We start from the raw sequence: 57,671 nt of genomic DNA on the forward strand, positions 1-57,671 counted from the left end.
GCAGTGTTCGAGGCAAACCCCATATTTCCAGGTTCGGACATGGCGTCATCCGAAAGCTCCTGTACATGCCAGCAATGTGTACACTTTATCGCACGACCTGGGCAAGGCCTTTCCTTGAACGCCTGACGCGTAATGGCAAGAAGCCGATGACGATCATTGTTGCCATGATGCGCAAGCTGCTTCATGTTGCCTTCGGTGTGCTAAAAGCTGGCGAAAAGTTCGATCCGGCCTTGCACACCGTTTGACGACCATAACAGTATCTACATCTTCAGGCCCCGATCCAGGGCAGCCCCGCCTTGCACCAGCCGCCGACCGTCTTGCGGTGCCCCTCCGCATCGCGGTCGCCCTCGAAACCTTCCAGGATGTCGTAGGACTCGGCATACCCGTGTTCGGTCGCCGCGCGCGCGCTGTGGCGCGAGCGCACCCCCGAGCGGCACAGGAACAGCAGCACCTCGTCCTTGCGCGCCACCTGCTCCAGCTGCGCACCGAAGGCCGGATTCGGCGCCCCGCCGGGATAGGTGGCCCATTCCACCGCGACGTGCTGGGTGTCCGGAATCGCCACCCGGCCGACCCAGTCGCGCTCGGCATTGGTGCGCACGTCGACCAGCTTCACGCGCGGGTCGCTCTGCAGGAGCGCGAAGGCTTCTTCGGGCGTGACCGCGCCGGCATAGGGCTGGCCGCCGGCGCGCTGGCGGGCTTGGGCAAGGATGGTCTCGGTAGTCGTCATGATGTGATCCGTTTTGAACAAGAAAAGTCGATGCACCAACTTGGTTCGGTGTATCCTGCGCTGCGATGGTGCATCGGCGCCACTCTCGCACCAGGATGGTGCGGAGGTGCACTGCCAGGCGATGCCCCGCTCGGAAGATTCTAGGCCGGATACGAGCGATTTCCAACGAAGCATTGTGCATTTGTTCATAACGGCAGCTTGGCACGGTTCATGCTTTGACTTACAGCAAGTTGCCCCGCTGCGAGGTTTTCCGGCGCGGCACCCCCTTTTCAATCAGGAGATACGAATGGCAAAGACGGCTGCAGACGTAATTCAACTTATCAAAGACAACGAAGTGAAGTTCGTTGACCTGCGCTTTGCAGATACCCGCGGCAAGGAGCACCACGTGACCGTGCCGGTCTCGCACTTCGACGAAGACAAGTTCGAGTCGGGCCACGCCTTCGACGGTTCGTCGATCGCCGGCTGGAAGGGCATCGAAGCGTCCGACATGCTGCTGCTGCCGGACCCGAACACGGCCAACATCGACCCGTTCATGGAAGAGACCACCCTGTTCCTGCAGTGCGACGTGATCGAGCCGTCGGACGGCAAGGGCTACGACCGTGACCCGCGCTCGATCGCCAAGCGCGCCGAAGCCTACCTGAAGTCGACCGGCATCGGCGATACCGCCTTCTTCGGCCCGGAACCGGAATTCTTCATCTTCGACTCGATCAAGTGGCGCATCGACATGTCGGGCTGCTTCGTCAAGATCGACTCGGACGAAGCCTCGTGGTCGACCGACAAGGACATCGAAGGCGGCAACAGCGGCCATCGCCCGACCGTCAAGGGCGGCTACTTCCCGGTCCCGCCGGTCGACAGCTTCCAGGACATGCGCTCGGAAATGTGCCTGATCCTCGAATCGATGGGCATCCCGGTCGAAGTGCACCACCACGAAGTGGCCGGCGCCGGCCAGAACGAAATCGGCACCAAGTTCTCGACCCTGGTCGAGCGCGCCGACTGGACCCAGAACATGAAGTACGTGATCTGGAACGTCGCCCACAGCTACGGCAAGACCGCGACCTTCATGCCGAAGCCGATCAACGGCGACAATGGCTCGGGCATGCACGTGCACCAGTCGGTCTGGAAAGACGGCAAGAACCTGTTCGCAGGCGACGGCTACGCCGGCCTGTCGGAAACCGCGCTGTTCTACATCGGCGGCATCATCAAGCACGCGCGCGCCCTGAACGCGATCACCAACCCGGGCACCAACTCGTACAAGCGCCTGGTGCCGGGCTACGAAGCGCCGGTCAAGCTGGCCTACTCGGCCAAGAACCGTTCGGCCTCGATCCGCATCCCGCACGTGGCGAACCCGAAGGGCCGCCGCATCGAGACCCGCTTCCCGGATCCGCTGGCCAACGTCTACCTGTGCTTCGCCGCGCTGCTGATGGCGGGCCTGGACGGCATCCAGAACAAGATCCACCCGGGCGAAGCCGCGACCAAGGACCTGTACCACCTGCCGCCGGAAGAAGACAAGCTGATCCCGACCGTCTGCGCCTCGCTGGAAGAAGCGCTGGAAGCCCTGGACAAGGACCGCGAGTTCCTGACCCGCGGCGGCGTGTTCTCGGACGCCATGATCGATGCCTATATCGAGCTGAAGATGAACGAAGTGCAGCGCATGCGCATGACCCCGCATCCGGTCGAATTCGACATGTACTACTCGGCGTAATCGATTGGTCAACAGAACCGTTGCGCTCATGCATCACCGGGCGTAAGGGTCTGTAACAAAGGCGGGGAAAGCGAGGGCTTTCCCCGCCTTTTTTCATCCTTGCTGTACACTCGGGCCGGACTACAATGCGTGCACGTTTATTGTGCAGACTGATTTCTGATGGGAAAGACAATTAGCTTCGTCAGCCGCTCCATGATTGTCCTGGCCGCCGCCATGGCGCTCCACAACGGAGCGCACGCGCAGGGCACCGTCTACAAGTGCGTGGACGACCAGGGACGCGTGGAATTCACCGACACCAGCCGTAAAGGCTGCAAGGCTCTCGACCTGCCGGGCTATTCTCCGCCGCCGGCGCCGCGCGCCTCCGCGCCGATCCCGGCCGTGCGCCCGATGAGCCCGGGGCCGGCCGCCGCCGTCAGCCCGGCCAGCTTCCCGCGCGTCGACACGGTCCAGCAACGGGCGCGCGACGACGACCGCCGCGAGATCCTCAACGACGAACTGCGCATCGAGCAGAAGAAGCTGCTTGAGCTGCGCCGCGACTTCAACAACGGCGAGCCGGAACGCCAGGGCAACGAGCGCAACTACGCCAAGTACCAGGAGCGGGTCGCCTCGATGCGCGCCGAGATCGGCCGCACCGAGCGCAACATCGAAGCGCTGCAGCGCGAGATCAGCAATATCCGATGAGCGAGCCGGCATCCGCGTCGCGTTTCGCCGGCCTCGACCTGCTGGCATCGAGCGTCCTGCTGCTGGGCCCCGTGGGCGAGGTGCGTTACGCCAATCCGGCCGCCGAGAACCTGCTCGAACTCTCGTTGAAATCCCTGCAGCGCGCGCCGCTGCCCGAACTCTTTACCAATGGCCAGGAGCTGGCCGCGCTGTGTGCGCAGGCGCTGGCGCACCAGTACGCCGACCTGCGCCAGGACCTGGTCTTGCAGCGTAACGGGCGCGAGCCCCTGCACGTCAACAGCATCGTCAGCGCACTGGGCGAGGACGAGCTGCTGATCGAGCTGCGCGAGAACGTCCAGCAGCTCAAGCTCGACCGCGAGGAGCGCATCCTCGACCAGAGCCAGGCCAACAAGGAACTGATCCGCAACCTGGCGCACGAGATCAAGAACCCGTTGGGCGGCATCCGCGGCGCGGCCCAGCTGCTCGAGCTCGAGCTGCCGCCGCACCACCTTGCCGACCTGTCCGAATACACCCAGGTGATCATCAAGGAAGCCGACCGCCTGCAGACCCTGGTCGACCGCCTGCTGGCGCCGCACCGCAAGCCCCACATCGTCGGCGACGTCAACATCCACGAGGTGTGCGAGCGCGTGCGCAGCCTGATCCTGGCCGAGTTCCCCACGGGCCTGAGCATCCGGCGCGACTACGACGCCTCGATCCCCGAGTTCAGGGGCGACATGGAGCAGCTGATCCAGGTGGTGCTGAACATCGCCCACAACGCCGCCCAGGCATTGAGGGGGCGCATCGCGGCGGGCGACGCCGAGATCGTGCTGCGCACCCGCGTGGCGCGCCAGGTCACCCTGGCCAAGGTCCGTTATGGGCTGGCATTAGATTTGCATATCATCGACAATGGACCGGGCATCGCGCCCGAGATCCGCGACCGCATCTTCTATCCGCTCGTATCGGGGCGCGAAGGCGGCAGCGGCCTCGGGCTGACGCTGGCGCAGACCTTCGTGCAGCAGCACCTGGGTGTGATCGAGTGCGAAAGCCGGCCTGGACTGACGGATTTCCGGATCCTGCTGCCCCTGCCATAAGCGGGGCAGAAGGGGATGGGACAGGAGCGCTACGTGCTCCAAGCCGTGAGTCCCCGAGTTATCCATATTGCGGGAACCACGAACACATGAAACCAATCTGGATTGTCGACGACGACGCATCGATCCGCTGGGTGCTGGAAAAAGCCCTGGCGCGCGAAAGCCTGGAGACCCGCAGCTTCGCCAATGCGCAGGATGCGCTGGCCGCTTTCGAGACCGATACGCCGCAGGTGCTGGTGTCGGACATCCGCATGCCGGGCGAATCCGGCATCGAACTGCTCGGCGCCGTCAAGGCGCGCCATCCCGGCCTGCCGGTCATCATCATCACCGCCTTCTCCGACCTCGATTCGGCGGTCGCCTCGTTCCAGGGCGGCGCCTTCGATTATCTTGCCAAGCCCTTCGACATCGACAAGGCAGTCAGCCTGATCCGGCGCGCGCTGGAAGAAAGCCTGCGCGAAGCCAGCGTGGAAGCGGCGCCCGCCGAGACCCCCGAGATCCTCGGCCACGCGCCGGCCATGCAGGAAGTGTTCCGCGCCATCGGCCGCCTGTCGCAGTCCAACGTGACGGTATTGATCACGGGGGAGAGCGGCACCGGCAAGGAGCTGGTGGCGCGCGCCCTGCACAAGCACAGCCCGCGCGCCTCGCAGCCCTTCATCGCGCTGAACACCGCCGCCATTCCCAAGGACCTGCTGGAATCGGAACTGTTCGGCCACGAGCGCGGCGCCTTCACCGGCGCCCAGGCGATGCGGCGCGGCCGCTTCGAGCAGGCCGAGAACGGCACCCTGTTCCTGGACGAGATCGGCGACATGCCCTTCGATCTGCAGACCCGCTTGCTCAGGGTGCTGTCGGACGGTCACTTCTACCGCGTCGGCGGCCACCAGCCGGTCAAGGCCAATGTGCGCGTGATCGCCGCCACCCACCAGAACCTGGAACAGCGCGTGCGCGACGGGCTGTTTCGCGAAGACCTGTATCACCGCCTCAACGTGATCCGCCTGCGCCTGCCCTCGCTGCGCGAGCGCAGCGAGGACATTCCGATCCTGGCGCGCCACTTCCTGGTGCAGAGCGCACGACAATTGGGCGTCGAGCCGAAGCGCCTGTCCGAACAGGCGATGCGCTTCCTGGCCGGACTGGAGTTGCCCGGCAACGTGCGCCAGCTGGAAAACCTGTGCAACTGGATCACCGTGATGGCCCCGGGCCAGACCGTCGAGGTCAAGGACCTGCCGCGCGACCTGACGCAAGTGGCGCCGCTTGTGTCCCCCCTGCAGGAGCCGGGTCCGGCCGGGACCCCGCAGGCGCCGGCGACGGCCGCGGCGGCAGCCGCAGCAGGCTCGCCGATGTCGCCCGAAGGCTGGATCGCGCTGCTCGAACAGCAGGCCGCCGGCATGCTCAGCGCCGGCCAGACCGACGTGATGGACACGCTCGGGCGCCAGTTCGAGTCGGCCCTGATCAAGACCGCGCTCAAGCACACGCACGGGCGCAAGAACGACGCCGCGATGCGGCTCGGGATCGGGCGCAATACCATCACGCGCAAGATCGTCGAGCTTGGGATAGATGGCGCACGGGATGAATAGGAGCGATGGTGTAAGCTGGCGCATCATGCCGATTTGCCGCTTACACCATTCATGCTGATTAACTGTGTCGCCTACCAGGAAGGCAAGAAATTGTCCGATATCCCGGTCGTGGATATCAGCGAACACCTGAAAGAGCCCGGAACCTTCGTCTGGGTCGCCTTGCGCGACCCGGATGCCGCGGAAATCGCCACCATGCAGGAGGAGTTCAACCTGCACGAACTGGCAGTGGAAGACGCCGCCCGTGGGCACCAGCGTCCCAAGATGGAAGAGTATGGCGACAGCCTCTTCATGACCGTGCACATCGTGGAGCTCGATGGCGACGAGATCAGCACCGGCGAGCTGGCCATCTTCGCGGGACCGAACTACGTGCTGTCGGTGCGGCGCGACGCCAACCGCGGCTTCCTGGGCGTGCGCGCCCGCGCCGAGCGCGAGCCGCACCAGCTGAAGAAGGGCTCGGGCTTCGTGCTGTATGCGCTGGTCGACGCGGTCGTGGACCGCTACTTCCCGGTAGTCGACATGCTCGAATCCGAACTCGAATCGATCGAGGACCACATCTTCGGCCAGCAGGGCAGGCAGCGCGGCAACGTCGAGCGCCTGTATGCGCTCAAGCGCAAGTCGCAGGTGTTGCGCCATGCCGTGGTGCCCTTGATGGATGCGATCGGACGGCTGCACGGCGGCCGGGTGCCGGGACTCGTGGTCGAGACCCAGGACTACCTGCGCGACGTCCACGACCACCTGCTGCGCATCCTCGGACGGCTGGACGCGGTGCGCGATACCATCAATACCGCGATCCAGGTGACGCTGTCGATGGTGGCGATCGAAGAGAACGACATCAGCAAGAAGCTGGCCTCGTACGCGGCGATCTTCGCCGTGTTCACGGCCTTTGCCGGCATCTGGGGCATGAACTTCGAATTCATGCCGGAGCTGAAGTGGAAGTACGGCTACCCGGCCGCGCTGTGCGTGATGGGCGGGGTGTGCTTCTACCTGTACCGGCGCTTCAAGAAAGCCGGCTGGCTTTAAACCTTCTTGCCCGCCGTGGCCGCCGCTCCGCCGCAAGCCAGGATCACCAGCAGGATCGCCAGCCACTGCAAGCCGGTCAGGCGCTCGCCCAGCACCACCCAGCCGGCCAGCGCCGCGAAGGCCGGCCCGGCGCTGACCAGGATGCCGAATACGCGCTGGGGCAGGCGCGCCAGCGCCGCCATCTCGAGGGAATAGGGCAGGGCGCTCGACAGCACCGCCACCGCCAGGCCGCCGGCCAGCACCGTGGGCAGCAGCAGGCTCCCTCCCGCATGGGCGACGCCCACCGGCACCGTGAACAGCGCCGCCGCCAGCATGCCCCAGGCTACCGCCTGTCCTCCATTGAGATGGGAAACGCGCTTGCCGAACACGATGTACATCGCCCAGCAGAAGGCCGCGCCCAGCGCATAGGCCACCCCGGCGGGATCGAGCGGGGCAACGCCTTCGTGCACCGGCGCCAGCAGCCACAGGCCGAACGCCGCCAGCAGCACCCAGGCGAAATCGCGCGCGCGGCGCGAGGACAGCACCACCACGCCCAGCGGGCCGACCACTTCGATGGCCACCGCGATGCCGATCGGGATGCGCGCAAAGGCGCCGTAGATCAAGAGGTTCATGCAGCCCAGCATCAGGCCGTACACGAGCAGGTTGAGCGCGTCGCGGCGCGCGGGCAGGCTGCGCCACGGGCGCACGATGGCCAGCATGATGACGGCGGCCAGGCCGACGCGCACCGCGGTCACGCCCTGGCTGCCGACCAGCGGGAACAGGTGCTTGGCCCAGGCGGCGCCGGCGTTCACCGACACCATCGAGGCCAGGATCGCCAGGCCGGGACCGAGCGTCCCGCCCCCTGCCTGCGCGCCGGCGCTTCCGCTCACGCGGCCATCGCCAGCGCCACGGCTTCCGCCACGCGGATGCCGTCCACCGCCGCCGACATGATGCCGCCGGCGTAGCCCGCGCCTTCGCCGGCCGGGAACAGGCCGCGCGTGTTCAGGCTTTGCAGGTCATCGTCGTTGCGCTTGATGCGGATCGGCGAGGAGGTGCGGGTCTCGACGCCGGTCAGCACCGCGTCTTCCTTGTAGTAGCCCTTGATCTGCTTGTCGAAGGCGACGAAGGCTTCGCGCAGGGCTTGAATCGCGTATTCGGGCAGCGAAGGCGCCAGGTCGGTCAGGTGCACCGCCGGCCTGAACGAGGGAACCACCGAACCGAATTCCTTCGACGGAACGCCGCGCACGAAGTCGCCCATGAGCTGGCCCGGCGCGTCGTAGTTGCTGCCGCCCAGCACGTAGGCGCGCGATTCCAGCTCGCGCTGGAAGGCGATGCCGGCCAGCGGGTGGCCCGGGTAGTCCTCGGGCGTGATGCCGACCACGATGGCGCTGTTGGCATTGCGCTCGTTGCGCGAGTACTGGCTCATGCCGTTGGTGACCACGCGGCCTTCTTCGCTCGATGCGGCCACTACCGTGCCGCCCGGGCACATGCAGAAGCTGTACACGGAACGGCCGTTGGAGGCGTGGTGCACGATCTTGTAGTCGGCCGCGCCCAGCAGCTTGTTGCCGGCGTTCGGGCCGAAGCGGCAGACGTCGATCAGCGATTGCGGGTGCTCGACGCGGAAGCCGATCGAGAAGGGCTTGGCCTCGACGTAGACGCCGCGCTCGTAGAGCAGTTCGAAGGTGTCGCGCGCGCTGTGGCCGATCGCCATCACCAGGTGGCGGGTGGGGATCTCTTCGCCGTTCGACAGGCGCACGCCCTGGACCTGGCGCACGCCGTTCTCTTCGCCGACGTAGATGTCGTCCACCCGCGTTTCGAAGCGGATCTCGCCGCCCAGCCGGGTGATCTCGGTGCGGATCTGCTCGACCATCTTCACCAGGCGGAAGGTGCCGATGTGCGGCTTGCTGACGTACATGATCTCTTCCGGCGCGCCGGCCTTGACGAATTCGGTCAGCACCTTGCGGCCGTAATGCTTCGGGTCCTTGATCTGGCTGTACAGCTTGCCGTCCGAGAAGGTGCCGGCGCCGCCTTCGCCGAACTGCACGTTCGACTCGGTATTGAGCTTGCGCTTGCGCCAGAAGCCGAAGGTGTCGACGGTGCGCTCGCGCACGATTTTCCCGCGCTCGAGCACCAGCGGGTTCAGGCCCATCTGGGCCAGGATCAGGGCCACGAACATGCCGCAGGGCCCCATCCCGACCACGACCGGGCGCGGCGTGCCTGGCGCCGGCTTGGCGGCGGGGACGAACTTGTAACCGGTATCGGGCGAGGGAAAGACCTGCTGGTCCTTGGCAAGGCGCGCCAGCACGGCGGCCTCGTCACGCACATCGACGTCGATCTGGTAGATCAGCACGATCGCCGCCTTCTTGCGCGCGTCGTAGCTGCGTTTGAAGACCGTGAAATCGACCAGGTCGGCGGCCTGGATGCCGAGGCGGGCAAGGATGGCGTCGCGCAGGGCGGGTTCGGGATGGTTGAGAGGAAGCTTGAGTTCGCTAATTCGGAGCATAGGAGTCGAAAACCTGGTTGCTGGCAATGCAACAATGAAAGGGAAGGGCCGGGGCCAGGCCGGCCAGTCCGCTATTTTACCCAAGAGCTGACCCGCATGGAGGGGATGAGAGACGGTGTTCGATGTTGCATAAAACAAACACTCGAACTCCCCCATCGGTGGGGGAAGCGTGATCGGCGGCCGTCGTTCGGGATCTCCCTGCCTGTCGGAGGAAAATAGCTGACTAGCGGGTAATTATCGATAAAAACGCCAAAATCGCATAAAACTCAGCCTACGTCTTATATGTATATGTATTTTCTCTCTTCTTTCTTGGATAGTTGACCTCCTGATGAGCCAGGTGCTGTCATGGAGTGGTTCAAGAATGTCACCTGGCAGGCATTCTGAATTTACCCAGTCGACAACATTCAAAGGAAGACACACCATGTTGAGAAAGACAGTGTTGGCGCATGCGTTGAGCATCGCATTTGCCGCCTCGCTCGCTAGCCTCGCCTCCAGCGGCAGCGCCCAGGCCGCCTCGAACTCGGCCGGCGACATCGTCGGCCGCGCCGCGGCCGGTACCGTGATCACGATCGAGAACAAGTCGATCGGCCTCTCGCGCACCCTGACCGTCAACCAGAACGGCGACTACCAGCTGACCATGCTGCCGCCGGGCACCTATACCGTGCGCGCCAAGCGTCCCGACGGCACGCTCGAGGAACGCCAGGTGGCAGTCAGCGCCGGCGAGGGGACCTCGGCCAACTTCGAGGCCAGCGGCACCAGCACCGTCGTCGTCACCGGCCGCCTGCAGCGCATCGACGTCAAGTCGCCGGAATCCTCGACCATCCTGACCGAAGCGGCGATCGACCGCATTCCGGTGACCCGCGACGTGACCGCGGTGGCCCTGCTGGCGCCGGGCGCGACCCGCGGCGACAGCCGGATCGGCGGCACCGCGCTGCGCACCGGTAACGTGGCCTCGCTGGGCGGCGCATCGCCGGCCGAGAACGTCTACTACATCAACGGCTTCAACGTCACCAACAACCTGAACGGCGTGGCGTTCAACCAGGTGCCTTTCGAAGGCATCGCGCAGCAGCAGGTCAAGACCGGCGGCTACGGCCCCGAGTACGGCCGCTCGCTGGGCGGCGTGCTGAGCGTGACCACCAAGCGCGGCACCAACGAATGGCATGGCGGCGCGAATGCGATCTGGACCCCGGAATCGCTGCGCGGCACCAGCCTGCACCCGGAACGCAGCCCGACCACCGGCCAGTGGTACATGGCCCCGAACGCGGGCGGCACCGACGAACTGCTGGCCAACGTCTGGGTCGGCGGTCCGGTGATCAAGGACAAGCTGTTCGTGTTCGGCCTGGTGCAGGGCGCCGACATCGAGCGCGAGACCTTCAACAGCAGCCGCCAGGAGGTGATGAAGAGCTCGACGCCACGCTACCTGCTGAAGGTCGACTGGAACATCAACGACGACAACCGCCTCGAGCTCACGGGCTTCAGCGACAAGGCCAAGGACAAGGCCTACAACTACGTCTCGCCGGTCCCCTACGGCACCCAGCGCGGCGCCGACCTGGGCGTGGACACCTACACCACCGGCGGCGAGAACTACATCGCCAAGTACACCTCCTGGGTCACGGACGACCTGACGGTGTCGGCGCTGGCCGGCCTGGGCCGCTACAACCGCAAGTCGGATATCACCTCGGCCGCGTGCCCGTACGTGCGTGACGACCGCACCGATGCGCTGACCCGCTACGGCTGCGCATCGACCAGCCAGATCACCGACCCGAAGGCGAACGACGAACGCCGCGCATGGCGCATCGACGCCGAGTGGAACCTGGGCGACCACGGCCTGCGCTTCGGCGTGGACAACGAGAAGTACAAGGTGGTCGACGGCACCTTCTACTCGGGCGGCCTGGTCGAGCGCATCTTCACCCTGAACCCGGGCAGCGCGCTGGCCAACGGCTACGTCAACAACACCGGCGCCCCGATCGACTACATCTCGGCGCGCCACTTCGAGAACGGCGGCGCGTTCACCACCAAGAACTCGGCCTGGTACCTGGAAGACAACTGGCAGGTCACCAAGAACCTGGTCGCCAACATCGGCGTGCGCAACGAGTCCTTCGAGAACCTGAACGCCGAGGACAAGACCTTCATCAAGGTGAAGAATACCTGGGCCCCGCGCCTGGGCGTGTCGTGGGACGTGCAGGGCAACCAGCAGACCAAGGTCTACGCCAACGCCGGCCGCTACTACATCCCGGTCATGTCGAACACCAACGTGCGCCTGTCCGGCGCCGAGCTCGACTACTACGACTACTACGCGTTCAACGGCAGCTTCAGCGGCGACAAGTTCCAGCGTCCGGGCCGCGGCGCCCAGCTGGGCCAGCGCCTGGTGTCTTCGAACGGCAGCGCGGGCGATCCGCGTTCGGTGGTGGACCCGAACATCAAGCCGATGTACCAGGACGAATTCATCGTCGGCGTGCAGCAGGCCCTCAGCAACCGCTGGACCGTCGGCGCCAAGCTCACCCATCGCAAGCTCAAGAGCGTAATGGACGACATGTGCAACAACGAGGGTGCCTACGACTGGGCGCTCGCGAACGGCTTCAATTCCGCCAAGGCCGACATCCTGGCCGAGGCGATCGGCCACTGCTTCCTGTACAACCCGGGCAAGGACCTGACCGCCAACATCGACTTCGAAGACGGCAAGGGCCTGACCGCGGTCACGATCCCGTCGGCGGCGCTGAAGTTCCCGAAGCCGGAGCGTGTCTTCAACTCGCTCGAGCTGAGCTTCGAGCGTGCCTGGGACGGCGTCTGGAACCTGCAGGGCTCCTACGTGCTCGCCTATAACAAGGGCAATACCGAAGGCTACGTCAAGTCGGACATCGGCCAGGACGATGCCGGCATCAGCCAGGACTGGGATTACCCGGGCCTGATGGAAGGCGCCTACGGCTACCTGCCGAACGACCGCCGCCATACCCTGAAGCTGTTCGGCGCCTATCAGGTGCATCCGGAGTGGCGCGTCGGCGCCAATGTACTGCTGCAGAGCGGCCGTCCGCTGAACTGCCTGGGCTACTACACGGGCAACCTGGACACCATCTCGCAGGAGTACGGCGCGGCCTCGTTCTACTGCGGCGGCAAGCCGGCCCCGCGCGGCAGCCGCGGCCGCCTGGGCTGGACCAAGGAGCTGGGCCTGCAGCTGGCCTACGAGCCGAAGGCATGGAAAGGCACCACCTTCCAGATCGACGTCATGAACGTATTCAACGAGCGTGAAGTCTCGGGTGTCGAGGAGGCCGGCGAAACCGCCGCCGGCACGCCGAGCCCGAACTACCTGCGTCCGTTCAACGTCCAGGGCGGCCGCACGGTCCGCATCATGGCGCAGTACGAGTTCTGAGCGCCTGCCAAGTAAATGACAAGGCCGTGTCTGCAATGCAGGCACGGCCTTGTGCTTTTTATTCCCAAAAAAATGCACCATGACGGGGCCCTGTCGCGGGGCATCAAGTTGAAAGCGCTTTCTTTATCGTAGTGGGTGGCTTTATTCCCTGTGAATTGAATGCACTATCGCAGAGCATAGATGAATTTTTCGTCAGTAAGCGATTGCCAGAAAAATCCATTTCGGCCTTACAAATCATAAATCGATCAAGTTTGCGAATATTTCTCATGCGCATAATTGCTGCGCCAAAAGTTTATAAAATTCGGCGTGGCCGTGTTGTCATGTAGTAAATTCTGTAGTGACGCCAAAAGCCGTGTTTTTATCCGGATTTTGATGATTTCGTCGCACAATCTATGCTGCATCGCCGCAAAAACGGCACTTTCATGCGACAGCCATAGCCAGGAAGCCAAGAGTGTTGTAAGTATGCATATTTCCAACAGATATTATTGACGGCACAACTTTGCCTGTGATTCTATGTGGAAGTTGAGCTGGCACAACCAGTGAAACGAGGAATGAATATTCCTCTTTTTGCCAGTCGGGAGAGAGGTTGGATCCCCGGGGCAGGCAAGCACCAAACCGTGAATGCAATAACGCGGCTGGTGCGTCGGGGCTCTGCGCTTGCAATGCTCTGATTTTAAAAAAATTAGCTTCTAAAGGAATGGGAGAGTTATGTTGCATACGGTAAAACAAACGTCGAAGGCGACCATGCTGCGTCGTTCGGCGATTTCGGTGGCGATCGGCATGTGCTTCATGGGCGCAGCCCTGGCCGCCGAAACCGGTGGCCTGCGTATCGCCATCACCGGCGCAGGGGGCAAGCCGGTCGCTGGCGCCACGGTGCGCGTGAGCTCGCCGAGCAGCCTGGTCACCAAGACCGGCACGACCGAAGCGGACGGTACCGTCCGTATCGCCGGCCTCGACCCGGCCACCGACTACAAGGTCGAAGTGGTCGCACCTGGCTACTCGAACTTCGCCGCCACCAACGTCGCCGTGGTCTCGAACCAGAACCCGCTGGTCGCCTACTCGATCGGTGGCGACGCCGCCGGCACCCCGGGCGCACAGCAGGTCGTCGTGACCGGTTCGCGCCTGGTGCAGGTCGACACCACCTCGGCTACCGTGGGCACCATCCTCAACCTGGGCGTCGTGGAATCGCTGCCGACCGGCCGTAACTACCAGAGCTACCTGCAGCTGGTCCCGGGCGTCAAGCCTTCGGCCGGCGGCAACCCATCGTCGAAATCGGGCGTGAACTACTCCGACATCGGCGGCGCCACCGGCTCCTCGTCGGACAACGTCTACATCCTGGACGGCGTCGACGTCACCGACCCGAGCACCGGCACCTTCGGCTCGAACATCAACTCGGAAATCATCCAGGAACAGCAGATCCTGACCGGCGGCATCCCGGCGGAATACGCGGGCGGCTCGGGCCTGGTCTCGAAGGTGATCACCAAGTCGGGTGGTAACGAATACCACGGCTCGATCAACTACTACCTCCAGAACGACAACCTGGTCGCCGACTACAAGAACTCCACCTCGTCCGGCTTCTCGACCTACGACGCGGCCGTGACCCTGGGCGGTCCGATCATCAAGGACAAGCTGTGGTTCTTCGGTTCCTACCAGAAGAAGGCGCGCGAGACCGACGTGGTCAACTCGGACACCAACGAATTCATGCGTACCGTCAACCGCGACGACCGCCTCGGCTTCCTGAAGGTGACCTGGCAGGCGACCGAGAACGACCGCCTGGTGGCCTCGTTCTTCAACGACCCGACCGAAACCACCGGCACCACCACCGCCACCACGCTGAACAACCGCGACACCCGTCGCAAGCAGGGCGGCAACAACTACAACGTCCAGTATTCGCGCGACATGGACAACCTGCGCGTGACGGCGTATGCGTTCCGCCATGAAGGTGAAGTGTCGGACTTCGCTGCCGACCCGTCGACCCGCAATACCATCCTGTTCCGTACCCCGCCGTCCCCAACGCTGCGCCAGGTGCAGCTGGGCGGCTTCGGTACCGACACGATCACGGAACGTAACCGTGACGAAATCGGCCTGACCGCGGAGTACTTCTGGGAGACCGCCAACTCGGGCACCCATACCATCAAGGGCGGCTTCCTGACCTCGAAGAACGAGTACTTCGAAGACTCGCGCTATACCGGCTCCGAGAAGGCGCAGTACCAGTCGATGAATGCGGCCCAGGGCAACGTCTCGTTCACCGAGGCCGCCGCTGCCAGCTCCAACTGGACCGGCCGTCCGGTCGTCGTCGGCGACATCCCGCGTATCATCGACGCGATCAACGGATCGTCGGCCACCGACCGTGCCTACTTCTACAGCCTGCTCGACGCCAACCGCGATGGCAGCATCAGCGATCCGGAAGTCCGCGCGATGCGCTTCGGCAGCACCGCCGGCAACCCGAACGGCCAGGTCAACCTGTACCGCATCCGCGAAGCCCAATCCTCGCCCTACACCGTGGAAGCGACCGGCAAGGCCGCCTACCTGCAGGATACCTGGACCAAGGGCAACCTGACCATCGGCGCTGGCGTGCGTGCCGAAGAGTGGACCCACAAGGATTCGAAGGGCAACCAGTCGGCCAAGTTCGAGTGGAAGCTGGCCCCGCGCCTGAACGTGGTGTACGACCCGACCGGCGAAGGCCGCAGCAAGATCTGGGGCTTCCTGGGCCGCTACTACGACCCGATCCGCACCAACATGTCGGACTTCGCCGGCAACCTGACCGGTCCGGTGCAGGAAGAGCAGGTCTTCGTGGGCGACCGCTGGGTGACCTTCCGTACCCGCGGCGGCGAGAAGCAGCCGGATGCCGTGTTCGCGCCGACCACCAAGACGCCGTACACCGACGAGTTCATGCTCGGCTACGCGACCAACATCGGCCGCGACTGGACCGCGTCGATCGCCTACACCAAGCGCCGCACCCGCGACATCCTGGAAGACTACGACTTGGCGCTGTATTCGGATCCGGACAACACGGTGCCAAGCCATGCCGGTCCGGGTTCCCCGTTCTACCTGCCGTACTCGTACTTCGGTTACTCGTCGAAGCCGAACTCGAACTACGTGCTGGGCACGCTGGCCGGCGGCAAGCGTGACTACCAGGGCGTCGAGGTCAGCCTGACCAAGGCCAAGCGCAACAACTGGATGGGTTCGGTCTCGTACACCTGGAACGAAGCCAAGGGCAATACCAACTCGGATAGTAACGCCGACTTCCAGGGTGACTGGGTCGCACTGGATCCGCGCGCGCCGAACGCCTACGGTCCGCAGCCTGGCAACATCAAGCACCAGTTCAAGGGCTACGGTACCTATTACTTCGACAATGGCCTCGAGATCAGCGGCGTGTTCAACTGGAACAGCGGCCTGCTGTACACCCGTTCGCAGCTGGTGTCCGGCCGCTACCTGCCGGAGATGGACGACGAGTACACCTTCGGCGGTGTGACCGATACCTGGATCAAGGCCGGTTCGATCGGCAGCCAGACCGGCCCGTCGTACTACACCTTCGACATGCGCCTGAAGTACACCTACAAGCTGGCCGGCAGCCAGAAGGTCGAATTCTTCGTCGATCTGTTCAACGTGCTGGACAAGCAGTCGGGTACCGCGGCCCAGGCCCTGGTCAACTCGACCGGCAAGTACCAGTTCGGCCAGTCGAACGCCTTCCTCGACCCGCGCCGCCTGTACCTGGGCGCACGCTACTCGTTCTAATCGAGAACAGGCAGCATGAAACCGGCCCCGCAAGGGGCCGGTTTTTTATCTATATATAGACGAGCAAGGATTTTTTACCAAACGGTAAAAATTACATGCCGTTCCAGAGCCCGTTCAGCATCGCCACCGCCGCCAGCGCCGCGGTTTCGGTGCGCAGCACGCGCGGGCCGACCGACAGGGCGATCGCCCCCGCCTCGATGGCCGCATCTTCCTCCTCGCCCGTGAACCCGCCTTCCGGACCGACCATCAGGCTCGCGGCCTGCGGGCCTGCGGTGCGCGCCCACTCGGCCAGCGAGGTGGTCGCGCGCGGGCTCAGCAGGATGCGCGGCGTGGAGGAGGGCGTGGCGATCCAGCGCCCGAAGTCCATGACCGGGGCCAGCTGCGCCAGCCGGTTGCGCCCGCACTGCTCGGAAGCTGACACGATCACGCCTTCCCAGTGCAGGTGGCGCTTTTCCGCACGTTCGCCGGACAGGCGCACCACGCTGCGGCGCGCCGCCAGCGGTGCGATGCGCGCCACGCCCAGTTCCACCGCCTTCTCGATGATCCAGTCCATCTTCGAGCCTTCCGGCAGGCCCTGCGCCAGGGTGAGGGCATAGGGCAGTTCCACGTCGAGCGGGTCGTGGGCGCCCAGCAGCGCGCTGGCGCGCCGCTTGCCGATGTCGGCCAGGGCGGCGGCATACTGGCCGCCGCTGCCGTCGAACAGGGTGAGGGCGTCGCCCGGCTGCATGCGCAGCACGTGCAGGTGGTGGGCGACGGTCTCGGGCAGGTCGACGGTGGCGCCGGTCACGAGCGGGGCGGGGCAATAAAAGCGGGGCATGCGGCTCTTTATGGAGAGGGAAAACCTGCATTTTAATTCGGCAGCACCTTGGTCTGCTAAAATACCGGGTTACGGCCTAGCTGCACGCCACCGCTTTCCAATCCAGACCACCGTACGCTCATGAAATCTACGCAAACCACCACCCTGATGGCCAACGCGATCCGCGCGCTGGCGATGGACGCTGTCCAGAAAGCCAACTCCGGCCACCCGGGCATGCCAATGGGCATGGCCGAGATCGGCGTTGCGCTGTGGGACAAGCACTACCGCCACAATCCGGCCAATCCGGGCTGGTTCAACCGCGACCGTTTCCTGCTCTCGAACGGCCACGGCTCGATGCTGCACTACGCGATGCTGCACCTGGCCGGCTACGACCTGACGATGGACGACCTGCGCGATTTCCGCCAGCTGCACTCGAAAACCGCGGGCCACCCGGAAGTGGGCATCACCCCGGGCGTGGAAACCACCACCGGCCCGCTGGGCCAGGGCATCGCCAACTCGGTCGGCATGGCGCTGGCCGAATGGCTGCTGGGCTATGAATTCAACCGCCCGGGCTACGACGTGGTCGACCATTACACCTACGCCTTCCTGGGCGACGGCTGCCTGATGGAAGGCATCTCGCACGAAGTGGCCTCGCTGGCCGGCACCCTGCGCCTGAACAAGCTGATCTGGCTGTACGACGACAACGGCATCTCGATCGACGGCCGCGTGGAAGGCTGGTTCACCGACGACACCCGCAAGCGCTTCGAAGCCTACGGCTGGAACGTGATCGGCCAGATCGACGGCCACAGCGTGGCCGACGTGTCCGCCGCCATCGAGCAGGCCAAGCAATCCGACCGTCCGACCCTGATCATGTGCAAGACCATCATCGGCAAGGGCGCCCCGAACCTGGAAGGCGGCGACAAGGTCCACGGCGCCCCGCTGGGCGACAAGGAAATCGCGGCCGTGCGCCAGCACCTGCTGTGGGATCCGATTCCGTTCGACATCCCGGGCGAGATCTACAAAGCCTGGGACGCGAAAGAGCGCGGCGCGCAGATGGAAGCCGAATGGAACGCCAAGTTCGAACAATACCGCGGCGCGCACCCGGAACTGGCCGCCGAATTCGAGCGCCGCATGAAGGGCGAGCTGCCGGGTAACTTCAATGAAGTGCTGGACGCCGCCATCGCCACCTGCGTGGAAAAGAAGGAAACCATCGCCACCCGCAAGGCCTCGCAGAACGCGATCCAGGCCCTGGCGCCAAGCATGCCGGAATTCCTGGGCGGCTCGGCCGACCTGACCGGCTCGAACCTGACCAACTGGAAGGAATCGGTGGCGGTGCGCTCGGGCATCCCGGGCAACCACATCAACTACGGCGTGCGCGAATTCGGCATGGCCGCGATCCAGAACGGCGTCGCCCTGCACGGCGGCTTCATCCCGTTCGGCGCGACCTTCCTGACCTTCTCGGACTACAGCCGCAACGCCCTGCGCATGGCCGCGCTGATGAAGATCCGTTCGCTGTTCGTGTTCACCCACGACTCGATCGGCCTGGGCGAAGACGGCCCGACCCACCAGTCGATCGAGCACGTCTCGTCGCTGCGCCTGATCCCGAACCTGGACAACTGGCGTCCGTGCGACACCGTCGAATCGCAGGTGGCCTGGGGCGCGGCAGTGCAGCGCAAGGACGGCCCGTCGACCCTGATCTTCTCGCGCCAGAACCTGCCGTTCATGGAGCGTGACGGCGCCACCATCGCCAACGTGGCCAAGGGTGGTTACGTGCTGCGCGACGCCGCCGACGCAAAAGTCGTCCTGATCGCCACCGGTTCGGAAGTCGAGCTGGCCATGAAGGCTGCCGACGCGCTGGCAGGCGAGGGCATCAATGCCCGCGTGGTCTCGATGCCGTCGACCGACGTGTTCGAGCGCCAGGACGCCGCCTACAAGGCCTCGGTCCTCCCGCGCGGCATCCCGCGTGTCGCCATCGAAGCCGGCGTGACCGACTTCTGGTACAAGTACGTGGGCCTGGAAGGCGCGGTGGTCGGCATCGACACCTTCGGCGAATCGGCGCCGGCGCCGGTGCTGTTCAAGCACTTCGGCTTCACCGTCGAGAACGTCGTGGCCAAGGCCAAGGGCGTCATCGCGGCGTAACGTGTTTCAGCGGGCTGCCTTCGGGCGGCCCGCTTGCTATCTGCCTTATCTGCGGTACGAAAAGTTTTTTTTCTATAATCAGGAGCTAAGCAATGACGATCAAAGTTGCAATCAACGGTTATGGCCGCATCGGCCGCAACATCCTGCGCGCCTTCTATGAAGGCGGCAAGAAGCAAGACATCCAGATCGTGGCGATCAACGACCTCGGCAACGCCGAATCGAACGCCCACCTGACCCGCTATGACACCGCGCACGGCAAGTTCCCGGGCACCGTCACGGTAGAAGGCGACAACATGATCGTCAACGGCGACAAGATCCGCGTGTTCGCACAGCGTAACCCGGCCGAGATCCCATGGGGCGAGCTGGGCGTGGACGTGGTGCTCGAGTGCACCGGCTTCTTTACCACCAAAGAGAAAGCCTCGGCCCACCTGAAGGGTGGCGCCAAGAAGGTCATCATCTCGGCGCCGGGCGGCAAGGACGTCGACGCCACCATCGTCTTTGGTGTGAACCAGGACGTGCTGAAGTCGACCGACACCGTGATCTCGAACGCATCCTGCACCACCAACTGCCTGGCCCCGCTGGTCAAGCCGCTGCACGACGCCATCGGCCTGGAAACCGGCCTGATGACCACCGTGCACGCCTACACCAACGACCAGGTGCTGACCGACGTGATGCACGAAGACCTGCGCCGCGCCCGTTCGGCCACCCAGTCGATGATCCCGACCAAGACCGGCGCCGCCGCCGCGGTCGGCCTGGTGCTGCCGGAACTGAACGGCAAGCTGGACGGCTTCGCGATCCGCGTACCGACCATCAACGTGTCGATCGTCGACCTGTCCTTCATCGCCAAGCGCGACACCACCGTCGACGAAGTCAACCAGATCATGAAGTCGGCTTCGGAAGGCGCCCTCAAAGGCATCCTGACCTACAACACCGACCCGCTGGTCTCGGTGGACTTCAACCACAACCCGGCATCGTCGAACTTCGATGCGACCCTGACCAAAGTCTCGGGCCGCCTGGTGAAGGTCTCGTCCTGGTATGACAACGAGTGGGGCTTCTCGAACCGCATGCTGGACACCACCGTCGCACTGATGAACGCCAAGTAATTTCCGGCGCAGCAGCATGAAAAAAACCGGCCTCGGCCGGTTTTTTTTCGTCAGTGTTCAGGCGTCCGGCCAGGGCGTCAGGATCTCGAATCCGTTCTTCGTCACCACCACCATGTGCTCCCACTGGGCCGACAGCGAGCCGTCGGCCGTGACCACGGTCCAGCCGTCCTCGAGCTGGTCGACGTCAGCGCCGCCCAGGTTGATCATCGGTTCGACGGTGAAGGTCATGCCTTCCTTGAGCAGCAGGCCGGTGTTCGGGCGGCCGTAGTGCAGCACCTGCGGCTCTTCGTGGTAGACGCGGCCGATGCCGTGGCCGCAGTATTCGCGCACCACCGAGAAGCCCGCGCCTTCGGCCAGCTTCTGGATCGCATGGCCGACGTCGCCCAGGCGCGCGCCCGGGGCCACCTTGCGGATGCCGGCCATCATGGCCTGGTAGGTGGTGTCGACCAGCTTCTTCGCCTGCGGCGAGGGCTCGCCCACGAAGTACATGCGGCTGGTGTCGCCGTGCCAGCCGTCCTTGATCACGGTGACGTCGATGTTGACGATGTCGCCGTCCTTTAATACTTCCTTGTCGCTCGGGATGCCGTGGCAGACCACGCCGTTCACCGAGGTGCACAGGGTCTTGGGAAAGCCGTGGTAACCGACGTTGGCCGGGGTCGCCTTCTGCACCTTGCGGATGTACTCGTGGCAGCGGCGGTCGAGCTCCTCGGTGGAGACACCGGGCACCACGTATTCCTTGATCATCGCCAGCACCTCGGCGGCGAGGCGGCCGGACACGCGCATCTTGGCGATGTCCTTGTCGTTCTTGAGTTTGATTGCCATTGGGGTCTTCGTTTTCTGCGCAATCCGCCATGATACTCGCGCCCAATGAAAAATGCCCGCCAGGCTAGCCTGGCGGGCATTGTCGTCACGGAAACCCTTGCGGGTTCCGCGTGCTACACCATTAGAAGTTCTGGGTGTAGCGGACGTAGATGAAGCGGTCCAGCAGCTGGTCGACGTCGACCGAAGCACCGCTAGCCTGGGTGCTGTAGGCGATGCGCGGCTTCTTGTCGAAGATGTTGTTCGCGCCCAGCAGGATGCGGCCATTCCACGCGGTCTTGTAGCCGACGCTCAGGTCATGGATGGTGACCGAGCCCAGCTTGTTGGCGCCGGTGCCGAACGAAGCGGTTTCGACGTTAGGCATGTTGCACTCGACGGTCGAGGTCCAGCACTGGTCCTTGACCGGGCTGAAGTAACGGAAGCCCCAGGTGGCGCTCCAGTTGCCCATGCTCCAGTCGATCGAGTTGTTCGACTTCACGCGGTTGTAGAAGTAGTCGCCGGCGTACTCGTTCCACTCGTTGGCCGAGCTGCTGCGGGTGCGGAACTTGTCGGTGTACGAGGTTTCGCTGCGCAGGCCGAACTGGCCGTAGGCGCTACGCGGGAAGCGGTAGTTGATCGCCAGGTCCAGGCCTTCGGTTTCCATCTGGCCCAGGTTGGCGTTGCCGCGCGACAGCTGGTTGATCTGGCCGGTGACCGGGTCACGCTGGATCACGCTGCAGAAGTTGGCGTCGCCCTGGATGTAGCACTGGTTGGCCACATAGGATGCGCCGATCGCGGTGATGCGGTTGGCGATCTTGATGTTGTACCAGTCCAGGCCCACGCTGAAGCCGCTCAGGAACGACGGGCTGTACACGAAGCCGGCGGTCTTGGTGACCGCGGTTTCCGGGGTCAGGAACTGGTTGCCTGCGCCCGAAGAGAACGCGACCAGCGACTGGTCGCCAGAGGTGCTGGTGATCGGGGTGCCTGCCTGGCGCAGCTGGCGGAAGTTCGCTGGGGTGCCACGCACGCCGGCGAAGCCGCTGGCGCAACGCGCTGCCACTGCCGAGTTACGCGAAGCTTCGCCGAAGCTGGTGTCGCACGGATCCAGGAAGGTGTCGAAGGACTGCGAACCGCCGCCCGAGATGTCGTCCAGGGTCGGTGCACGGAAGCCTTCGGCCCAGGTACCGCGGACCAGCAGGTCCTTGACCGGCTTGTACATGAAGCTGGCCTTGCTGTTGTTGGTCACGCCGAAGTTGCTGTAGTCCGAGTGGCGGGTGGCCAGGTTGAAGCTCAGCAGCTCAGCGAAAGGCTGGGCCTTGAACACCGGGATGTTCACTTCAGCATATGCTTCGCGCACGGTGTAACGGCCGTAGGTAGGCAGGCCCGACAGGTTGGTCGAGTAGCCCGACTGCGAGAACTGGTCAGGCACGTCCGAGCCCTTGACTTCGCGGTGCTCGACCCCGACTGCCACGCCCAGGGCGCCGGCCGGCAGCTGCCAGACTTCGCCGCCGATGTTGGCGGTGGCGCTGTTGATGGTCGAGCCGTAGGTCTTGGCGCCCGAGGTGTTGACGTAGGCCAGTGCCTGCGGGGTCGATGCCGACGGGCCGCCCAGGATGTCCCAGGGGGTGCAGTCCGCCAGCGGGACCGGCGAGGTCGGGGTGCCGCACTGGACCACGCCCGAGCTGTTCATGAACGACGGGCCGAGGGCGCGCTTCAGGGTCAGCAGGTTGATGTTGCCGCTGTCGCGCGAGATGCCCGAGACCTTGTTGTGGTTGTAGCCGATGTCCCAGTTCCAGGCGGTATCACGGAAGTTGAATTCGCCTTCCAGGGTCGCGTCGATGTGCAGGGTGCGGTTTTCGTTCTCGGTCAGGCGCGGCAGCTCGATGGTGCGGCGGGCGAAGAACAGGTCCTGGCCACGGCCGGCGCCTTGTACCTGGTTGCCGTACGGGTTGTAGTAGCTGTCCTTGTCGATGTAGACCGGGTACTTGGCCTGGCTGGTCGACTGCAGCGGATAGCCGGCGATCTGGCGGGTCGATTCGCGCTGCGAGTACATCGCGGTGGTCTTGAAGCGCATGTCTTTCGGCAGCGCGAGCTCGCCCTTGATGAACAGGGTGTCGAGTTTGTTCGGCGACATCAGGTCCATGTCCTGCGTCGAGTTGTACTTGTCCTCGTTGACGCCGGTGTATGCGTGGTAGCTGTTCGGGTCGCGCGAGTTGGCGCCGACACCCTTGCCGTCCCAGTTGCCGGTATGGTTCAGGATGCGGTTGAAGCCGCCGCTGGCTGCGCTGGTGTTCGAGCCGCCCGATGCGCTGACCGGGGTGATGCGGCCCCATGGCGAAGCGCCGAAGCCGTCGCCGAAGTGGCCCGGGCCGTAGGAGCTCGAGGTGATCTCGCGGGTCATCGGGTTGACGCGGCCCTGCTCGGTGTGCGACAGGCCGAACATCAGCGACGCCTTGTCGTTGCCGGCGCCGTAGGTCAGCGAGAAGTCCTTGTTGCGGCCGTCGCCTTCATCGTAGGCGCCGGTGTACAGGTTCAGCTGGCCGCCTTCCATGTTCTTCTTCAGGATGATGTTCACCACGCCTGCGATCGCGTCCGAGCCGTAGATCGACGAAGCGCCATCCTTCAGGATTTCCATGCGCTCGATCATGGCCGACGGGATGGTCGACAGGTCGGTGTAGCCGGCAACGGTCTGGGTCCAGCGCTTGCCGTCCACCAGCACCAGCAGGCGGTTCGAGCCGAGGTTGCGCAGGCTGACGTACTGGCCGCCCTGTTCCGTGTTCGAGGTCAGCGAGGCGCTGCGGCTGAAGTCAGGCGCGCCGGCCGACGACAGGTTGTTCAGGATGTCGCCGACGGTGACGAGGCCGGTTTTCTGAATCTGTTCCTGGTTCAGGATCTGGACCGGCTGTGCCGTTTCCAGGTCAACCTGGCGGATGCGGGAACCAGTCACTTCAACGCGCTGCAGCGGCTGCGAAGCTTCCTGTGCGATTGCGGCGGTCATGCCGAGGGTCATGCCGCCCAGGCAGATCACGCGGATCGACTGGGACAAGATTTTTTCCATCATGTTGCCAAACTCCTTGGGTGAAAACGCAGCCATGCCGTTTTGCAGCAAAGCCACCGGGAAGGTCTATCGACCACCTGAAAGTAGTCAATGTTTTAACTGGAATTACTTTCAAGTCAGCAATCAAAGCATTCGATATGCATCACTGTCAACGGAATCTGGGTTGTTAATCACTCAATTGTTGCTAAATTGTGTACTTACGCGCACGATTGAATTAACTATTGACACTTGCATATCGCTTGTTCAAATACAAAAAAGCCCGCCCGGCTTGCGCCGGACGGGCTCGCTACGCAATTAAATTGCGCGGATACCGCTAACTATGTGATCAGAATGCCTGGTTGTAGCGCACGTAGATGAAGCGGTCGATCGGCAGGTCGGCGTCCACGTAGGTCGAGGACGCTGCGCCGAGGACGGTGAAGCGCGGCTTCTTGTCGAAGGCGTTGTTCACGCCGACGCGCACGTTGCCGTTCCAGGCGAACTTGTAGCCCGCGCTGATGTCGTGGTACACCAGCGAACCCAGGCGGTTTGCGCCGGGCGAGGTGGCGCCCGGACGGACGGTGGTCAGCTCGTTGCACTGCCAGCGGTTCGGGATGCTCAGGCAGCTGTCGGTGACATCGCTCAGGTAACGGACACCCCAGGTGGCGCTCCAGTTGCCCAGCGACCAGTCGGTGGTGAAGTTCGACTTCCAGCGATGCAGGTCATAGTCACCCGAGAAGTCGATCCACTGCGCGGTCGCGTTGCTCTTGGTCGAGTACTCGTCCAGGTAGGTGGTTTCGCTGCGCAGGTTGACCTGGCCCCACGAGAAGCGCGGCAGGCGGTAGCGCAGTTCGACGTCCACGCCTTCGGTCTTGACCTGACCCAGGTTGGCGTTGCCGCGGCGTACGTCGGTGACCATGCCGGTTGCGTCACGGGTGACCAGCGAGCAGAAGTCGGCCAGGCCCTGGTTGTAGCACTCGCCCAGGACGTAGTTCGACGACACCGAAACGATGCGGTTGCTGATCGTGATGCTGTACCAGTCGATCGCCGCCGAGAAGCCCGGGATGAAGGACGGGTTGAACACCGTGCCCAGGGTACGGGTAATCGCGGTTTCCGGCTGCAGGAAAGCATTGCCGGCGTTGACGTTGAACGGCACCGAGGTCTGCACGCTCGAGCTGGAGCTGATGTTAGCGCCGGTCTGGGTCTTCTGGCGGAAGGCCGCCGGGGTGCCGCGCACACCGCCGATGCCGCTATTGCAACGGCCCAGCACGGTGGGGTTGCGGGCCGCGTCGCCGTAGACGGTGTCGCACGGATCCAGGTAGGAGTCGAAGGATTGCTGGCCGCCGCCGAAGGAGTCACCCACGGTCGGGGCGCGGAAGCCTTCCGCCCAGGTGCCGCGGAACATCAGGTCCTTGATCGGGCGGTAGGTGAAGCTGGCCTTGCTGTTGTTGGCCGAACCGAAGTTGCTGTAGTCCGAATAACGGGTCGCCAGGTTGGCGGACAGCGATTCGACCAGGGGCAGGCCCTTCAGGATCGGGATGTTCAGCTCGGCGTAGGCTTCACGCACGGTGTAGCGGCCGGTGGTCGGGTTGCCGGCCAGGTCGGTCGAGAAGCCCGAACGGTTGAACTGGCCCGGCAGGTCCCAGCCTTCCACGGTACGGTGTTCGATACCGGCTGCGGCGCCGAGGGCGCCGGCCGGCAGCTGGAACAGTTCGCCGCTGATGTCGGCGGTGGCGCTGTCGACCTTGCTGCCGTAGGTGTAGCCGCCCACGGACATGACGTAGTTCAGCGCTTCCGGCGTCGAGGCCGTCGGGCCGCCCAGGATGTTCCAAGGGGTGCAGTCCGCCAGCGGGATCGGGGCGCCGGGGGTGCCGCACTGGACCACGCCGGACGCATTGCGGAAGGACGGGCCCAGGGCCTTCTTCAGGTTCAGCAGGTTGAGGTTGCCGGTAGCCTGGGTGTCGCCGTCTACCTTGCTGTGGTTGTAGCCCACGCTCCAGTTGAACGGCATCGAACGCAGTTCGAAGCTGCCTTCGAGGGTGGCGTCGATGTGCAGGGTACGGTTGGTGTTCTCGGTCACGCGCGGCACTTCGATGGTGCGGCGGTAGAAGAACAGGTCCTGGCCCAGGCCGGCGCCGGCAACCTGGTTGCCGTACGGGTTGTAGTAGCTGTCCTTGTCGATGTAGACCGGGTACTTGCTTTGCGAGGTCGAGCTCAGCGGATAGCCGGCGGTGGTCGAGACGCCCTTGCGCGACGCGTACATCGCGGTGGTCACGAAGCGCATGTCGTACGGCAGCTGCAGTTCGCCCTTGGTGAAGATGGTGTCCAGCTTGGTCGGCATCGCGAACACCATCTGGCGCGTGGTGTTGAAGTTGTCGGCCGCGATCGGGGCGCCGCCCACGACGTTGTGGTAGTTGGCCGGGTTGCGCGAATCCTGGCCGATGCCTTCGCCGAGCTGGTCGCCGGTATGGTTCAGGATGCGGTCGAAGCCGGTCGCGCCGCCGCTGGCGCTGACCTGGCGGATACGGCCCCACGGTCCGCCGCCCAGGCCTTCGAGCGGGAATTCGTTGGTGCGCGAGTAAGCGGTGAACTCGCGGTCGCGCGACCAGACGGCGCCCGCCTCGGTGTGCGACAGGCCGAACATCAGCGACGCCTTGTCGTTGCTGGTGCCGTAGCTCAGCGAGAAGTCCTTGTTGCGGCCGTCGGCCACGCTTTCGTTGCGGCCGGTGTACAGGCTGACCTGGCCGCCTTCCATCGACTTCTTCAGGATGATGTTGACAACGCCTGCAATCGCGTCCGAACCATAGATCGAGGAAGCGCCATCCTTCAGGATTTCCATGCGCTCGATCATCGACGACGGGATGGTCGACATGTCGGTCAGGCCGGCCACGGTCTGGGTCCAGCGCTTGCCGTTGACCAGCACCAGCAGGCGCTGAGAACCGAGGTTGCGCAGGTTGGCGTACTGGCCGCCGTTCTCGCGGTTCGAGGTCAGCGAGCCGCCCTTGCTGAAGGCTGGGGAGCCGGCCGACGACATGTTGGCGATGATGTCGCCGACGGTGACCAGGCCGGTCTTCTGGATCTGCTCCTGGGTCATCACCTGGATCGGCTGCGAGGTTTCCAGGTCAACCTGACGGATGCGCGAGCCAGTGACTTCCACGCGCTGCAGGACCTCTTGAGCCTGAGCGACGGAAACCATGGACTGGAGGGCGACGGCGACTGCCAACGCGATCTTGGTTCGTTGTTGCATGTGTTCTCCATCTTTGCGTTTTGGACGAAACGCGATTTATGTTTTCAAAAGTTGCAACTTGTGCGGCCCGGCATGCCACGGGTAAGCAGCAATGCCGATGTGCATACACAGCTGTATAAGAGCATTGCATGTTGATCAATGTCAATATGCGAGGCGGTCGAAACTGAACAAAAAACAACAATTACTCCATGTAAATTTCTGACCCAAAAGTCAATAGAAAAACGGCGCACGATGAACGTGCGCCGCAGGGGCGATTTGCATGGAAACGAGGCGCCCGCACCAGTCCGGAGCAGGCATGCCGGATGGGTAATCAGTCGCCGAAACAGGCCTGCCACAGGCGCCGCACCGCATCCGGGTGGCCGCCCAGCAGTTGGGGATCAACGCGCGCCTTTTCCTGGCCCTGCAGGCGCACCTGGTGCTGCAGGCGCCGCATTGCGCGGTAGGCGCTTGCCGCCTCCGCGGCCAGGCCGGGGTCGATCAGGCCGAGCTCGCCGGAAAGCTTCAGGAGGGCGATGTTGCCGGCGTTCGCCGTCAACTGCGGATACTGGGAGGCATGGCGCAGCACCAGGTACTGGACGATGAACTCGATGTCGATCATCCCCCCTTCGTCCTGCTTGAGGTCGAACAGGGCGCCGGGGTTGACGTTGGCGTCGCGCATGCGCCTGCGCATCGCGCGCACCTCGTCCTTGAGCTGCTGTTCCTGGCCGCTGCGGTCCTTGCGCAGCACCGCGTCGCGGATGCGTTCGAAGCGGGCGCCGATGGCGGCGTCGCCGGCGCAGAAGCGGGCCCGGGTCAGGGCCTGGTGTTCCCAGATCCAGGCCGATTCTTGCTGGTAGCGCTCGAAGGCGGCCACGGTGGACACCAGCATGCCGCTGGCGCCGTCCGGGCGCAGCGCGGTGTCGATGTCGAACAGGATGCCGGCCGCAGTATGGGCCGTGTTCCAGGTGATGAAGCGCTGCGCCAGCTTGGCGTAGTTGGACGGCGCCATGTCGTCCTCGTCGTCGAACAGGAAGATGACGTCGAGGTCGGACACGTAGCCGAGCTCCTTGCCGCCCAGCTTGCCGTAGGCGATGACGGCGAAGCGCGGTACCTCGCAGTGGCGGCTGGCGATCGCGCGCCAGGCGTGGCGGATGGTGGCGCCGACGATGGTGTCGGCCAGCAGGGACAGGTGGTCGGCCAGGCGCTCGACCGAGAGCTCGCCGGCCAGGTCCAGGGCCAGCAGCCGGAACAGCTGGGCATGGTGGGCTTCGCGCAGGATGTCGAGCTGGCGCTCGGTGTCGCCGGCGGCGGCGTTCAGCTGCTCGTCGAGGCTTGCCGCCAGCTGGCCCATATCGCCGGCGCCCTCGTTGCGGTCGTCCAGCAGTTCGTCGAGCAGGATCGGGTGCTGGGTCAGGAAGGTGGCGGCCCAGCCGCTGGCATTCATCATCCGGATCACGCGCTCGAGCGTGTGCGGGTATTCGGTCAGCAGCGCCAGGTAAGCGGAACGGCGTGCGATCGCTTCGAAAAAGTCGAGCAGGCGCCCGAGCGTGGCGGCGTGGCTGCCGACCCCGGCCTCGCGCACCACGGTGGCGATCTGGCCGAGGGCGGCGTCGCCCAGCGCCAGCAGCCTGGCGCGGCTCGCTTCCGGCAGGCTGCTCAGGCGTGGCCCCTGCAGCGTGGCGACCAGGCGCGCCGCCGCACCGGGCGGGTCGTCGTATCCGAGCTCGAGCAGGCGGGACGCGATCGCTTCGCGGTTTTCCGGGTCGTCGGCGAGAAGCGTGGTCTCGGCATCGGCGGGCTCGGCCTTGTCTGCGAAGATCGCGTCGAACTGGGCGGCCACAAAAGTGCGCTGTTCTTCCATCCGCGCCAGCAGGGTCGCCACGTCGGGCAGGCCCATCATCTGCGCCACCGTCAGGCGGTCTTCCTCGTTGGCCGGCAGGGTGTGGGTCTGGGCGTCGTCCAGGTACTGCAGGCGGTGTTCCAGGTTGCGCAGAAAAGTATAGGCCTCGAGCAGGCGCGCCACCGTGTCCTGGGACAGCAGCTCGCGCTCGGCCAGCAGGCGCAAGGTAGCCCGCGTCGAGCGCTCGCGCAGCGCCGGGTCGCGCCCGCCGCGGATCAGCTGGAAGACCTGGGCCAGGAACTCGATCTCGCGGATCCCGCCGCGGCCCAGCTTGACGTTGTGGCTGCGCTCGGGGTGCAGGCGCTCCTGGCGCTTGACCTCGGCGCGGATCTGGGCGTGCATGTTGCGGATCGCATCGATCACGCCGAAGTCGAGGTAGCGCCGGAACACGAAGGGACGCACGATCGCGTCCAGCGCCGCGATGTCTTCCGCGTCGCCGGTGACCGCGCGCGCCTTGACCCAGGCATAACGCTCCCATTCCCGGCCCTGCACAATGAGGTATTCCTCGACCATCGCCAGGCTGGCCGCCAGCGGGCCCGAATTGCCGTTGGGCCGCAGCGCCATGTCGACGCGGAAGGTGAAACCGTCCTCGATGATTTCCGACAGGGCGGCAATCAGGCGGCGTCCGAGGCGCACGAAGAATTCGTGGTTGGACAGCTGGCGCTGGCCGGGGCCGGCAGCGGTCTCGCCGTCCTCGGGGTACACGAAGATCAGGTCGATGTCGGAAGAAACGTTCAGCTCGCCGCCGCCGCCCTTGCCCATGGACAGCACCATGAGCTGCTGGGGCCGGCCGGATTCCTCCCCTAGCGGCATGCCGTGGGCCGCGACCAGTTCCGCGCCCAAGGCCTCGGTGTGGGTGCGGATGGCGAAGTCGGCGAAGCGGGTCATGGCGGTGACCACCTCGTCCAGGTCGGCCAGGCCATCCAGGTCGCGCCGGATGAGGCCGCATACGAGCAGGTTGCGCAGGCGCCGCATGGCCCGCGGCAGGGGCAGGCCAGCGTCGAGCTCGCGCGCCAACAAGGCGCCCAAGTCGACGCTGGACAGGGATAATCGGCAGGCCTGGTCGAGCAGGGCGGGGCGGGCGGGGTCGGCGCCGAGCCAGCGCTGGAGGAAGCGGGAAGGTACGGACGGCGAAGCTGGGTGCATGGTGTCGATCCGGTGTGGGTTTTTGCCGTCCGGCAGGCATTCGTGCGGTAGAATTGCCCGCCGTGCTGCTGGGAGCCTAGAGGTCAGCACGATGGTAAGGTAGACGCCGCGGCTGTTGCAACTATCTGTTATTAGAGAATTACATTTACGGCGAGCCTTTTTGAGTACCTTGATGGACAACCAGGACCCGCAGGCGACGGCCGTTCACCGGCCAGCGATCGAGGGAGCACGCGTGCGCTGGCATCGGCTGCGCGCGTGCTACCGCTATGCGAACCTGGCCTCGCACCATTTCCTCGGGTTTGCCATCAAGCTGGTGCTGCTGCTGTATTTCGGCCTGGCGCTGCTGTTCCTGGCGCTGCGCTACGCCATCCTGCCCAACATCGACCTGTATAAAGGCGACATCGAAACGGCCGCCGGGCGCGCGCTCGGCAACCGCGTCAGCATCGCGCACCTGGAAGCCGGGTGGCAGGGCATCCATCCCGTATTGACGCTCGGCGACGTGCGCCTGAGCGACCGCGGCGGACGCCAGCTGCTGGCCCTGCCGAAGGTCACGGCGGCCCTGTCCTGGTGGAGCCTGGCCGCGCTGGAGCCGCGCCTGCATGCGCTCGAAGTGAACGGTCCCCAGCTGGACGTGCGGCGCGGCCGCGACGGCATCATCAGCGTGGCCGGCGTGCGGCTCGACCCCAGCAAGAAGGACGACGGGCGCGGCGCCGACTGGCTGCTGCGCCAGCGCGAGATCGTGATCCGCGGCGGCCGGGTCGACTGGACCGACGAGCTGCGCGGCAGGCCGACCCTGGCCCTCTCCGACGTGACCCTGGCGCTGCTGAACCGCTTCGGCGGCGGCCACCGCTTCGCGCTGCGCGCCACCCCACCGCGCGCGCTCGGCCAGCCGCTCGACGTGCGGGCGCGCTTCCGCCACCGTTTCGGCGCCCGTCCCTCGGACATCGCGCGCTGGAAGGGCGAGCTGTATGCCGACCTGCGCGGCGCCGACCTGGTGGCCTGGAAGCAGCACATCGACCTGCCGTTCCAGATGGCCAGCGGACGCGGTTCGGTGCGCGCCTGGCTGAACGTCGACCAGGCCAGGGTGGCCGGCTTCACCGCCGACCTGGCCCTGGCCGACGTCAACGCACGCCTGGGCCCGACGCTGGCGCCGCTCGAGCTGGCGCGCATCTCCGGACGCCTGGCCGCGCGCGAGGAGATGTTGCCGGGAAAGGACGAAGGCAAGCCGACCTTCGGCGCCCACGGCCACACCATCAGACTGACCGATTTCTCCGTCACCACCCGCGACGGCCACGCGCTGCCGCCCGCCACGCTCGAACAGACCTGGCGCCCGGCTAGGGAGGGCAAGCCGGAATACGGCGAGCTGAGCGCGCGCCAGCTCGACATCGGCGCGCTGGCCGCCCTGGCCGGCTACCTGCCGCTGCCGCCCCAGCAGCGCCAGATGCTGCTCGACTACGCCCCGCGCGGCCGCCTGCTCGACGTGGCGGCCGAATGGGAAGGGCGCTATCCGGCGCTGCGCAGCTATCGCCTGCGCGGCGACGTTGCCGGCCTCGCCATCAATGCGCAGGCGGCGCGCCCGGCCCAGCCGGCACGGGACGGCCAGCCGGCCATGCCGCCGAGTCCGGCCACCCCCGGCTTCCAGAACCTGAGCGGCAGCATCGACGCCAGCCAGAACGGCGGCAGCGTGACGGTCGACTCCACCGCGCTGGTCCTGCACATGCCGGCCTGGTTCGCCGACAGCGCGATGCCGCTCGACCGGCTCGACCTGAAGGCGCGCTGGAATTTCGACCCGGGCAAGCAGCTGCTGGTCGAGGTCGAGCACCTGTCCTTCGCGCAGGGGGCGCTGTCCGGCACGCTGTCCGGGCGCCACAGCCTGCCGCTGCTGCCGGACGGCGGCCGGGCGGGGCCGGGCACGGCCGACATCAGCGCCACGCTGGACGGCTTCGCGATCGGCTCGGTCGGGCGCTTCCTGCCGCTGTCCACCCCCGAGCACCTGGGCCACTGGCTGAGCGACGCGCTGCAGGGCGGCACACTGCGCGATGCGCGCCTGCGCCTGCGCGGCGACCTGGCCGCTTTCCCTTTCCGCGCCAATAATGTGCTGGAGCGCGCCCGCAGCGAATTCCACGTCGCCGGCCGCCTCGAGAATGCGCGCCTCGAGTACGCCCCTGGTCACCGCCACCCCGACGGCACCCCGCAGTGGCCGCTGGCCGAGAACATCAACGGCCGCATCGAATTCGACCGCGCGCGCATGGAAATCCGCGGCGACACCCTGCGCACCATGGGCGTGGCGCTGTCCAACGTGAAAGCGGTGATCCCCGACCTGGGCGCGCACGAGAAGATGATGCTCGAGATCGACGGCGTTGCTGCCGCGCCGCTGCAGGAATTCCTGCGCTACGTGGCGGCCAGCCCGGTGCCGGAATGGATCGGCCACTTCACCGACGAAACCCGCGCCGGCGGCAACGCGCGCCTGGGCCTGCGGCTGCGCATGCCGCTGGCACACCTGCCCGAGACGAAGGTGCAGGGCAGCCTGCAACTGCTGGGCAACGACATCAGCCTGTTCCCGGAACTGCCGGCATTGCAGGCTGCGGAAGGAAAGATCGAATTCTGGGAGCGCGGCGTCGCCCTGAACGGCGTGGGCGCCAGCTTCCTGGGCGGGCCGCTGGGCCTGTCCGGAGGCACCCAGAAGGACGGCAGCATCGCGATCCGCCTGCACGGCACGCTGAACGCCGAAGGCATGCGCCGCACCGCGCCGGCGCCGGCGCTGGGACGCCTGGCGCAGCGCCTCTCGGGCAGCACGCCATATACCGGCAGCGTGGTGGTGCGCGAAGGACGGCGCACCGTCACCCTCGAATCGAACCTGGCCGGCATGGGCCTGGAACTGCCGGCGCCGCTCAACAAGCCGGAGGTCGACAGCCTGCCGCTGCGCTTCGTGCTCGCCGGCGAACCGACCGTGGGCGGCGTGGCGCGCGACGAGATCCGCGTCGCGCTGGGCGAGGGCGTGGCGGCGCGCTACCAGCGCGAAAAGACGGGACGCGCGCCCTGGACCGTGCTGCGCGGCGGCATCGGCGTCAACGTGCCGGCGCCGGTGCCGGACAGCGGCATGATGATCCACGTGAACATGCGCGCGCTGAACGCGGACGGCTGGATCGCCGCCGGCAAGGCGATCGCGGGCGAGGGCGGAGAGACCGCCGGAGAAGGAAGCAGCGGCGCCGGGTTTGTCCAGTACGTGATGCCGACCCTGATCGGCGGCCGGGTGGGCGAACTGACCATCGGCGAGCGCCGCATGGCCGACGTGGTGCTGGGCGCCACACACCTGGCCAACACCTGGCAGGCCAACCTGCATTCGCGCCATGCAAGCGGCTACGTGACCTGGGCCGAGACCGGCGGAGGGCAGGGTGTCGGCAAGGTGACCGCGCGCCTGGCCTCGCTGGTGATTCCGGAGTCGAGCGAAGCCGAGGTCAAGCACCTGCTGGAATCGAACCGCGGCGCCAGCGCCACCATTCCCTCGCTCGACATCGTGGCCGAACAGTTCCAGCTCGCAAACAAGCGCCTCGGCCGCCTTGAACTGCAGGCCAGTAATGTGCAGGCGCTGGCCGGGCGCGAATGGCGCATCAACCGCCTCAGTCTCGACAACCCGGACGGCCAGCTGAAGGCCAACGGACGCTGGTTGTACAAGGATGGGCGCAGCAACACCAGCCTGAATTTCATGCTCGACATCATTGATGCCGGCAAGCTGCTCGACCGGCTCGGCTTCCCCGAGACCCTGCGCCGTGGCAAGGGCAAGATGTCGGGCGATATTTCCTGGAGCGGACTGCCGTACGACCTGGACATCCCGAGCCTGTCGGGCCAGATCGAGATGAACGTGGAATCGGGCCAGTTCCTGAAGCAGGATCCGGGCGCGGCCAAGCTGCTCGGGGTGCTCAGCCTGCAGGCCCTGCCGCGCCTGCTCAAGCTCGACTTCCACGACGTGTTCTCGGAAGGCCTGGCCTTCGACGGCATCAGCGCCAATGCCCTGATCCAGCGTGGCGTGCTGCGTACCGACAACCTCAAGATGCACGGGGTGGCGGCGACCATCCTGATGGACGGCACTGCCGACATCGCCCACGAGACGACCAATCTGCGGGTGGTGGTGATCCCCGAATTCAACCTCGGCACCGGGCCACTGGTGTACGGCCTGGCGGTGAACCCGATCGTCGGGATCGGCAGTTACCTGGCGCAGCTGTTCCTGCGCGCGCCGGTGATGAAGGCGCTGACTTACCAGATGCAGATTTCCGGACCGTGGCGGTCCCCGACCATCACGAAAATCGACAATCCCGCGCCGGCGCCAAGCCAGGCCAAGGCCCAGGCCCAGGCCCAGGCCCAGGCTGGCGGGCGCCCCAACGCCAAGAAGGAGTGACAAGGACATGAGCAAGGTAGCCGCAGTGCAGATGGTGTCCACCCCGCGGGTGGAAGACAACCTGGCAACCGCGCGCCGGCTGGTGGCGCAGGCCGCGAACGACGGCGCCCAGCTGGTGGCGCTGCCGGAATACTGGCCGATCATGGGCATGAGCGACGGCGACAAGGTGGCGCAGGCCGAACCGGAGGGCACCGGCCCGATCCAGGACTGCATGGCGCAGTTGGCGCGCGAGCACGGCATCTGGCTAGTGGGCGGCACGCTGCCGCTGGTATCGAAAGTGGACGGCAAGGTGCTCAACACCACCCTGGTCTACGACCCGCAGGGCAAGCCGGTCAGCCGCTACGACAAGATCCACCTGTTCGGCTTCAACAAGGGCAGCGAGTCCTACGACGAGGCGCGCACCATCGTGCCGGGGGAAAGCGTGGGCAGCTTCCAGGCGCCGTTCGGCCGGGTCGGCCTGTCGGTCTGCTACGACCTGCGCTTCCCGGAGCTGTTCCGGGCGATGGGCGAGTGCGCCCTGATCATCGTGCCGGCCGCCTTCACCCACACCACGGGCCTGGCGCACTGGGAGGTGCTGCTGCGCGCACGGGCGATCGAGAACCAGTGCTACGTGCTGGCCTCGGCGCAAGGAGGCCTGCACGCGAACGGCCGCCGCACCTTCGGGCACAGCATGCTGGTCGACCCCTGGGGCGAAGTGAAGGCGGTGCTGCGCGAGGGCGAGGGCGTCATCAGCGGTACGCTCGACGAGGATTTCTTGACCAGCGTGCGCGAGAGCCTGCCGGCGCTGAAGCACCGCAAGCTGTAGCTTGCCGGTTCGCGTCTGGCGGCCGGCTCTGCCGAACCGTGTCTCGTGTCCGGTACGAAGTGTCCGGATATGGCAAAATGGACTTTCCAAACGAACGACCGACCGCAAAATGAAACCATTCGAACCGAACCTTTCCTCCCTGGCTGTCGCGCGCGACGTGCTGCTGACGCCATTCGGCCTCGACGAGGGCAAGCTGCTCAATGCGCTGGGCTCGATGTTCACGCACAAGGTCGACTACGCCGACCTGTATTTCCAGTTCACCAAGAGCGAAGGCTGGAGCCTGGAAGAGGGCATCGTCAAGACCGGCAGCTTCTCGATCGACCAGGGCGTCGGCGTGCGCGCCGTGTCGGGTGACCGGACGGCCTTTTCGTATTCCGACGACATTTCCGAAGCGGCGCTGCTGGACGCGGCGGCCGCCACCCGCACCATTGCCCGCGCGGGCGCCGGCAAGGTGAAGATCGCCAGCGCGGCGCGCCCGACCGGCGGCCGCTCGCTCTACCTGCCGCACGATCCGCTCGCCTCGCTCGACGCGACGGCCAAAGTCAAACTGCTGGAGCGCGTGGAAAAGATGGCGCGCGCCAAGGATCCGCGCGTGGTGCAGGTGATGGCCGGCCTGGCCGGCGAATACGACGTGGTGCTGGTGGTGCGCAGCGACGGCGTGCTGGCGGCCGACATCCGTCCGCTGGTGCGCGTGTCCGTCACCGTCATCGCCGAGCAGAACGGCCGCCGCGAAGTCGGCTCTTCGGGCGGCGGCGGGCGCTACGACTACGGCTACTTCAGTGACGAGTTGCTCGACAAGTACGCGACTGAAGCGGTGAAGTCGGCCTGCGTCAACCTGGAAGCGCGTCCGGCGCCGGCCGGTCCGATGACCATCGTGCTCGGCCCGGGCTGGCCCGGCGTGCTGCTGCACGAGGCGGTCGGCCATGGCCTGGAAGGCGACTTCAACCGCAAGGGTTCCTCGGCCTACGCCGGCCGCATCGGCGAACGCGTCGCGGCCAAGGGCGTGACCGTGGTCGACGACGGCACCCTGCAGGACCGCCGCGGTTCGCTCAACATGGACGACGAAGGCAATCCGACCCAGTGCACGACCCTGATCGAGGATGGCATCCTGAAGGGCTATATCCAGGATACGATGAACGCGCGCCTGATGAAGATGCCGGTCACCGGCAATGCGCGCCGCGAGTCCTTCGCCCACCTGCCGATGCCACGCATGACGAATACCTACATGCTGGCCGGCGACAAGGATCCGGAAGAAATCCTGGCCTCGGTGAAGAACGGCCTGTATGCGGTCAATTTCGGCGGCGGCCAGGTCGACATCACCAACGGCAAGTTCGTGTTCTCGGCCAGCGAAGCCTACATGATCGAGAACGGCAAGATCAGCTATCCGGTGAAGGGCGCGACCCTGATCGGCAACGGCCCGGAAGTGATGAACAATATCTCGATGATCGGCAATGACATGCGCCTGGATTCGGGCGTGGGCGTGTGCGGCAAGGAAGGCCAGAGCGTGCCGGTCGGCGTCGGCCAGCCGACCCTGCGCATCGACGGCGTGACCGTGGGCGGCACCGCCTGACGCGCGCCACCGGCAAGAGAAAGCCGACCCGCGGGTAACGCGGGCCGGCTTTTTTTTCGTCCGTACATGCCGTCAGAAGCGGTAGGTCACGCGCGCATAGATCGTGAAGCCGAGCGGGTCGGTGTAGCGCGGATCGTAGCCCAGCTGGAAGTTGGTGACCTGGTTGGTGAAAGGTGGTTCTTCGTCGAACAGGTTCCTGATGCCCGCCGTCAGCTCGGCCTTCTTGTTGCCGGTGTAGGTGGCCGAGAGCGACCAGATCGAGTAATGCCCGACCTTGTTGAAGAATTCCGGCGCCACCGCCGTGTTCTGGTCGGTGTAGTGCGACATGAAGCGGTTGACCAGGTTGAAGCTCCAGTCGCCGCGGGCCAGGGTGAACAGCAGGTTGTGGCGCCAGCGGAAGACCGGGGTGGCGTCGGCATAGCGCCCCGCGTTCTCGGTAAACGGTCCGCCCGGCTCGTTCTGGTAGTCGTACTTGTTGACGTAGGTGCTGTCCAGGTTGACGCTGAGATTGCCGAAGCGCGTGCGCGGCATGCGGTAGGCCACCGACAGGTCGAGGCCGCGGGTCTTCACCTCGCCGAGGTTGTCGGTGATGGCCAGCACGTACAGCAGGCTGGTGCCTGCCGCGTCGTAGACGAACAGGTTGCGGTACTTGTCGAAGTTGCTGAACAGGGTCTGCTCGGCAAGCTCGCTGATCTGGTCCTTCAGGCGGATGTTCCAGTAGTCGAGCGAGAACGTGAGGGTTTTTACCGGCTCGACCACGATGCCGGCGCTGTAGGTGCGCGAACGTTCCGGCGACAGGTCGGGATTGCCGCCGCCGCGCACGAACTGCTGCTGGCCGCAGGCGATGTTCGGATTGGCGCCGGGCGCGGGCACGCCGTTCGGGCAGAGCACAGGATCGTCATAGGTGTCCGAGCTGTTGGTGGTGGTCTGGGGGCCGTACAGGTCGAACAGCGTCGGCGCGCGGAAGCCCTTGTTGAAGGAGCCGCGCAGCAGCAGTTGCGGGGTCGGCTGCCAGCGCAGCGCCACCTTGGGGTTGAAGCTGCCGCCGACGTCGCTATAGTGGTCGTAGCGCGCGGCGACGTTGAGTTCGAGGTCCTTCATGATCGGTACGTTCACCTCGCTGAACAGGGCCCAGATGCTGCGCGCCCCGGACTGGTCCTGCGCGTCGGCCGAGCCCGAGCTGGAAGCCTGCGAGGCCAGTTCGCGGTTGACGAAATACTTGGCGCGGTCGCGCCGGAATTCGGCGCCGATGGCGAAGCCGAGCGGGCCGCCGGGGAGCGTCATCAGCTCGCGACTGGCGCGCGCGTCCACCGCCGCGCTGTGGATGCGCGCATGCAGGTATTCGCCGGACAGGATCGAGTTGCGCAGGTAGTCGGCCCCTTGCGCATTCTGCGGGCCGAAGGGATTCAGGATGCCGGCCGCGACACCGTCGATGATGCGCTGGTCGATGACGTAGCCGCCATTGAAGATGCTCTTCGCCTTGCCCAGCGAGTAGGAGATCGCCGTGTTGTAGTCCCAGCCGGCCAGCGTGCCCTCGAGGCTGGCCAGCAGGCGGTCGGTGATGCTGGAATCGAAGTTGTTGCGCCGGCCGGTCTCGAGCGGCCGCCAGGAGATGTCGAGCGCTTCGCCGCCCAGGCCGGGGAAGGCCGGCACGATGCCGTTGCCCGGATAGAAGGGGCTGTCGCCCGTCATGGTCACGCCGATGCCCGACAGTGGCGGCGGCGCGACCTGGGCTTCGTTGGTGCTGCGGCCGTGCACGAATTCCAGTCCGGCCGTGTGCGCGCCGAATTTCTTGTTGAGCCGGGCCATGGCGCTGAACTGGCGCGTCTTGGGGATGTTGTCGACGAAGCGGGTGTAGTCGAAGGCGCACAGGGGCTCGCCCGGCAGCGCCACCGAGTCGGGCGGCTGGCAGGCCGGGGCATACGGGTTGCCGGTCACGCCGTTGTCGGAAAAGAAGTTGGCGGGGAAGGTAGTGCCGCTGACCTCGAACATGCCGCGCTCGGGCCGGATGCCGGTGCTGGAGAAGCTGCGATCGGTTGCGCGCAGCGCACTTTGCTGGTGCCAGTCGATCACGCCCCACATGCTGAGTCCGTCGCGTTCGAGGTCGCCCCAGCCGCCGGACAGGTTCAGGCGCTGTTCGTGGCCGCCGCCCTGGGCATAGGGTTCATAGGCCTCGACCACCAGCGCCGCCCCTTCCACCGAGCGCTTGGTGATGAAGTTGATCACGCCGCCGATGGCGTCGGTGCCGTAGATCGCCGAGGCGCCGTCGCGCAGCACCTCGACCCGCTCCAGCGCGGCCACCGGGATGATGTTGAGGTCGACCGAATCGGCGAAATACGGGTGGTTCGCCAGCCGCCGCCCGTTAAGGAGCACCAGGGTCTTGTCGCCGCCCAGGCCGCGCAGGTCGGCGGTGGCGCGGCCGCCGGTGCCGGAACCGACCGCCGCCGTCGAGCCTTCCGACGACTGGTTCATGGGGATCGCGTTCAGCACTTCCTGCGCCGTGGCCAGGCCCTGCTTGGCGAAGTCGGACGCGCGGATCGTCGTGATCGGCAGCGAGGTCTCGGTGGCCAGGCGCCGGATCGAGGAGCCGGTGATCTCGACGCGCTGCATCGGCGCCGCCGTCGGGGCCGGGGGCGGCTGTAGGGCAGAGGACGAGGTCTGGGCCAGCAGGGGCGGCGCACATAGCACGAAGCCGGCCGCCGAGCCGCAGGTGGACAGCCGGCGCAGGCTGCGGGACAGGATGGTTTCGGTCATCTTGGGCTCCGGATGGGGGGAAGATGGCGCGCAGCAACGCCCGGGCAGGGCGCGATTGCGCGCCCTGCCCCGGGCACTGCTTGCCGGGGGTTTAGAAGGTGTAGCGCGCTCCCAGGGTGAACAGACGGCCCACCGCGCCGGCATAGTCGAGCGGGTTATAGGAGACGGCGCCGTAGGTCAGCGGATCCAGTGGCGCGACCTTGTCGAACACGTTCTGGATCGAGCCGAACACCTCCCATTTCTGCTGCGGCTTCCAGCGGAACACCAGGTCCACGGTGGTGAACGAGGCCAGTTCGCAGTCGGTCGGTGCGTCGTTGCCGTTGGCGAAGTGGCTGGCGCAACCTTCCGGATCGTCCTTGAACAGGGTGTTGTCGATCTTGCCGCGGTAGTTCACGTTAGCGGACAGGCGGAAGTTGCTGCGCTCCCAGGTGGCGCGCAGGTTGGCCCGGTTGTCCGGCGTGCCGACGCAGTTGGTCACGTCGCAGTTGCCGTGGGTGCCCGCGAAGTCCTGCGATGTGCCGTCGCGCTCGGTACGTAGCCACTTGAACAGGTGGGTCCACTTGGCGTCGAATACCAGGTTGCCGAGGTCGTTCGGCAGGGGCATGCTGTGGCGGGCATCGAGGTCGAGGCCGCGCACCTTGGTCTGGGCCGAGTTGACGTAACTGGCCAGCACCGCCGTGATGGCGCCGGGATCGCCTGGAATGCCGGCCTGGGCCGTCGTGGGATCGCGCGCGACGCGCCCGGCGAGGATGGCGGCAGGAATCTGCTCCTGGTTGATCTCGTTCTTGCGCTTGATCTGCCAGTAGTCGAGCGAGATGCTGGTGCGCGGCAGCGGGTCCCAGATGATGCCGACGTTATAGCTCTTCGAGCGCTCGGGATCGAGGTCCGGGTTGGGCGAGGTGATCAGCGCGATGTTGGCCGGGTTGCAGGCCACCTGCACGCCGAGCGCGCAGCGCACCGGGTCGGAGGCGTTGGTGAAGGCGGCCAGGCCGCCGACCCCGTTCTCCGCCGGGCTCGGCGCACGGAAGCCGCGGGCCCAGGTGGCGCGCAGGGCGAACTGGCGCGCCGGCGTCCACTTCACGCCGACTTTCGGCGTGTAGGCATTGCCCACGTCGGTGAAATGGTCCCAGCGCATGGCGCCAGTCAGCTCGACGCCGGGCCAGACGGGCGCCAGCACCTCGCCGTACATGGCGAATACGTTGCGCTGGCCGTCATAGGCCGAATAGCCGAGGCCGATGATGTTGCCGCGTTCGGTGCCGGTGGTGGGCTCGAGCTCGGCCGATTCGTGGCGGAATTCGGCGCCGACCGCCACGCCGAGCGGGCCGCCGGCCAGCTTGCCGAATTCGCGGGTGGCCTTGAAATCGAGCTGGGCGATCTCGGTCTTGGCGTCGTTCGAGATTTCCGGCGACAGCGCGGCGTACACGGCCGGGGAATTCAGGAAGGCATTCTCGCCGATGCGCCAGACGGTGCCGACCGGCAGCGCGCGGTAGCCGGGATTGTTGGCGATAGCGGTGGCGATGTTGGTCGCCGTGGGGTTGAGCAGGGCAAAGGTGGCGTCGCGCTGGAGGAAGCCGTTGCGGTCGTTGCTGACCCTGCTGCTGGAGTACAGCAGCGAGCTGTCCCAGTCCCAGCCGATATGGGTGCCGCGCACGCCGACCAGCGCCCGCGTGAAGGTCGATTCGATGTCCGAGCGGCGCGGGCCGACGTCGCCCGCGAGGTAGCGCAAGCGCGCCTCGCGCCCGAAATACGGGTTGTCCGGGTGGGTCGGCCCGAAGGCGGCGCCGGCGCCGCTGACCGGGCCGCCCGGATAGCCCTGGTTGGCGCTGATGGTCGAGGGCGTCGTGGAAGTCCGGCTCAGGCTGTTGTAGAGGTTGAGTTCGGTATATGCCTCGACCTCATTGTTCAGCTTGAAGGTGCCGCGTCCGAACAGCGACCCGTATTCCTGGTCGGGCTGGATCTGGCTGTACAGGTGGGCGGCATCGATCAGGCAGCCGCCGCCCGGGTCGCCCTGCGGGTGGTTGGTGAAGTTGTTGCAGGCCGCCCCCGGGAAGAAGCGGGTGAAGCCGGCCCCGGCCGGGTTGCCCCGGTTGTAGTAGTCGAGCGTGTCGGGGTTGCGCACGTTGCCGTTGATGGCGCTGCCGGAGGCGTTGTTGCCGGTGATGGCGCCGGTGCCGCCCAGCCCCTCCTGGGCCGAGTAGCCCCAGGGCCGCAGGTCGGCCTTGCCGACCCAGTCGCGGTTGCCGCGCTCGCGGTTCCAGATTTCGTCGGTCTTCTTGTATTCGAAGTTGAGCAGCACGTTGTAGCGGTCGGTGTCGAGGTCGCCCTTGCCCCAGGTGACGGCGACGTTGTATTGCTGGCCGTCGCCGGCGGTGGAGGTGCCGGCCAGGGCGCGCACCGTGCTGCCAGTGAAATCGCGCCGCAGGATGACGTTGACCACGCCGGCGATGGCGTCGGAACCGTAGATGGCCGAGGCGCCGTCCTTCAGGATCTCGACCCGTTCGACGGCATCGGTGGGAATGACGTTGAGGTCGGCGAACACCTTCTGGCCGTCGTCGGCGAGCCCGTAGGGCGCCATGCGCCGGCCGTTGAGCAGCACCAGGGTCGAGGCGGTGCCGAGGCCGCGCAGCGAAATGCCGGACGCACCGGCGGCGAAGCCGCCGCCGAAGCTGGACGGGACCGAGCCCGAGTTGTCGACCGCCAGCGTCTGCAGCAGCTCGGCAACCGTGGTCTTGCCCGAGCGTTCGATGTCGGCCCGGTTCACGGTCTGCACCGACGAGGCGGTTTCGGCCTGGGCGCGGCGGATGTTCGAACCGGTGATCTCGACGCGGGCAACGGGTGTGGGCGCCGCCTCCTGTGCCGCCACGTGAGGGGCCGCCGCCAGCAGGGGAAAGCCGACTGACAACAGGCCGACGGCGCCGCCGCCGGCAAAGATGCGCCGCAGGGCGCGCGAAAGCAGGGTTTCAGTCATGTCCGGACTCCAGTGGTTGGGATTGTTCCCGCTGTCTTCGCGCCGGCCTTTGTTGAGTACAATCAAGTTCCTAAACGACTTTTCTTGCGAGAACACAAGAACGGCGCGAAGCAGTCGGGGGCTTGCATCGACTTTTGCACCGCTGGATGAACGGCGACTGATCCCGATCAAGGTGCGCGGAAAGGTAGGGAACAGCTGTAGGATTCCCGCAACCGGTCGACAAATCCGCCGATGCCAGTCCGCATGCCGGGCTGCGCGCAAGCGATCGAGGCTGGGGGCAGGCTGCGACAGAGCCTCCCGGAAAAGGCTTGCCAAGCGTTACACAATGGCGTTATAGTCAGTCGACCAGGTCTTCGGACCAACACGGATTTTCCATGCGCCAGCACGTTTTCTTTACCTGCTACTTTTACTTTAGCCATTCCAGCCCCTTGGCGGTGGAGTAGCGGCAGGTTCACGCGATTCAAGAACAGTCCGACGCAAATCCAGACAAACCGCCAGCGATGGCGGTTTTTTTATTTCCAGCCCAGCCCAGACCAGATACGGAGTACAGCATGCCTCGCACCGACGATTTACGCATCCGCGAAATGAAGGAACTGACGCCGCCCGCGCACCTGATCCGCGAGTTCCCGGTCACCCCGGCGGCCGAGCAGACCGCCGCCAGCGCGCGCGTCGCCCTGCACCGCATCCTGCACGGCCAGGACGACCGCGTGATGGTGGTGGTCGGCCCGTGCTCGATCCACGACCCGAAGGCGGCGCTCGAGTATGCGCGCGGCCTGGCCGAGCAGCGCCGCCGGTTCAAGGGCGAGCTCGAGATCATCATGCGCGTGTATTTCGAGAAGCCGCGCACCACGGTCGGCTGGAAGGGCATGATCAACGACCCCTACATGGACAACAGCTTCCGCATCAACGACGGCCTGCGCATGGCGCGCGAGCTGCTGCGCGACGTCAACGAGATGGGGCTGCCGGCCGGCACCGAGTTCCTGGACGTGATCAGCCCGCAGTACATCGCCGACCTGATCAGTTGGGGCGCCATCGGGGCCCGGACCACCGAATCGCAGGTGCACCGCGAGCTGGCCTCGGGCCTGTCCTGTCCGGTTGGCTTCAAGAACGGCACCGACGGCAACATCAAGATCGCGGCCGACGCGATCAAGGCGGCCTCGCAGCCGCACCACTTCCTGTCCGTGACCAAGGGCGGGCATTCGGCGATCGTGTCGACCTCCGGCAACGAGGACTGCCACATCATCCTGCGCGGCGGCAAGACGCCGAACTACGACGCGGCCAGCGTGGAAGAGGCCTGCAGGCAGCTGGCGGCCAACGGTCTGGCCAGCCGCCTGATGATCGATGCCTCGCATGCCAACAGCAGCAAGAACCCGCAGAACCAGGTGCCGGTGTGCGCCGACATCGCCTCGCAGATCGCGGCGGGCGACGACCGCATCGTCGGCGTGATGATCGAGTCGCACCTGGTGGGCGGCCGCCAGGACCTGGTGCCGGGCAAGGAGCTGACCTACGGCCAGTCGGTCACCGATGGCTGCATCGACTGGGAAACCAGCATCGGGGTGCTGGAAGGACTGGCCGAGGCCGTGAAGCAGCGCCGCCTGCGGCAGGACTGAGTATTTCCCAGGTTATGGCGAGGCGATGAAAAGGAATGGCTCGTCCCTGTCATGGCAAGCCAACATGACGGCAAAATAGGCGGGTTCAACCATCCAGGAGTCACATGCTGAGTTTTATCGTCCGCCGGCTGTGGCAGATGCTGCCGACCATGCTCGGGGTGGTGCTGCTGGTGTTCTTGCTGTTCAACTGGGTCGGCGGCGACCCGGCCTACCTGCTGGCCGGGAAGATGGCCGATACCGCCGCCATCGAGAACATCCGGCGCCAGCTCGGCACCGACCAGCCCTGGCCGGTGCAGCTGTGGATCTTCATCAAGCAGATCCTGACTTTCGATTTCGGCAATGCCTGGAGCACGGGCGAACCGGTGTCGCACATCATTTCCAGCCGGCTGGGACCGTCCCTGACCGTGCTGGTGCCGCTCACCATCCTGGAGACCGTGCTGGGCATCGCCCTGGCCCTGGCCATCGCCTTTGTCCGCGGCTCGCTGACCGACCGCGCGGTGATGGTGGCCTGCACGGTCGGCATGTCGATCTCGATCCTGGTCTACATCATCGTGTTCCAGTACCTGTTCGCCTACAAGCTGGGGCTGTTCCCGGTGCAGGGCTGGGGCAACAGCCTGGGGGAGAACCTGCTGCGCTATGCGCTGCTGCCCATCATTATCGGCCTCGCTGTTTCGATCGCGCCGACCCTGCGCCTGTACCGCAGCTTCGTGCTCGACGAAGTGGGGCAGGACTACGTGCGCACCGCGCGCGCCAAGGGCTTGCCCGAGCGGCGCGTGGTCTGGGTGCACGTGCTGCGCAATGCGGCGATCCCGATCATCACCCATGTCATGGCCAACCTGCCGGCCTTGCTGATCGGCGCTTTCTTGCTCGAGCGCTTTTTCGGCATCCCGGGCATCGGGCGTGAAGTCATCCTGGCGGTCGAGCGCAGCGACTTCCCGGTGATCAAGGCGATCACGGTCTACGTGGCCGCCGCAACCATGGTGTTCAACCTGCTGGCCGACCTGCTGTACCAGGCCGTTGATCCGCGGGTGCAGCTGAAATGAACGGAACCATGCAATCCCCTGGCCTGTGGGCCCTGGCCTGGCGCCGCCTGCGCGCCGACCGCGTCGCCATGGGCGCGCTGGCGGTGGTGCTGGGTTTTCTCCTGATGCTGGTGCTGTCCAGCGCCGGCCTGGTTGCCGCCGACTGGGAAGAAGAAGTGGCGGTCAATTACGCGCCGCCCAGCTTCGTGGGCGCCGACGCGGGCGCGAGGGCGCTGGCCGAGGCCCAGCTGCCGCGCGAGACGCCACCGAACGCCTTCGACCCGCTGGCGCAGGAGCTGGCGGAGCTCAAGGCCCGGGTCCGCGCCATCCATCCGCCAGTGGAAAAGGCGACCACGCTGCCCTTCGGGGCCGACAAGTGGGGCCACGACATCCTCAAGAAGACCATCAAGGGCGGCGAGACCTCGATCGTGGTTGGCCTGGTGGCGGCTTTCGTGGCGGTGGCGCTGGGCACCTTGTTCGGGGCGCTGTCGGGCTTCTACGGCGGTGTTGTCGACGACCTGTTCAACTGGTTCTACAGCATCTTCACCTCGATCCCCGCGATCCTGATGATCCTAACCGTGGCCGCGGTGCTGCAGCAGAAGGGCGTGATGACCATCGTCCTGATCCTCGGCCTGACCGGCTGGACCGGGCCCTACCGCCTGATGCGCGCCGAATACATCAAGCACAAGGCGCGCGAATACGTGATGGCGGCCGACGCCATCGGCGCGTCAAGCGCGCGCCGGATGTTCGGCCACATCCTGCCCAACGTCTCGCACGTGGCCCTGGTGCAGATGTCGATCCTGGTGGTCGGCTTCATCAAGGCCGAGGTGATCCTGTCCTTCCTCGGCTTCGGCGTGCCGGTCGGCGTGGTGTCCTGGGGCAGCATGCTGAACGAGGCGCAGAACGAGCTCATCCTCGGCAAGTGGTGGCAGCTGGCGGCCGCCGCGAGCGCGATGGCGCTGCTGGTGACGGCCTTCTCCCTGTTCGCGGACGCCCTGCGCGACGCCCTCGACCCCAAGCTCAAATGACGGAGCACCAACATCCCCTGCTGCAGGTGCGCGACCTGCGTATCGCCTTCCGGGTCGACAGGAAGAACACGGTCGAAGCGGTCAAGGGCATCTCCTTCGACGTGCCGCGCAACAGCACGGTCGCTCTGGTGGGCGAATCCGGCAGCGGCAAGTCGGTCAGTTCGCTGGCGGTGATGGGTCTGCTGCCGCTCCATACGACCATCATCGATCCCGGTTCGCGCGCGCACTTCGACGGCCGCGAGCTGCTCGCGCTCGCGCCCGCCGAACGCCGGCAACTATGCGGCAAGGACATCGCGATGATCTTCCAGGAGCCGATGTCTTCGCTCAACCCGGTGTTCACGGTGGGCTACCAGATCGCTGAAGTGCTGCGCCGGCACCTGGGCATGAACGCCAGGCAGGCGCGCGCCCGCACGCTCGAACTGCTGGAAGAGGTCGGGATTCCTGACCATTCGGTCAAAATCGATGCCTACCCGAGCCAGATGTCGGGCGGCCAGCAGCAGCGCGTGATGATCGCGATGGCGATCGCCTGCGAGCCCAAGCTCCTGATCGCGGACGAGCCGACCACGGCGCTCGACGTGACCATCCAGAAGCAGATCATCGAGCTGATCAAGCGGCTGCAGAAGAAACACCGGATGTCGGTGCTGTTCATCACCCACGACCTCGGGCTGGTGGGCGAGATCGCCGACCGCGTGATCGTGATGCGCCACGGCGAGGTGCGCGAAGAAGGGGAGGCGGCCCAGGTGTTCGGCGCCCCGGTCGACGCCTATACCCGGGCCCTGCTGCACTGCCGTCCGAAGCTGGACGAGCGTCCGCTGCGCCTGCCGGTGATCGACGACTACCTGAGCGGCAGGTTCACGCCGGAACAGGAACTGCCGCAGCGTACGCGCGGCACGGCGCCCGGCGACGAGCCGGTGCTGGTGGTGAACAAGCTGGCCAAGAGCTTCTGGCTGCGCGACGGCCTGTTCGGGAAGCGCGAGTTCAAGGCGGTCAAGGATGTCTCCTTCACCCTGGCGCGCGGCAAGACCCTGGGCGTGGTGGGCGAATCCGGCTCGGGCAAGACCACGGTCGGCCTGACCCTGCTGCGCCTGCACCGCGCCACCGGCGGCAGCGCCATGTTCGACGGCAAGGATCTGTTCGCCATGCCGGAGCGCGATTACCAGGCCTACAAGCGGCGCATCCAGATCATTTTCCAGAACCCCTACGCCTCGCTGAATCCGCGCTTCACGGTGGGACAGATCCTGCTCGAACCGATGCGCATCCACCGGATTGGCCTCGACGACACCGAGCGGATCGGGATGGCGCACGAGCTCTTGAAACGGGTCGGCTTGCCGGAACAGGCCTTCCACCGCTACCCGCACGAGTTCTCCGGCGGCCAGCGCCAGCGCATCGCCATCGCGCGCTGCCTGACCATGAAGCCGGAGATCCTGGTGTGCGACGAATCGGTGTCGGCGCTCGACGTCTCGGTGCAGGCCCAGGTGCTGAACCTGCTGCAGGACCTGCAGGACGAATACGGCATGAGCTACATCTTCATCTCGCACGATCTGTCGGTGGTGAAGTACATCGCCGACCAGGTGATGGTGATGCACCACGGCAGCGTGGTCGAGATGGCGGACTCGGACGAGTTGTACCGTAATCCGCAGCACGACTACACGCGCAGCCTGCTGGCGGCGATTCCACGGGGTGCGTAGGGTGGACGGCAGAGCCGTCCACCCTACTGAAATACAACAGTAGCTGCCAGCGTCGCCGTTGAAAGTCAGCTACACTAACGCGATGTCCCAACTCGTCGAACTGCTCCAGGTCTACGGTGTGCTGATCGTGTTCGGCATCGTCCTTGTCGAGCAGTTCGGCCTGCCCATTCCCGCCTTCCCGATCCTGGTCGTGGCCGGCGCGCTCTCGGTCGACGGCGAGCTCAGCTGGCAGCTGTGCCTGCTGTCCGCGGTCGTGGCCTGCCTCATCTGCGACATGTTCTGGTTCCGCGCCGGGCGCTTCTATGGCAAGCGCGTCCTGCGCCTGCTCTGCAAGATCTCGCTGTCGCCCGATTCCTGCGTCAACCAGACCGAGGACCGGTTCCGCCGCTTCGGCGCCAAATCCTTGCTGGTGTCGAAGTTCGTCCCCGGCTTCAATACCATCGCCGCGCCGCTGTCCGGCGCCATCGGCACCCGCACCCGCCAGTTCCTCGCCTATTCCGCGACCGGGGCGGCCTTGTGGGGCGGCACCGGCATCCTGCTGGGCATCCTGTTCCACGACGGCGTCGAAGAGCTGCTCGGCTGGCTCGAGACCATGGGCGGCACCGCCCTCATGGTGCTGGCCACGCTGCTGGTCCTGTTCATCGCCGTCAAGTACGTCGAGCGGCGCCGCCACCGCGCCCGCAGCGCCGTGCCGCGCATCGAGATCGCCGAACTCATGGCGCTGATCGACGGCGGCCACGACCCGGTCATCGTCGATGCCCGCAGCCTCACGGCGCAGGGACTGGAAACGGCGATTCCCGGCGCCGTGGTATTCCAGTCCTGCGCGCCGGACCAACTGATGGCCAGCATCGACAAGGACCGCCACGTCGTCATCTACTGCAGTTGCCCGAACGACGTCACGGCCGCCGAGGTCGCCAAGCAATTCCTGGCCAACGGCTTCCACCGCGCCCGCCCGCTGCGCGGTGGCCTGGATGCCTGGAACGCCCGTCAGGACGCCGATCCGGAACTGCATCCAGTAGCGTGCTGAGGTAGTTCGACTACTTCGCCTTTCTGTCCTTGTCGTGTGTATGTAGCAGGGAGGCTGCGACGATGTACCTAAACTACAAAATCTACTTGTAAGAACACTACAAAGTTGTGTAAGCTTGGTCATCGCTCTTCTATTAGCTGCAATGACCGCCTTTCCCTCCAGCCTTGACTCCGCCTCCCTGACCCATGCCGGCGGCGCCCGCCTGCTCGCCGACATCGGCGGCACCAATGCCCGATTTGCGCTGGAGACCGGGCCGGGCCGCTTCGAAGCGATCGAGGTGCTGTCCTGCCAGCAGCACGCGACCCTGGGCGAGGCCATCCGCGCCTACCTGGCGCTGCCGCAGCTCGCCGGCCTCGGCGTCGGCATCCGCCATGCGGCCATTGCGATCGCCAACCCGGTCACCGGCGACCAGGTGCGCATGACCAACCACCACTGGGCCTTTTCGATCGAGGCGCTGCGCCAGGAGTGCGGCTTCGATACCCTGATGGTCGTCAACGATTTTTCGGCGCTGGCGCGTTCTTTGTCGCACCTGGGCGGACAGAAGCGCCAGGTGGGCGGCGGTGCGCCCGTGCCTGATGCGCCGCTGGGCCTGCTGGGCGCCGGCACCGGCCTCGGCGTGTCCGGGCTGATCCCCTGCGGGAACAGCTGGACTGCGCTGCGCAGCGAAGGCGGCCACGTCGGCTTCGCGCCGGTCAACGAGCTTGAAGTCGCCATCCTCCAGTACGCCTGGCGCGAATTCGAGCACGTCTCCAGCGAGCGCCTGCTGTCCGGCGCCGGGGTGGAGCTGATCTATCGCGCCCTGAGCGAGCGCGCTGGCCGCCCCGGCAGCCTGGCCGCGCCCGAGATCTCGCGCCGCGCCCTCTCCGGCGAATGCGCGCTGTGCGACGAGGTGCTGGAAGCCTTCTGCGGCATGCTCGGCACCGCCGCCGGCAACCTCGCCATCACCCTGGGCGCCCAGGGCGGCGTCTACATCGGCGGCGGCATCGTGCCGCGCCTGGGTGAGCGCTTCGACCGGTCCTCGTTCCGCCGCCGCTTCGAGCAGAAGGGGCGTTTCAGCGACTACCTGGCCCAGGTACCGACTTACGTGATCACGGCGGAATACCCGGCCTTCCTGGGCGTGTCGGCAATTTTGTCGGAAAAACTGTCTGTCGCTTGATCAAATACGCCCTTCCTTCGCCTGCGGCCCTGTCGTCTTGTCCGTTCCCGGGTTTTATCGGTTACAATGGCCGTCAGTTGTCGGAAACGATGTCGTCAGTTCGCGCCTTGCGCAGCCCCCACGTTTCCCCTGAAAGACCAACGTTGATCGCCCGCCTGGCACGCGGGCAGCAGTGACCGGCGCCAAGCCAGTCGCTTAGTCAGCCCGGCGCATTTTCGGCCCGGGCCCCACGGATTCCAGAGTATTGCGCGCATCACCTTCGCACCGCGGCCGGTCTCGGCCCCGCGGCTGGCATCCGTTAAACCAGTTTTGTTTGATGTGTGCATTCGAAGCGTGACGACACCGCGATATGAATACTGACGAGGCCAAGCGCGTTCTCGAGACCGCCTTGCTGTGTGCGCGCGAGCCGATGACGATCCACGGCATGAAGAAGCTCTTCGCCGAGGTCGACGCGGCCGGCCGCCAGTTGGGTGCCGGTGTCGGTAGCGACACGATCAAGATTCTGCTGGAAGAATTGCGCCAGGACTGGCAGGGGCGCGGCATCGAGATCGTCAGCCTGGCTTCCGGCTGGCGCTTCCAGAGCCGGCCCGAGATGAAGCCTTACCTCGACCGCCTGACGCCCGAGAAGCCTCCGAAATACTCGCGCGCGACGCTGGAGACGCTGGCGATCATCGCCTACCGCCAGCCGGTCACGCGCGGCGACATCGAGGAAATCCGCGGCGTCGCCGTGAACTCGCAGACCATCAAGCTGCTGGAAGACCGCGGCTGGATCGACGTGCTCGGCCACCGCGAGGTGGTGGGGCGCCCGGCGCTGCTGGGCACCACCAAGCAGTTTCTCGACGACCTTGGCCTCGCCTCGCTGTCGCAACTGCCGCCGCTGCAGGCGGTCAGCGAAGGACCGGACAGCCGCAGCCTCGAAGCGCTGGAAGCGGCACTGAACGACAATTTTGACAGGGCGGACGCTGCGGCGGACGCCACCGAGACAGACACCGAAGCGGACGCCACGTCCGTCGAAGTCCCCATTCTTGACCAGGAGACGGCGGCAGCCGCTGGGCCGGGTCAGCACAATAAAGATACGAACGATGAACCCAACTGAACCGAACGAACAGCCCGTCGAGGCCGAAGGCGCGCCCGCCGCCAAACCCAAGCGCACGCGCAAGACCGCGGCTGCTGTCGCACCCGAAGCCGCGCCCGTGACCGACACCGAGCAGCCGGCTGCCGCCGCGAAGCCGAAGCGTACCCGCAAGCCCGCCGCGGCGCCTGCCGATACGCCGGCGGAAGCGTCGGGCGCAGGCTCGGCCGCTGCCGAAGCGGCCGAGAAGCCGGCCGCCAAGCCGCGCAAGCCGCGTGCCGCCAAGGCGGTCGCTGAAGCGGCGCCGGTCGCCGCTGCGGAAACGCCGGCCGCCGCCCCGGCGCCGGAAGCAGCGCCGGCAGTACTCGATGGCGAGCAGCGCAAGCCGCGCGGCCCGCGCCAGATGCGCGAAAAGCGCCAGGAACGCGAAGCGCGCCAGCACGAACAGGCTGCCGCCGCTGCTGCCTCGGCTCCCGAGGCTGCGCCGGTTGAAGTCGCGCCTGCCGAAGCTGCAGCGCAGACGCCGGTCGACGGCAAGCGCGAAGGGCGCGGCCGCAACCCGAAGGCGCGCGGCCAGCAAAACCCGCGTGGCCAGCAAGGCCAGGCAGGCCAGCAAGGCGCCCAGCCGGCCGCCAAGCAGCAGGGCAAGCAGGGCAAGCAGCAGGGCAAGCCGCAACAGAAACCGCAGCAGGGCAAGGGCGGCAAGGCCAATGATGCCGACGCCGTGTTCTCCTTCGTCACCTCGGACGACTTCGACGCCAACGAAGGCGGCCGCGGCAAGGCGCAGGCCAAGCCGGTGCGCCGCGACCTGACCGCCGACGACGACGCGCCCAAGCTGCACAAGGTGCTGGCCGAGGCCGGCCTGGGTTCGCGCCGCGACATGGAAGAGCTGATCGTCGCCGGCCGCGTGTCGGTGAATGGCGAGCCAGCCCACATCGGCCAGCGCATCCTGCCGACCGACGCGGTGCGCATCAACGGCAAGCTGATCCAGCGTAAGGTCAATAACAACAAGCCGCCGCGCGTGCTCGTGTACCACAAGCCAGCCGGCGAGATCGTCAGCCACGACGATCCGGAAGGCCGTCCGTCGGTGTTCGACCGTCTGCCGAACATGAAGACCGGCAAGTGGCTGGCCGTGGGCCGCCTCGACTTCAACACCGAGGGCCTGCTGCTGTTCACGACTTCGGGTGACCTGGCCAACCGCCTGATGCACCCGCGTTACAACATCGACCGGGAATACGCGGTGCGCACCCTGGGCGAGCTGGAAGAAGGCATGCGCCAGAAGCTGCTCGCCGGCGTCGAGCTGGACGACGGCCTGGCCTCGTTCTCGAAGGTCCAGGACGGCGGCGGCGAAGGCATCAACAAGTGGTACCGCGTGGTCATCGGCGAAGGCCGCAACCGCGAGGTGCGCCGCATGTTCGAGGCGGTCGGCCTGACCGTCTCGCGCCTGATCCGTACCCGCTACGGCGCCATGACCCTGCCGACCGGCCTGAAGCGCGGCCGCTGGGAAGAACTGCAGGAAAACGACGTGCGCGCCCTGATGGCGGCATTCGGCGTCGAGAAGAAGGGCGGCGAAGCGCCGAAGGGCAAGGCCGGCGCCAAGGGCCAGGGGCGCGACGACGTGCGCCGTTCCGACGGCAACCGCATCGACCGTGCCGACGCCAACCGCAACGTGGATCCGTTCGGCCCGCCGGTGGTGCGTGCCGGCGTCCCGCGCCAGCAGGGTCCGGGCGGTTTCGCCGGCGGCCGGCCGCAAGGGCAGGGGCCGAAGGGCGGCGGCCAGGGCGGCAAGGGGCGTAGCGGCAACAACGCCGGCTCCTTCGGCGGCGGCAAGACCAGCAACCGTCCGAAGCAGCCGGATCCGCTGCAGACCACCTTCGGCTTTGCCGGCACCGGTGGCGGACGCCGCGGCGGCCAGGGCCCGCGCGGTTCGGAGCACGGTCTGCCACGCCGCGGCCGCCGCGGTTGAGGGTTTCACGCCCGGCGAGGCGACCATCCGCTTGAAAATCCCGGTTCAGGGCCCAATATCGGATAAATTCTCGCTCCGCCGGGCACGCGATGCTGCAATGCCGTAGAATGCAGCCCATGCCCCGATATGGCCATCCTGCCAACTGTTGCTTTTCTCGCTAGCCAGCGGCCATTTTTGCCCCGGCGATTGCGAGAGAGGCGGGAACGCTGTATAATTTGCAGCCTAATCAAAGTTCTTCCCAGTATTTTCTTGGTGCAAGTGCTTTCATCTGGTTGGGTAGTGAATACAAAAAGATGGGCAGATGCCCATTTTTTTTTTGGTAAATCGTTTAGTAAAGCCTCGGAGAAGCGCCGTGCAGCAGTTTGAACTCATCTCGAAAACAGTCGGTGGCCTCGGCTACGAACTCGTGGACGTCGAACGGGGCGAGCGCGGGATCCTGCGCGTATATATCGATTTCCCCGCTGATGTCGTGGAAGAGAAGGGCCCGATCACGGTCGAGGACTGCGCCACGGTCAGCCACCAGTTGACGCACGTGTTTACCGTCGAGAATGTGGATTACGAACGGCTGGAAGTATCGTCGCCGGGCCTCGATCGCCCGGTGCGGACCCTGGCCGACTTTGCGCGCTTCGCCGGGCACGAATGCACGGTGAAGCTGCGCGTCGCCATGCCGGGCACCGCGAACCGGAAAACCTTCACCGGTATCCTGCGCGGCGTCGAAGGCGACAAGGTTGGTCTGGAATTTGATAATAAAGATGGCGCAGCGTTGTTGGAATTTACGCTGGCCGAATTGGACAAGGCACGCTTGGTGCCACAGGTGGATTTTAGGAGTCGCAAAGCATGAGTCGCGAAATTTTATTGCTGGTGGATGCGCTTGCGCGCGAAAAGAACGTCGATAAGGAAGTGGTTTTCGGGGCGCTCGAATTCGCGCTCGCGCAAGCCACGAAAAAACGCTATGAAGGCGAGGTCGACATTCGCGTGAGCATCGATCGCGACTCCGGCGAATTCGAGACCTTCCGCCGCTGGCACGTCGTTCCCGACGAAGCCGGCCTGCAGCTGCCCGACCAGGAAATCCTGCACTTCGAAGCCAAGGAACAAATCCCCGACATCGAAGTGGACGAATACATCGAAGACCCGATCGAGTCGGTCGAGTTCGGCCGCCGCTTCGCCCAGGACACCAAGCAGGTCGTGCTGCAGCGCGTGCGCGATGCCGAGCGCGAGCAGATCCTGCAGGACTTCCTCGAGCGCGGCGACTCGCTCGTGACAGGCACCATCAAGCGCATGGAGCGCGGCGATGCCATCGTGGAATCGGGCAAGATCGAAGCGCGCCTGCCGCGCGACCAGATGATCCCGAAGGAAAACCTGCGCATCGGCGACCGCGTCCGCGCCTACATCCTGCGCGTGGACCGCAACATGCGCGGCCCGCAGGTGATCCTGTCGCGCACTGCGCCGGAATTCATCATGAAGCTGTTCGAGCTGGAAGTGCCGGAAATCGAACAGGGCCTGCTGCAGATTAAATCGGCTGCCCGTGACGCCGGCGTGCGCGCCAAGATCGCGGTGTTTACCGCCGACAAGCGCATCGACCCGATCGGCACCTGCGTCGGCATGCGCGGTTCGCGCGTGCAGGCCGTGACCGGCGAGCTGGGCGGCGAGCGCGTGGACATCGTGCTGTGGTCGGACGATCCGGCCCAGTTCGTGATTGGCGCCCTGGCCCCGGCCAATGTTTCCTCGATCATGGTCGATGAAGACAAGCACGCCATGGACGTGGTGGTCGACGAAGAGAACCTGGCGATCGCGATCGGCCGTTCGGGCCAGAACGTGCGCCTGGCGTCCGAGCTGACCGGCTGGAAGATCAACATCATGACGGCCGAGGAATCGGCCAACAAGGTGGCCCAGGAAACCGCCGCGATCCGCGCGCTGTTCATGGAAAAGCTGGACGTCGACCAGGAAGTGGCCGACATCCTGGTGGATGAAGGCTTCTCGAGCCTTGAAGAAATCGCGTACGTCCCTATTTCCGAAATGCTGGAAATCGAGTCGTTCGACGAAGATACCGTCAACGAACTGCGCACCCGCGCCCGTGACGCGCTGGTGACTGAAGCGATCGCTTCCGAAGAAGGCCTCGAAGGGATGGAAGAAGCCCTCGTGACCCTGGAAGGCATGGACCGCACCACCGCCGGCAAGCTCGGCCTGGCTGGGATCAAGACGGTCGAAGCATTCGCGGCACTGGCCTATGACGAATTCGGCGCCATCCTGGCGCTGCCGTCGGACCGTGCCCGCGACCTGATCAAGAATGAATTTAGTGATGTGACCGACGAAGAGATGAAGCTGGTCGACAGCAAATACGATGACCGCGCCAAGGCGCTGCAGGCGAAGGCCTGGAGCCTGGCAGAAACGGCCAAGGCGTAATTTGCAAATCTTTATCATCTCAGCGACACATAGAAAAGAGGACTGAATGGCGAGTAACAACGTAGCCCAATTTGCCACCGAACTGAAGATGCCTGCAGACCTGCTGCTGACACAGCTGCGCTCGGCCGGCGTCGAAAAAAGTTCGACGTCAGATCCCTTGTCGAAAGATGATAAGGACAAGCTGCTGAACCATCTCCGCCGTACCCACGGTGCGACCGAAACCGGCGAGAAGAAGAAGATCACGGTGACCCGCAAGGAGACCACCGAGATCAAGCAGGCTGACGCCAGTGGCAAATCGCGCACCATCCAGGTCGAAGTGCGCAAGAAACGTACCTTCGTGCAGCGCGACGACCTGGTTACCCCGAAAGCCGCCGAAGCCGCCGCCCCGGTGGTCGATGCAGCCGAGCAGGCGCGCCGCGACGAAGACGCGCGCCGCCAGACCGAGCTGATCGCCCGCCAGGAAGCGGACCTGCGCGAAAAGCAGGAACGCCTGGCCAAGCTCGAAGCAGAAGAGGCCGCCCAGGCCAAGGCTGCCGAAGAGCAGGCCAAGCGTGACGCGGCCGAGAAGGCCAAGCGCGAAGCCGCCGAGGCTGCCGCTGCCGCGAAAGCCGCCGCGAGCGCTGCTGCGCCTGCGACCCCGGTCTCCGCTGCCGCCGAAGAAGCTGCCCAGGCCGCTGCTCTTGAGGCCAAGAAGCGTGCCGAGGAAGCCGCCAAGGAAGCCGCCGAACGTGCCGCCGCCACCGAGCGCGCACGCAAGGCCGTGGCCGACGAAGTGGCCCAGATCAAGCTCATGATGAGCCAGCCGCGCCGCGTCATCAAGGCGCCGGAACCGGCACCGAAGCCGGCTGCTCCCGCAGCACCGGCCGGCACCCTGCACAAGCCTGCCGCATCGGCCGACAAGAAGCCGGCGGACGCCAAGCCGGGCGACAAGAAGCCGGGCGACAAGAAGTCGATCAAGTCGGCCAATGTCTCCTCGACCTGGTCGGACGACGCCAAGAAGCGCGGCGCACCGAGCGGACCGAAAGGCCGTGGCGGTCCGGGCGGCGGCACTGGCCGTGACGGCTGGCGTGCGGGCGGCCGCAGCGGTGGCCGTCGTTCGCACAGCGACGACCGTGAAAGCAACTTCCAGGCCCCGACCGAAGCCATCGTGCGCGAAGTCCACGTGCCGGAAACCATCACCGTGGCCGAACTGGCGCACAAGATGTCGGTCAAGGCATCCGAGGTCATCAAGCAGCTGATGAAGCTGGGCCAGATGTGCACCATCAACCAGGTGCTGGACCAGGAAACCGCGATGATCCTGGTGGAAGAGATGGGCCACAAGGCCTTCCCGGCTGCCGTGGACGATCCGGAAGCGCTGCTGGCCGACCAGGGCGAGCACGCCGAGTTCGAATCGACCTCGCGCGCCCCGGTGGTGACCGTCATGGGTCACGTCGACCACGGCAAGACCTCGCTGCTGGACTACATCCGCCGCGCCAAGGTGGCGTCGGGCGAAGCCGGCGGCATTACCCAGCACATCGGCGCATACCACGTGGATACCCCGCGCGGCATGATCACCTTCCTGGACACCCCGGGCCACGAGGCGTTCACCGCCATGCGTGCCCGCGGCGCGAAAGCCACCGACATCGTCATCCTGGTGGTGGCGGCGGACGACGGCGTGATGCCGCAGACCAAGGAAGCGATTGCCCACGCGAAAGCTGCCGGCGTCCCGC

33 protein-coding genes and 1 pseudogene (1 of these 34 running past the window's edge) are annotated in these 57,671 nt (G+C 65.7%); 24 read left to right on the forward strand and 10 right to left on the reverse strand.

Annotated elements, in window-relative coordinates; genetic code table 11:
• A pseudogene (locus YWC_RS33590) lies at positions 1–245 on the forward strand (IS110 family transposase); the annotation flags it as partial.
• Positions 246–268: 23 nt separating this feature from the next.
• On the opposite strand, the gene YWC_RS0119470 reads toward YWC_RS33590, so the two are convergent.
• Positions 269–727, reverse strand: a complete 459-nt coding sequence (locus YWC_RS0119470) for a rhodanese-like domain-containing protein (RefSeq protein ID WP_027866888.1) — start codon at positions 725–727, stop codon at positions 269–271.
• Between the two features lie 286 nt (positions 728–1,013).
• Between YWC_RS0119470 and glnA the strand changes: the two genes are divergently transcribed.
• From glnA to corA, 5 genes are all read left to right on the forward strand, one after another.
• Entirely contained in the window at positions 1,014–2,429 is a 1,416-nt protein-coding gene (glnA, locus tag YWC_RS0119475) for a type I glutamate--ammonia ligase (protein ID WP_027866889.1), read from the forward strand.
• Positions 2,430–2,588: 159 nt separating this feature from the next.
• A complete protein-coding gene (locus YWC_RS0119480) occupies positions 2,589–3,110 on the forward strand; it encodes a DUF4124 domain-containing protein (RefSeq protein WP_051306587.1) in 522 nt (173 codons plus the stop codon).
• Entirely contained in the window at positions 3,107–4,180 is a 1,074-nt protein-coding gene (gene glnL, locus YWC_RS0119485) for a nitrogen regulation protein NR(II) (RefSeq protein WP_027866891.1), read from the forward strand. Before YWC_RS0119480 ends, glnL begins: the two co-directional genes overlap by 4 nt.
• An 86-nt stretch (positions 4,181–4,266) precedes the next feature.
• Positions 4,267–5,748 (forward strand): nitrogen regulation protein NR(I), encoded by a 1,482-nt coding sequence (gene ntrC / locus YWC_RS0119490; RefSeq protein ID WP_027866892.1) that lies wholly within the window; start codon positions 4,267–4,269, stop codon positions 5,746–5,748.
• 51 nt (positions 5,749–5,799) lie between these two features.
• Positions 5,800–6,768 (forward strand): magnesium/cobalt transporter CorA, encoded by a 969-nt coding sequence (gene corA / locus YWC_RS0119495; RefSeq protein ID WP_027866893.1) that lies wholly within the window; start codon positions 5,800–5,802, stop codon positions 6,766–6,768.
• Here the strand turns inward: corA and YWC_RS0119500 are convergent.
• The gene (locus tag YWC_RS0119500; protein WP_371846435.1) at positions 6,765–7,637 is read right to left on the reverse strand and encodes an EamA family transporter; all 873 of its coding nucleotides are present in this window, start codon (positions 7,635–7,637) and stop codon (positions 6,765–6,767) included. The two genes, corA and YWC_RS0119500, sit on opposite strands and share 4 nt — an antisense overlap.
• Complete coding sequence (locus YWC_RS0119505; protein WP_027866895.1) at positions 7,634–9,250, reverse strand: NAD(P)/FAD-dependent oxidoreductase; 1,617 nt, start codon at positions 9,248–9,250, stop codon at positions 7,634–7,636. The genes YWC_RS0119500 and YWC_RS0119505 overlap by 4 nt, the downstream gene beginning before the upstream one ends.
• Before the next feature lie 421 nt (positions 9,251–9,671).
• Between YWC_RS0119505 and YWC_RS0119510 the strand changes: the two genes are divergently transcribed.
• Both YWC_RS0119510 and YWC_RS0119515 read left to right on the forward strand, forming a co-directional pair.
• Positions 9,672–12,617 (forward strand): TonB-dependent receptor, encoded by a 2,946-nt coding sequence (locus tag YWC_RS0119510; RefSeq protein WP_169728138.1) that lies wholly within the window; start codon positions 9,672–9,674, stop codon positions 12,615–12,617.
• Positions 12,618–13,361: 744 nt separating this feature from the next.
• Positions 13,362–16,355 (forward strand): outer membrane beta-barrel protein, encoded by a 2,994-nt coding sequence (locus tag YWC_RS0119515; protein ID WP_027866897.1) that lies wholly within the window; start codon positions 13,362–13,364, stop codon positions 16,353–16,355.
• 91 nt (positions 16,356–16,446) lie between these two features.
• Here the strand turns inward: YWC_RS0119515 and YWC_RS0119520 are convergent, their stop codons facing one another.
• Entirely contained in the window at positions 16,447–17,172 is a 726-nt protein-coding gene (locus tag YWC_RS0119520) for a 16S rRNA (uracil(1498)-N(3))-methyltransferase (protein ID WP_027866898.1), read from the reverse strand.
• Between the two features lie 120 nt (positions 17,173–17,292).
• Here YWC_RS0119520 and tkt point away from each other — a divergent pair, with 120 nt between their 5' ends.
• Together tkt and gap are read left to right on the forward strand one after the other, a co-directional pair.
• Positions 17,293–19,290 (forward strand): transketolase, encoded by a 1,998-nt coding sequence (tkt, locus tag YWC_RS0119525; protein ID WP_027866899.1) that lies wholly within the window; start codon positions 17,293–17,295, stop codon positions 19,288–19,290.
• 92 nt (positions 19,291–19,382) lie between these two features.
• A complete protein-coding gene (gene gap / locus YWC_RS0119530) occupies positions 19,383–20,393 on the forward strand; it encodes a type I glyceraldehyde-3-phosphate dehydrogenase (protein WP_027866900.1) in 1,011 nt (336 codons plus the stop codon).
• Positions 20,394–20,450: 57 nt separating this feature from the next.
• Here the strand turns inward: gap and map are convergent, their stop codons facing one another.
• The 4 genes from map to glnE form a co-directional block, all read right to left on the reverse strand.
• Positions 20,451–21,215, reverse strand: coding sequence for a type I methionyl aminopeptidase (gene map / locus YWC_RS0119535; protein ID WP_027866901.1), 765 nt, complete (start codon positions 21,213–21,215; stop codon positions 20,451–20,453).
• Between the two features lie 121 nt (positions 21,216–21,336).
• Positions 21,337–24,252 (reverse strand): TonB-dependent receptor domain-containing protein, encoded by a 2,916-nt coding sequence (locus tag YWC_RS0119540; RefSeq protein WP_051306589.1) that lies wholly within the window; start codon positions 24,250–24,252, stop codon positions 21,337–21,339.
• Positions 24,253–24,574: 322 nt separating this feature from the next.
• Entirely contained in the window at positions 24,575–27,472 is a 2,898-nt protein-coding gene (locus YWC_RS0119545; protein WP_027866903.1) for a TonB-dependent receptor domain-containing protein, read from the reverse strand.
• 310 nt (positions 27,473–27,782) lie between these two features.
• Entirely contained in the window at positions 27,783–30,497 is a 2,715-nt protein-coding gene (gene glnE, locus YWC_RS0119550) for a bifunctional [glutamate--ammonia ligase]-adenylyl-L-tyrosine phosphorylase/[glutamate--ammonia-ligase] adenylyltransferase (protein ID WP_027866904.1), read from the reverse strand.
• A 160-nt stretch (positions 30,498–30,657) separates the two neighbouring features.
• On the opposite strand from glnE, the gene YWC_RS0119555 reads away from it, so the two are divergent.
• From YWC_RS0119555 to tldD, 3 genes are all read left to right on the forward strand, one after another.
• On the forward strand, positions 30,658–34,893 hold the full coding sequence (locus YWC_RS0119555) for a YhdP family protein (protein WP_307176701.1): 4,236 nt from the start codon (positions 30,658–30,660) through the stop codon (positions 34,891–34,893).
• Between the two features lie 7 nt (positions 34,894–34,900).
• A complete protein-coding gene (locus tag YWC_RS0119560) occupies positions 34,901–35,698 on the forward strand; it encodes a carbon-nitrogen hydrolase family protein (RefSeq protein WP_027866906.1) in 798 nt (265 codons plus the stop codon).
• A 109-nt stretch (positions 35,699–35,807) separates the two neighbouring features.
• Positions 35,808–37,268, forward strand: a complete 1,461-nt coding sequence (tldD, locus tag YWC_RS0119565) for a metalloprotease TldD (RefSeq protein ID WP_027866907.1) — start codon at positions 35,808–35,810, stop codon at positions 37,266–37,268.
• 72 nt (positions 37,269–37,340) lie between these two features.
• Here the strand turns inward: tldD and YWC_RS0119570 are convergent, their stop codons facing one another.
• Positions 37,341–40,022 carry a TonB-dependent receptor gene (locus tag YWC_RS0119570; protein ID WP_027866908.1) on the reverse strand — a complete coding sequence of 894 codons (2,682 nt, stop codon included), beginning with the start codon at positions 40,020–40,022 and terminating at the stop codon, positions 37,341–37,343.
• Positions 40,023–40,113: 91 nt separating this feature from the next.
• The gene (locus YWC_RS0119575; protein ID WP_027866909.1) at positions 40,114–42,990 is read right to left on the reverse strand and encodes a TonB-dependent receptor; all 2,877 of its coding nucleotides are present in this window, start codon (positions 42,988–42,990) and stop codon (positions 40,114–40,116) included.
• 551 nt (positions 42,991–43,541) lie between these two features.
• Between YWC_RS0119575 and aroG the strand changes: the two genes are divergently transcribed.
• The 11 genes from aroG to infB all read left to right on the forward strand — a co-directional run.
• Complete coding sequence (aroG, locus tag YWC_RS0119580) at positions 43,542–44,600, forward strand: 3-deoxy-7-phosphoheptulonate synthase AroG (protein ID WP_027866910.1); 1,059 nt, start codon at positions 43,542–43,544, stop codon at positions 44,598–44,600.
• A 104-nt stretch (positions 44,601–44,704) separates the two neighbouring features.
• Positions 44,705–45,643, forward strand: a complete 939-nt coding sequence (locus YWC_RS0119585) for an ABC transporter permease (RefSeq protein WP_027866911.1) — start codon at positions 44,705–44,707, stop codon at positions 45,641–45,643.
• Positions 45,640–46,650, forward strand: a complete 1,011-nt coding sequence (locus YWC_RS0119590) for an ABC transporter permease (RefSeq protein WP_027866912.1) — start codon at positions 45,640–45,642, stop codon at positions 46,648–46,650. The genes YWC_RS0119585 and YWC_RS0119590 overlap by 4 nt, the downstream gene beginning before the upstream one ends.
• Positions 46,647–48,338, forward strand: coding sequence for an ABC transporter ATP-binding protein (locus YWC_RS0119595; RefSeq protein ID WP_027866913.1), 1,692 nt, complete (start codon positions 46,647–46,649; stop codon positions 48,336–48,338). The genes YWC_RS0119590 and YWC_RS0119595 overlap by 4 nt, the downstream gene beginning before the upstream one ends.
• Positions 48,339–48,420: 82 nt before the next feature.
• Entirely contained in the window at positions 48,421–49,365 is a 945-nt protein-coding gene (locus tag YWC_RS30075; protein ID WP_036215106.1) for a VTT domain-containing protein, read from the forward strand.
• Positions 49,366–49,507: 142 nt separating this feature from the next.
• The gene (locus YWC_RS0119605) at positions 49,508–50,521 is read left to right on the forward strand and encodes a glucokinase (RefSeq protein WP_027866914.1); all 1,014 of its coding nucleotides are present in this window, start codon (positions 49,508–49,510) and stop codon (positions 50,519–50,521) included.
• A gap of 349 nt (positions 50,522–50,870) precedes the next feature.
• Complete coding sequence (gene scpB, locus YWC_RS0119610; protein ID WP_027866915.1) at positions 50,871–51,617, forward strand: SMC-Scp complex subunit ScpB; 747 nt, start codon at positions 50,871–50,873, stop codon at positions 51,615–51,617.
• A complete protein-coding gene (gene rluB, locus YWC_RS0119615; protein WP_027866916.1) occupies positions 51,604–53,559 on the forward strand; it encodes a 23S rRNA pseudouridine(2605) synthase RluB in 1,956 nt (651 codons plus the stop codon). Before scpB ends, rluB begins: the two co-directional genes overlap by 14 nt.
• A 352-nt stretch (positions 53,560–53,911) precedes the next feature.
• On the forward strand, positions 53,912–54,400 hold the full coding sequence (gene rimP / locus YWC_RS0119620) for a ribosome maturation factor RimP (RefSeq protein WP_027866917.1): 489 nt from the start codon (positions 53,912–53,914) through the stop codon (positions 54,398–54,400).
• Positions 54,397–55,962: a transcription termination factor NusA gene (nusA, locus tag YWC_RS0119625; protein ID WP_027866918.1), complete on the forward strand. Its 1,566-nt coding sequence runs from the start codon at positions 54,397–54,399 to the stop codon at positions 55,960–55,962. The genes rimP and nusA overlap by 4 nt, the downstream gene beginning before the upstream one ends.
• Positions 55,963–56,008: 46 nt before the next feature.
• Positions 56,009–57,671, forward strand: the 5' portion of a protein-coding gene (infB, locus tag YWC_RS0119630) for a translation initiation factor IF-2 (protein ID WP_027866919.1). Its footprint extends 1,193 nt past the window's final position; 1,663 of the gene's 2,856 nt are visible here — the first part of the coding sequence; its start codon is at positions 56,009–56,011; its stop codon lies off the right edge, out of view.

The sequence above is a fragment of the Massilia alkalitolerans DSM 17462 genome, assembly GCF_000427785.1.
GTDB classification, from domain to species: domain Bacteria; phylum Pseudomonadota; class Gammaproteobacteria; order Burkholderiales; family Burkholderiaceae_D; genus Telluria; species Telluria alkalitolerans.

Coding starts and splice junctions, on each gene's coding strand:
- YWC_RS0119545 (WP_027866903.1), bottom strand. CDS start 27,472: ATGCAACAACGAACCAAGATCGCGTTGGCAGTCGCCGTCGCCCTCCAG.
- YWC_RS0119575 (WP_027866909.1), bottom strand. CDS start 42,990: ATGACTGAAACCCTGCTTTCGCGCGCCCTGCGGCGCATCTTTGCCGGC.
- YWC_RS30075 (WP_036215106.1), top strand. CDS start 48,421: ATGTCCCAACTCGTCGAACTGCTCCAGGTCTACGGTGTGCTGATCGTG.
- glnE (WP_027866904.1), bottom strand. CDS start 30,497: ATGCACCCAGCTTCGCCGTCCGTACCTTCCCGCTTCCTCCAGCGCTGG.
- map (WP_027866901.1), bottom strand. CDS start 21,215: ATGGCAATCAAACTCAAGAACGACAAGGACATCGCCAAGATGCGCGTG.
- YWC_RS0119605 (WP_027866914.1), top strand. CDS start 49,508: ATGACCGCCTTTCCCTCCAGCCTTGACTCCGCCTCCCTGACCCATGCC.
- YWC_RS0119570 (WP_027866908.1), bottom strand. CDS start 40,022: ATGACCGAAACCATCCTGTCCCGCAGCCTGCGCCGGCTGTCCACCTGC.
- YWC_RS0119515 (WP_027866897.1), top strand. CDS start 13,362: ATGCTGCGTCGTTCGGCGATTTCGGTGGCGATCGGCATGTGCTTCATG.
- scpB (WP_027866915.1), top strand. CDS start 50,871: ATGAATACTGACGAGGCCAAGCGCGTTCTCGAGACCGCCTTGCTGTGT.
- YWC_RS0119585 (WP_027866911.1), top strand. CDS start 44,705: ATGCTGAGTTTTATCGTCCGCCGGCTGTGGCAGATGCTGCCGACCATG.
- YWC_RS0119520 (WP_027866898.1), bottom strand. CDS start 17,172: ATGCCCCGCTTTTATTGCCCCGCCCCGCTCGTGACCGGCGCCACCGTC.
- YWC_RS0119590 (WP_027866912.1), top strand. CDS start 45,640: ATGAACGGAACCATGCAATCCCCTGGCCTGTGGGCCCTGGCCTGGCGC.
- glnL (WP_027866891.1), top strand. CDS start 3,107: ATGAGCGAGCCGGCATCCGCGTCGCGTTTCGCCGGCCTCGACCTGCTG.
- YWC_RS0119470 (WP_027866888.1), bottom strand. CDS start 727: ATGACGACTACCGAGACCATCCTTGCCCAAGCCCGCCAGCGCGCCGGC.
- tkt (WP_027866899.1), top strand. CDS start 17,293: ATGAAATCTACGCAAACCACCACCCTGATGGCCAACGCGATCCGCGCG.
- YWC_RS0119560 (WP_027866906.1), top strand. CDS start 34,901: ATGAGCAAGGTAGCCGCAGTGCAGATGGTGTCCACCCCGCGGGTGGAA.
- corA (WP_027866893.1), top strand. CDS start 5,800: ATGCTGATTAACTGTGTCGCCTACCAGGAAGGCAAGAAATTGTCCGAT.
- YWC_RS0119595 (WP_027866913.1), top strand. CDS start 46,647: ATGACGGAGCACCAACATCCCCTGCTGCAGGTGCGCGACCTGCGTATC.
- nusA (WP_027866918.1), top strand. CDS start 54,397: ATGAGTCGCGAAATTTTATTGCTGGTGGATGCGCTTGCGCGCGAAAAG.
- ntrC (WP_027866892.1), top strand. CDS start 4,267: ATGAAACCAATCTGGATTGTCGACGACGACGCATCGATCCGCTGGGTG.
- YWC_RS0119480 (WP_051306587.1), top strand. CDS start 2,589: ATGGGAAAGACAATTAGCTTCGTCAGCCGCTCCATGATTGTCCTGGCC.
- YWC_RS0119505 (WP_027866895.1), bottom strand. CDS start 9,250: ATGCTCCGAATTAGCGAACTCAAGCTTCCTCTCAACCATCCCGAACCC.
- YWC_RS0119540 (WP_051306589.1), bottom strand. CDS start 24,252: ATGATGGAAAAAATCTTGTCCCAGTCGATCCGCGTGATCTGCCTGGGC.
- rluB (WP_027866916.1), top strand. CDS start 51,604: ATGAACCCAACTGAACCGAACGAACAGCCCGTCGAGGCCGAAGGCGCG.
- aroG (WP_027866910.1), top strand. CDS start 43,542: ATGCCTCGCACCGACGATTTACGCATCCGCGAAATGAAGGAACTGACG.
- tldD (WP_027866907.1), top strand. CDS start 35,808: ATGAAACCATTCGAACCGAACCTTTCCTCCCTGGCTGTCGCGCGCGAC.
- glnA (WP_027866889.1), top strand. CDS start 1,014: ATGGCAAAGACGGCTGCAGACGTAATTCAACTTATCAAAGACAACGAA.
- gap (WP_027866900.1), top strand. CDS start 19,383: ATGACGATCAAAGTTGCAATCAACGGTTATGGCCGCATCGGCCGCAAC.
- YWC_RS0119510 (WP_169728138.1), top strand. CDS start 9,672: ATGTTGAGAAAGACAGTGTTGGCGCATGCGTTGAGCATCGCATTTGCC.